This window comes from Azospirillum himalayense (assembly GCF_042657465.1).
In the GTDB taxonomy this organism is placed as follows: Bacteria; Pseudomonadota; Alphaproteobacteria; order Azospirillales; family Azospirillaceae; genus Azospirillum; species Azospirillum himalayense.
In genome coordinates this window covers 158,309-215,979 of record NZ_JBHSLC010000011.1, presented here as the reverse complement: position 1 = coordinate 215,979, position 57,671 = coordinate 158,309, and the positions used below count along the sequence as shown (strand labels likewise).

At 68.8% G+C, this 57,671-nt stretch carries 46 protein-coding genes (2 of these 46 running past the window's edge); 23 read left to right on the top strand and 23 right to left on the bottom strand.

From position 1 onward, the window contains the following. A protein-coding gene (locus ACFPMG_RS09835) for a sensor histidine kinase (protein WP_376994960.1) crosses the window boundary here: on the bottom strand, positions 1-823 show its 5' portion. Its footprint begins 479 nt before the window's first position; the window shows 823 of its 1,302 coding nt (coding positions 1-823); its start codon is at positions 821-823; its stop codon lies off the left edge, out of view. A gap of 348 nt (positions 824-1,171) precedes the next feature. On the opposite strand from ACFPMG_RS09835, the gene ACFPMG_RS09830 reads away from it, so the two are divergent. From ACFPMG_RS09830 to ACFPMG_RS09810, 5 genes are all read left to right on the top strand, one after another. Further along, positions 1,172-2,602: an ATP-binding response regulator gene (locus ACFPMG_RS09830; protein WP_376994959.1), complete on the top strand. Its 1,431-nt coding sequence runs from the start codon at positions 1,172-1,174 to the stop codon at positions 2,600-2,602. A 242-nt stretch (positions 2,603-2,844) separates the two neighbouring features. Beyond that, entirely contained in the window at positions 2,845-5,097 is a 2,253-nt protein-coding gene (locus ACFPMG_RS09825; protein ID WP_376994958.1) for a CHASE domain-containing sensor histidine kinase, read from the top strand. 316 nt (positions 5,098-5,413) lie between these two features. Next, entirely contained in the window at positions 5,414-6,130 is a 717-nt protein-coding gene (locus ACFPMG_RS09820) for a hypothetical protein (RefSeq protein WP_376994957.1), read from the top strand. An 831-nt stretch (positions 6,131-6,961) separates the two neighbouring features. Then, complete coding sequence (locus ACFPMG_RS09815) at positions 6,962-8,359, top strand: bifunctional enoyl-CoA hydratase/phosphate acetyltransferase (RefSeq protein WP_081863017.1); 1,398 nt, start codon at positions 6,962-6,964, stop codon at positions 8,357-8,359. 14 nt (positions 8,360-8,373) lie between these two features. Then, entirely contained in the window at positions 8,374-9,582 is a 1,209-nt protein-coding gene (locus tag ACFPMG_RS09810) for an acetate/propionate family kinase (RefSeq protein ID WP_376994956.1), read from the top strand. A gap of 87 nt (positions 9,583-9,669) precedes the next feature. On the opposite strand, the gene ACFPMG_RS09805 is transcribed toward ACFPMG_RS09810, so the two are convergent. Continuing rightward, the gene (locus ACFPMG_RS09805) at positions 9,670-10,026 is read right to left on the bottom strand and encodes a hypothetical protein (RefSeq protein ID WP_376994955.1); all 357 of its coding nucleotides are present in this window, start codon (positions 10,024-10,026) and stop codon (positions 9,670-9,672) included. 437 nt (positions 10,027-10,463) lie between these two features. Here ACFPMG_RS09805 and ACFPMG_RS09800 point away from each other — a divergent pair, with 437 nt between their 5' ends. Beyond that, complete coding sequence (locus ACFPMG_RS09800) at positions 10,464-10,904, top strand: CBS domain-containing protein (RefSeq protein ID WP_376994954.1); 441 nt, start codon at positions 10,464-10,466, stop codon at positions 10,902-10,904. 58 nt (positions 10,905-10,962) lie between these two features. Here ACFPMG_RS09800 and ACFPMG_RS09795 read toward each other — a convergent pair whose 3' ends face one another. Beyond that, complete coding sequence (locus tag ACFPMG_RS09795) at positions 10,963-12,237, bottom strand: hypothetical protein (RefSeq protein WP_376994953.1); 1,275 nt, start codon at positions 12,235-12,237, stop codon at positions 10,963-10,965. A gap of 166 nt (positions 12,238-12,403) precedes the next feature. Here ACFPMG_RS09795 and ACFPMG_RS09790 point away from each other — a divergent pair, with 166 nt between their 5' ends. After that, entirely contained in the window at positions 12,404-13,573 is a 1,170-nt protein-coding gene (locus ACFPMG_RS09790; RefSeq protein WP_376994952.1) for a DUF3095 family protein, read from the top strand. Here ACFPMG_RS09790 and ACFPMG_RS09785 read toward each other — a convergent pair. Further along, positions 13,567-14,016, bottom strand: a complete 450-nt coding sequence (locus tag ACFPMG_RS09785) for a YccF domain-containing protein (RefSeq protein WP_353857817.1) — start codon at positions 14,014-14,016, stop codon at positions 13,567-13,569. The two genes, ACFPMG_RS09790 and ACFPMG_RS09785, sit on opposite strands and share 7 nt — an antisense overlap. A 232-nt stretch (positions 14,017-14,248) precedes the next feature. Here ACFPMG_RS09785 and ACFPMG_RS09780 point away from each other — a divergent pair, with 232 nt between their 5' ends. Next, a complete protein-coding gene (locus tag ACFPMG_RS09780; protein ID WP_183177929.1) occupies positions 14,249-14,809 on the top strand; it encodes a hypothetical protein in 561 nt (186 codons plus the stop codon). Between the two features lie 244 nt (positions 14,810-15,053). Beyond that, positions 15,054-15,824, top strand: coding sequence for an alpha/beta fold hydrolase (locus ACFPMG_RS09775; protein WP_376994951.1), 771 nt, complete (start codon positions 15,054-15,056; stop codon positions 15,822-15,824). Positions 15,825-15,852: 28 nt separating this feature from the next. Here ACFPMG_RS09775 and ACFPMG_RS09770 read toward each other — a convergent pair whose 3' ends face one another. Together ACFPMG_RS09770 and ACFPMG_RS09765 are read right to left on the bottom strand one after the other, a co-directional pair. Further along, complete coding sequence (locus tag ACFPMG_RS09770) at positions 15,853-16,542, bottom strand: LuxR C-terminal-related transcriptional regulator (protein WP_376994950.1); 690 nt, start codon at positions 16,540-16,542, stop codon at positions 15,853-15,855. A 240-nt stretch (positions 16,543-16,782) separates the two neighbouring features. Continuing rightward, positions 16,783-17,472 carry a LuxR C-terminal-related transcriptional regulator gene (locus ACFPMG_RS09765; protein ID WP_376994949.1) on the bottom strand — a complete coding sequence of 230 codons (690 nt, stop codon included), beginning with the start codon at positions 17,470-17,472 and terminating at the stop codon, positions 16,783-16,785. A 562-nt stretch (positions 17,473-18,034) separates the two neighbouring features. Here ACFPMG_RS09765 and ACFPMG_RS09760 point away from each other — a divergent pair. Continuing rightward, positions 18,035-20,374 carry an ATP-dependent helicase gene (locus ACFPMG_RS09760; RefSeq protein WP_376994948.1) on the top strand — a complete coding sequence of 780 codons (2,340 nt, stop codon included), beginning with the start codon at positions 18,035-18,037 and terminating at the stop codon, positions 20,372-20,374. Positions 20,375-20,510: 136 nt separating this feature from the next. Beyond that, entirely contained in the window at positions 20,511-21,707 is a 1,197-nt protein-coding gene (locus ACFPMG_RS09755; protein WP_376994947.1) for a hypothetical protein, read from the top strand. 16 nt (positions 21,708-21,723) lie between these two features. Here the strand turns inward: ACFPMG_RS09755 and ACFPMG_RS09750 are convergent, their stop codons facing one another. Next, on the bottom strand, positions 21,724-22,863 hold the full coding sequence (locus ACFPMG_RS09750) for a PDZ domain-containing protein (protein ID WP_376994946.1): 1,140 nt from the start codon (positions 22,861-22,863) through the stop codon (positions 21,724-21,726). Positions 22,864-23,101: 238 nt separating this feature from the next. Here ACFPMG_RS09750 and ACFPMG_RS09745 point away from each other — a divergent pair, with 238 nt between their 5' ends. The 10 genes from ACFPMG_RS09745 (at position 23,102) to ACFPMG_RS09700 (ending at position 35,627) form a co-directional block, all read left to right on the top strand. Further along, positions 23,102-24,016, top strand: a complete 915-nt coding sequence (locus ACFPMG_RS09745) for a 50S ribosomal protein L11 methyltransferase (RefSeq protein WP_376994945.1) — start codon at positions 23,102-23,104, stop codon at positions 24,014-24,016. A 67-nt stretch (positions 24,017-24,083) separates the two neighbouring features. After that, positions 24,084-24,545 carry a tellurite resistance TerB family protein gene (locus ACFPMG_RS09740; protein WP_149648405.1) on the top strand — a complete coding sequence of 154 codons (462 nt, stop codon included), beginning with the start codon at positions 24,084-24,086 and terminating at the stop codon, positions 24,543-24,545. A gap of 702 nt (positions 24,546-25,247) precedes the next feature. Further along, a complete protein-coding gene (locus ACFPMG_RS09735) occupies positions 25,248-27,278 on the top strand; it encodes a M24 family metallopeptidase (protein ID WP_376994944.1) in 2,031 nt (676 codons plus the stop codon). Between the two features lie 368 nt (positions 27,279-27,646). After that, positions 27,647-28,012 (top strand): chemotaxis response regulator CheY, encoded by a 366-nt coding sequence (locus tag ACFPMG_RS09730; RefSeq protein WP_014241240.1) that lies wholly within the window; start codon positions 27,647-27,649, stop codon positions 28,010-28,012. A 3-nt stretch (positions 28,013-28,015) separates the two neighbouring features. Further along, a complete protein-coding gene (locus tag ACFPMG_RS09725; protein WP_376994943.1) occupies positions 28,016-29,137 on the top strand; it encodes a protein phosphatase CheZ in 1,122 nt (373 codons plus the stop codon). Positions 29,138-29,337: 200 nt separating this feature from the next. Further along, a complete protein-coding gene (locus ACFPMG_RS09720; protein ID WP_014241238.1) occupies positions 29,338-30,075 on the top strand; it encodes a protein phosphatase CheZ in 738 nt (245 codons plus the stop codon). 128 nt (positions 30,076-30,203) lie between these two features. Beyond that, complete coding sequence (locus ACFPMG_RS09715; protein ID WP_014241237.1) at positions 30,204-31,022, top strand: outer membrane protein assembly factor BamD; 819 nt, start codon at positions 30,204-30,206, stop codon at positions 31,020-31,022. A gap of 8 nt (positions 31,023-31,030) precedes the next feature. Then, complete coding sequence (recN, locus tag ACFPMG_RS09710; protein ID WP_376994941.1) at positions 31,031-32,701, top strand: DNA repair protein RecN; 1,671 nt, start codon at positions 31,031-31,033, stop codon at positions 32,699-32,701. 283 nt (positions 32,702-32,984) lie between these two features. Next, positions 32,985-34,829 (top strand): carbohydrate-binding domain-containing protein, encoded by a 1,845-nt coding sequence (locus ACFPMG_RS09705; RefSeq protein WP_376994940.1) that lies wholly within the window; start codon positions 32,985-32,987, stop codon positions 34,827-34,829. A 111-nt stretch (positions 34,830-34,940) separates the two neighbouring features. Further along, positions 34,941-35,627 (top strand): hypothetical protein, encoded by a 687-nt coding sequence (locus ACFPMG_RS09700; RefSeq protein ID WP_376994939.1) that lies wholly within the window; start codon positions 34,941-34,943, stop codon positions 35,625-35,627. Between the two features lie 76 nt (positions 35,628-35,703). On the opposite strand, the gene ACFPMG_RS09695 is transcribed toward ACFPMG_RS09700, so the two are convergent. Next, positions 35,704-37,062, bottom strand: a complete 1,359-nt coding sequence (locus ACFPMG_RS09695) for a protoglobin domain-containing protein (RefSeq protein WP_376994938.1) — start codon at positions 37,060-37,062, stop codon at positions 35,704-35,706. Positions 37,063-37,442: 380 nt separating this feature from the next. After that, positions 37,443-37,970 (bottom strand): hypothetical protein, encoded by a 528-nt coding sequence (locus tag ACFPMG_RS09690; protein WP_376994937.1) that lies wholly within the window; start codon positions 37,968-37,970, stop codon positions 37,443-37,445. 220 nt (positions 37,971-38,190) lie between these two features. On the opposite strand from ACFPMG_RS09690, the gene ligA reads away from it, so the two are divergent. Together ligA and ACFPMG_RS09680 are read left to right on the top strand one after the other, a co-directional pair. After that, positions 38,191-40,578, top strand: coding sequence for an NAD-dependent DNA ligase LigA (ligA, locus tag ACFPMG_RS09685; protein ID WP_376994936.1), 2,388 nt, complete (start codon positions 38,191-38,193; stop codon positions 40,576-40,578). 110 nt (positions 40,579-40,688) lie between these two features. Then, on the top strand, positions 40,689-41,087 hold the full coding sequence (locus ACFPMG_RS09680) for a bacteriohemerythrin (RefSeq protein ID WP_376994934.1): 399 nt from the start codon (positions 40,689-40,691) through the stop codon (positions 41,085-41,087). A gap of 395 nt (positions 41,088-41,482) precedes the next feature. Here the strand turns inward: ACFPMG_RS09680 and lpxC are convergent, their stop codons facing one another. From lpxC to ACFPMG_RS09610, 14 genes are all read right to left on the bottom strand, one after another. Further along, positions 41,483-42,430: a UDP-3-O-acyl-N-acetylglucosamine deacetylase gene (gene lpxC / locus ACFPMG_RS09675; RefSeq protein ID WP_376994933.1), complete on the bottom strand. Its 948-nt coding sequence runs from the start codon at positions 42,428-42,430 to the stop codon at positions 41,483-41,485. Positions 42,431-42,790: 360 nt separating this feature from the next. Next, the gene (gene ftsZ, locus ACFPMG_RS09670) at positions 42,791-44,533 is read right to left on the bottom strand and encodes a cell division protein FtsZ (RefSeq protein WP_376994932.1); all 1,743 of its coding nucleotides are present in this window, start codon (positions 44,531-44,533) and stop codon (positions 42,791-42,793) included. A gap of 126 nt (positions 44,534-44,659) precedes the next feature. Then, a complete protein-coding gene (gene ftsA / locus ACFPMG_RS09665; RefSeq protein WP_376994931.1) occupies positions 44,660-45,922 on the bottom strand; it encodes a cell division protein FtsA in 1,263 nt (420 codons plus the stop codon). A gap of 68 nt (positions 45,923-45,990) precedes the next feature. Continuing rightward, on the bottom strand, positions 45,991-46,953 hold the full coding sequence (locus ACFPMG_RS09660) for a cell division protein FtsQ/DivIB (RefSeq protein WP_376994929.1): 963 nt from the start codon (positions 46,951-46,953) through the stop codon (positions 45,991-45,993). After that, on the bottom strand, positions 46,938-47,888 hold the full coding sequence (locus ACFPMG_RS09655; protein ID WP_376994928.1) for a D-alanine--D-alanine ligase: 951 nt from the start codon (positions 47,886-47,888) through the stop codon (positions 46,938-46,940). Before ACFPMG_RS09655 ends, ACFPMG_RS09660 begins: the two co-directional genes overlap by 16 nt. Beyond that, positions 47,885-48,811 carry a UDP-N-acetylmuramate dehydrogenase gene (gene murB / locus ACFPMG_RS09650; protein ID WP_376994927.1) on the bottom strand — a complete coding sequence of 309 codons (927 nt, stop codon included), beginning with the start codon at positions 48,809-48,811 and terminating at the stop codon, positions 47,885-47,887. Before murB ends, ACFPMG_RS09655 begins: the two co-directional genes overlap by 4 nt. 13 nt (positions 48,812-48,824) lie before the next feature. After that, a complete protein-coding gene (murC, locus tag ACFPMG_RS09645) occupies positions 48,825-50,240 on the bottom strand; it encodes a UDP-N-acetylmuramate--L-alanine ligase (protein ID WP_014241223.1) in 1,416 nt (471 codons plus the stop codon). 7 nt (positions 50,241-50,247) lie between these two features. Next, positions 50,248-50,514, bottom strand: coding sequence for a hypothetical protein (locus ACFPMG_RS09640; protein ID WP_376994925.1), 267 nt, complete (start codon positions 50,512-50,514; stop codon positions 50,248-50,250). Further along, the gene (gene murG / locus ACFPMG_RS09635) at positions 50,511-51,647 is read right to left on the bottom strand and encodes an undecaprenyldiphospho-muramoylpentapeptide beta-N-acetylglucosaminyltransferase (RefSeq protein ID WP_376994924.1); all 1,137 of its coding nucleotides are present in this window, start codon (positions 51,645-51,647) and stop codon (positions 50,511-50,513) included. The genes ACFPMG_RS09640 and murG overlap by 4 nt, the downstream gene beginning before the upstream one ends. Before the next feature lie 5 nt (positions 51,648-51,652). Then, positions 51,653-52,774, bottom strand: coding sequence for a putative lipid II flippase FtsW (gene ftsW / locus ACFPMG_RS09630; protein WP_173400344.1), 1,122 nt, complete (start codon positions 52,772-52,774; stop codon positions 51,653-51,655). Beyond that, entirely contained in the window at positions 52,774-54,177 is a 1,404-nt protein-coding gene (gene murD / locus ACFPMG_RS09625) for a UDP-N-acetylmuramoyl-L-alanine--D-glutamate ligase (protein WP_376994923.1), read from the bottom strand. Before murD ends, ftsW begins: the two co-directional genes overlap by 1 nt. Before the next feature lie 13 nt (positions 54,178-54,190). Further along, a complete protein-coding gene (gene mraY / locus ACFPMG_RS09620; protein ID WP_035675379.1) occupies positions 54,191-55,276 on the bottom strand; it encodes a phospho-N-acetylmuramoyl-pentapeptide-transferase in 1,086 nt (361 codons plus the stop codon). 10 nt (positions 55,277-55,286) lie between these two features. Continuing rightward, positions 55,287-56,771: a UDP-N-acetylmuramoylalanyl-D-glutamyl-2,6-diaminopimelate--D-alanyl-D-alanine ligase gene (locus tag ACFPMG_RS09615; RefSeq protein WP_376994922.1), complete on the bottom strand. Its 1,485-nt coding sequence runs from the start codon at positions 56,769-56,771 to the stop codon at positions 55,287-55,289. Further along, positions 56,768-57,671: the 3' portion of a UDP-N-acetylmuramoyl-L-alanyl-D-glutamate--2,6-diaminopimelate ligase gene (locus ACFPMG_RS09610; protein WP_376995000.1), read on the bottom strand. The gene runs 548 nt beyond the window's last position; 904 of the gene's 1,452 nt are visible here — the last part of the coding sequence; its start codon lies off the right edge, out of view; it ends in the stop codon at positions 56,768-56,770. Before ACFPMG_RS09610 ends, ACFPMG_RS09615 begins: the two co-directional genes overlap by 4 nt.

Here is a 57,671-nt window from a genome sequence, read left to right as displayed (position 1 = left end):
CCTGACGGGCGGCGTCGGCCACGTTGATGGCCTCCTCCAGCATATCGGTCCGGGCGGTCTCGCTCTGCGAGAGGTCCAGAATGCCGTCGATCAGCGACAGAAGATGCGTGCCGCTGGCGTGGATGTCCGCGGCATAGCTGCGGTAGCGGGGGGAACCGAGCGGGCCGAAGGTCTCCGCCAGCAGCACCTCGGAAAAGCCCAGCACCGCGTTCAGCGGGGTGCGCAGCTCATGACTCATGTGCGCCAGGAATTCCGCCTTGGCCCGGTGGGCGCGGTGCGATTCCGGCACGACGGGAACCTCGGCGCCAAGCTCCGCGAGGGACACGCAGACGGTCGGCGCCGCGCGGCCGGCGCCAGTGGAGCCGGCGCCAACAGAGGTGGGGGCGAGCGGGGTGGCGGCGATCCGCCAGCGCGCGCCGCCGGGGGCGATCACCAGGCGACGCACGGTCTGCTTTTCCATCAGGCAATCGGTGAGACAGGCGAAGAGGCCAGCCCCTTCGCCGTCCTGGAGATCGTCGGCGCGCAGCCGGCGCCCGGCCAGAGGGTGCCCGAACAGCCGCTCTGCGGAGCGGTTGGCCGTCAGCCACTCGAAATCATCGACGGCGCCGGTGTCGTCATGGACCGCGGCCAGAACGCCGATGCCGTCGGCGAGCGCCGCCATCGCCGCGCCCAGCAGGGCATCACCAACCTGCGCATCACCAACCTGTGCACGGTCGGTCGAACCGCTCCCGCCCGGCTTGCCACCGTCCAACAGCGCGGCAGAGTCCGCGCCAGCCGGCGTCGCCGCCTCCGGTTGTCGGTCGCGGAAAGGGGTTTCGATCACGGCATCCATTGGTCGCATAGTCGAAAAATTTTGAGAAACATGCAACCGACAAATTGCGACACCTTCTGTCGTTACTACGCTGTTCCTGGCAATGTCCACGGGCTTTTCTTGACTTTTATATAAAAATACGCTGAATTGTTCGCATGGCCAGCGGCCTCGGGGCGATGGCGGGTGCCGTGCCGGACGCCAAGCCGAATAGTCCTGTCGGTGGTCGGACGAACGGTGGGCTTGATCCTTGGCGCCGCATCCGTAGCCTGTTCGCAAGGGACCGCTTCCGGTCACCAGGAATCCGCGTGCACGCAGTGGGGGGCGCCGCCCGTGACGAGCGATGGAGCTTATCCGCATAGCGTGGGACGGCATGGTGCGGTCCTGGTCTTCGACGCTGACGACCGGCTGACCGCCTGGAACGAGGCGGCGGAGGCGCTGACCGGCGCCAGTCGCCTTCTGGTCCAGGGCGCCTTGCCGGAAGCCCTGGCGCCACTGTTCCGTGGCTTGCCCCCCGGCCACACCGTCACCGACTGGCCGCTCAGCGGGGGCGGGTTCGTCCGCCGCACCGCCGGAGTCGACGCGGCAGCAGGCGGGCCCGCGGCGGGCGCCGACCTATCGAGCCGCCTGTTCGCCGCGGCCAGCCACGACCTGCGACAGCCGCTGGCCGCACTGTCGTTGCTGCTGGGGGCTTTGGAGGGGCGGCTCGACGGAGCCGCGGGGGGGAACGGCAAGGGCGCTCCGGGCCGGGCCGGAGCCCTCAACGACCCGGCGGCACGCGACCTGCTGAACGCCATGGGCAACGCGGTGCAGTCGCTGCGCGGAATGGTCGACGGGCATTTCGACCTCGTTCGGCTGGAGGCTGGTCTTGTGCAGCCGGACATCGGCGCGCCCGTGGTCAACGGCATCCTGACGCGGATGGCGCTGGACGCCGCCCCCCGCTTCGACGGGCGGGGGCTGCGCTTCTCGGTTCTGCCCTGCTCGGTGCGCGTCGCCACCGACGCTTCGCTTCTGGAGCGCATTCTTCAGGGATTCGTCGCCAGCACCCTGCGTCACACGGAGAGGGGGAGGGTGGTGCTCGGCTGCCGCCGCCGGGGGCCGGATCTGCGGATCGAGCTGTGGTCCACCGGCCGCGGCCTGCTGCCGGACCAGCTGCTCGCCCTGCGGGAGGAGATCCGGCGCCCGGACGGGACGGGCGATCCGTCGACGATCGACCTCGGGTTGCGTCTTGCCTGCGGCCTGGCGCGGCGGCTGGGGCACCGGCTGGAGGTGGACTCGACCCCCGGCCGCGGCACGATGCTGACGGTGCTGGTCCCGCGGGCGGCGGACGGTGCGGACGATCCGCCGACCGCCGCGGAACCCGCCGGCTCCGCGGAGGGCATTGTCACGGCGCCCGGCGAGGACGTCAGCCGCGCCCGCGTGCTGGTCATCGAGGACGATCCGATGGTGCTGGAGGCGCTGGGCGCACTGCTCGGCCAGTGGGGGTGCGCGGTGGTCGCCGCGGACTCGGTGGACGCCGCGCTGGAGCGGCTGGGACCCGGCCCGCAGCCCCCCGACCTTGTCATCTCCGATCTCCGGTTGAAGGGGGCGATGAACGGGATCGTCGCCATCCGTCAGATCGGCAAGGCGCTCGACGCCACACTGCCCGGTCTGATCCTGACCGGCGACACCGACCCGATGCGCCTGCGCGAGGCGCGGCTGTCCGGCTACCCGTTGCTGCACAAGCCGGTGGCGCCGATGGCCCTGCGGGGGGCGGTCGCGCGGCTTCTCGGCCGCGAGCGGCTGAAGTCTTGATACGGTTTCGGGTCGCTATCAAGGGCCGAACGTCGTCCTGCGTCTTGTATTGCAGAATTGACATCGAAGTGGGCGCGCAATCCCGCTGCAAGTGACAATCAATAGTCGGCTCACCTCATGTCCTCGTCGAAGCCAACTATCCATTTGGGAGGATAAGGGCTTTTCCATTATCGACTCGCAGGGCTGATTGCTATAGTCGGATGATCCGACGATTTCGGTGATGGCCGTTGGGAACGGGTGGTATGCCGCTGCTGGACAGAAGGAGGCGGGTCTCGTTTGCGGTTCCGGTGCTGGTCGCCGCGGGCCTGACGCTGACTCTGGGCGCCTTTTTCCAGATGCGGGCCGCCAACCGGGAGGACGAACGCACGCAGCACGAGCGGCAGTTCGCCCAGTTCCATGACGCCCTGACGGAGCGGATCGGAAGCCACACGCTGCTGCTGCGCACGCTGCGCTCGGCCTTTTCGGACCCCCGCCCGGCCACCCGCGACGCCTTCGCGGCGGCGGTCCGGCCGATCATGCCGCTCTATCCCGGCTTGTGGTCGGTTGCCTGGGTGAGCCGCGTTCCGGCGGCGGCGGTTCCCGCGCTGGAGGCGGAAATGCGCGCCGTCGGCCGCCGGGACTTTGCCGTCCGGGACGTGGACGGGACGGGCGACGGGACGGGTGACGACATCCGCGGTCCGGCCTTGGCGGCATCCCATGGGGATCTGTTCGTCAACACGCTGATGGAGCCGGAGCGGGACGATGCCTTCGGGCAGGGGATCAACATCCTGTCCTTGCCCAACCGGGCGGAGGTGCTGGCACGGGCCTGCGCCTCCGGCGACCTGACGGCGACGGAGGCCCTGCCGCCGCGCCAGCAGGGGGAGACCGGTCACAGCATCGGCCTGTATCTTCCCGTTTACCGCTACCCCGTGAACGAGCTGGATGGAGCCGACCGCTGTGCGGAGATCGCCGGTTACGTCGCCTCGGTCTTCGGCATCGCCCGCCTTCTGGAGGAGGCGGGCAACCGCGTGGGCGGCCTGCACGGTGCCGTGCATCTCCTCGACGGGCCGGCGGAGGATGGCGGGCGGATCCTGGCGTCCCGCGACCTCGACACCCCGTCCGCGAGCCGGGAGGGCGTTCCCTTCCGCGACATCCGCAAGGACGGCGAAACGGTGGTCGAACGCGATCTGGTGATCGGCGGACGGCGCTGGACGCTGGTGCTGGCGATTCCGCCCGAACCGGGGTTGGCGCCGGCGGATTATCCGGCCTGGATCGTTCTGGTGATGGGGCTTCTGCTGACCGGCGCGCTGGCCGGCTACACCCGGCGCGAGGCGCAGGCCAAGCGCCTCCTGGTGACCGAGGCCCGCGCCCGCGCCGCCATGGCCCGTGCGCTGCGCGAAAGCGAGGAGCGCTTCCGCATGGCGCTGCGTCACTCGCGCGTCGCCGTCTTCAGCCTGGACCGCAACCTGCGCTACATGTGGATGTACAACCCGCAGACCGGGCGTGCGGCGGAAACCTTCATCGGGCGGACCAACGCCGGAATCCATGCGCCGGACGACGCGGCCCGGCTGGATGCGGTGAAGCGGGCCGTGCTGGACACAGGCACCGGCTCCCGGCAGGAGGTCCGCATCGGGATGGCGCCCGGCCCGGAGCAGGTGTTCGATCTGATCGTCGAACCGCTGCGGGACGAGGCCGGGGCGGTGTCGGGCGTGATCTGCGCCGCCATCGACATCTCCGACGGTGTGCGCATCCGCGAGGCTCTGGCCGAGGCCCATGCCGAGGCTGAGCGGGCCAACCGGGCCAAATCGCGCTTCCTGGCCGCCGCCAGCCACGACCTGCGCCAGCCTTTCCAGGCGATGAGCCTGTTCCACCACATCCTCTCCGCCCGCCTGTCCGACGCCAAGCAGCTGGAGGTGGCGGAAAAGCTGGGGGAGGCGATCGCCGCCGGCAACACGCTGCTGAGTACGCTGCTCGATACCTCCGCGCTGGAAGCCGGCAACGTCAAGCCGCGCCCCACCGTCTTCGCGTTCCAGGACATCGCCGACCGGCTGAACCGCGAGTTCGCGGAGCAGGCGGCCAACAAGGGCATGGTCCTGCGGATGGTGCCGACCTCCGCCTATGTGCTCAGCGATCCGGTGCTGCTGGAGCGCATGGTGCGCAACCTGCTGGTCAACGCGTTGCGTTACGCCGGCACGGGGACGATCCTGCTGGGCTGCCGGCGCCGCGATGGGCACGCTCTGGTCGAGGTGTGGGACAGCGGGCCGGGCATTCCCGCCGACCAGCTCAAGCTGATCTTCGACGACTTCTACCGCTGTGGCACCGATCAGCGGGACAGCGGGCGCGGACTGGGGCTGGGGCTCTCGATCGTCCGGCGCACCGCGCACATCCTGGGCCATCAGGTCGATGTCCGATCGCGCGTCGGCAAGGGCACGGTCTTCTCCATCGCCGTCCTGATGGTCGGCGACCGCCACCACCCGTTGCCCGAGGAGCCCTCCACGTCGGTGGCGAGCGCCTGAGCGGAACGGCCGCCGCCCGGTACGCCCCCTTTCGTCGCCCACAGCCTCGCGGCCGTCCCGATCGCCTTCGCCAGCTTTGAGTCGTGAGTGCCGACCCCAGGCGGGCTCGGCCGCCATTTCGGTGGCGAGGCGTCACGCTTCCCGGGCCTCCATCGTCTGGATTTCGTAGCGAACAGATGGCCTCAGCAGGAAGAAGCGAGAATTCCCTTCTTCAGTGCGTTGATCTTCCTGATGAAGTCTTCGGCATTCGGGGAAAGTGAATTTCTGTGGGCTGCCGCTCGCTGGGCGCGTTGAAGGTATTATTGAGGAGTGGAGAATGATCAGCCTGAAGCAAGCGCTTTATCTTAGTCTGGTGGCGGAGCTTCGTGATGTGCCTGAGCAAATGTGGCCAGGAAACAACTTTCCGCTCTATTGGCAGGGATCATTCGATCTGGCGAATCTGAATTTGCAGCATATAGTCATTCAAAATGGCGCTTGCGCTTGCTGGAGATGGGCCACGTCCGGGTTGGCCGCTGATGTGATTAACGACCCCGCCTCCGCATTCACATTCATTGCGATTGGTGCTGATCCAGACCCGAACTCCCTTTGGCGCACCAATCAAGCGTACTCGGATATGATCGATGAGAGGAGAACCGAGTATCAGATGTTCGTTGCTGCAAGCTATAATGCCGTCCAAGGCGTGACTTGGAATCAATGGTATGAACACACGCTGGACAGCGTAATGCAGGCATCAATCCTGATCGGAGGGATGCAGCTTGGCCAGGGGCCTGATGCAAACGGCGTGCGGTACTATGTTGCGATGCATCATTCCCCTCAAGCTCCCGATGGAGCAAGAAACCCCCCAAATTATAATCACTGGTGGGTCCGCATTAACCTGGGTGTGGGAAAGGATTGGTACCTGGAGACTTGGCCCGGTTCCACATTCATCAATTTCAAATACAACAGCCCTTACGCTGTCGCAAATGTTCGGGAAATTGAGGTGACGGGATTGGCGGCAGCCCATATGGCTGTCTTGAACGGGTTGTTGCCATAAATCCCTGCGTATAATTCATGTCATGAGGGGGGCGAGGATTTCGGGTGCCTTGGGTAAACCCCTGGAATGGGTTTCGGTGGCGGCACTCGTATGATGCATGGCCTTCAAAGGGAGGCTGGCTTCGGATCAGGAGGGCAGGGCGAGCGATGTCCGGATCGCCGCTTTTGTCCGTTTCTCACCCTGAGTCCCCGGCCTGGGCCTTTACGGTCCCCGCCATGCGTGCGGCGGGCGTGTGCGCTGCGGAATCGGCAGGGGCGCCGTGGCGTTGTTCAACTTCTCACACGAACTCCAACGAACCATCAATCTTGCGCCCCCGCGCGCAAGGTCTTGCCATGCTGCGCCTGCTCAGTGATACAATGCTGCGCGAGCGGTTTTGGTTGCTGGAAAGTAAACGGACTCCGTCTTCCGACCGCTTGACATAGGTCATGGGGTGAGACCTTGGGTCGTCGTAAGACCGTGACGGAACGACACTTCCGCCGGTCGAGGAAGACGGGCGGCGCGGGGTGCGGTGGGGCGGCGGGACCGGCGCGGTGACGGGGGTGCGACATTGTTGCACCGCAACGGAACCGCGAAATGCGCCACCCTGTCACATCTCTTTCACGGTGCCACGCTATTCAGGGCACCTCGAACCGGCCCCTGGCGGGCGGCCCTTCCCGGGTCGGCCGTTCCAGGGGTCCAACAAAAAGGCCGCGGACGACAGGGCGATCCGCAGGCCGGGAGGATTCGGCCCGGGGATCATGCGATTCCGAGCCGCTATCCGATTGAGGAGCTTCTCCAATGGACCGTGTTATTGCGCCCGCTACCCCCGACTTCGGCAAGAACGGCTCAGCCATGATCGAGAACGTCACCTTCGAGGAAATCCAGATCGGCCAGCAGGCGAGCCTGTCGCGGCGTCTGACCATGTCCGACATCGAGCTGTTCGCCACGGTGTCCGGCGACATCAACCCCGCGCACCTCGACGAGGAGTATGCGGCGGACAGCCAGTTCCACAAGGTGATCGGCCACGGCATGTGGTCGGGCTCGCTGATCTCCGCCGTTCTCGGCACGCTGCTGCCGGGGCCGGGGACGATCTATATGGGCCAGGACCTGCGCTTCAAGCGCCCGGTGGGCCTGGGCGACGTCATCACCGTGACGGTCACCGCCAAGGAGAAGCACGCCGAGAAGAACATCGTCGTCTTCGACTGCGTCGCCCGCAACCAGGACGGCAAGGAGGTCGTCTCCGGCCTCGCCGAGGTGATCGCGCCGACCCGCAAGGTCCGCCGCGCCGCGCACGAGCTGCCGCAGGTCCAGGTCATCCGCCACGACGGCCATGACGAGCTTCTCGGTAAGACGGAAACGCTGCCCCCGGTGCCGACCGCCGTCGTCCATCCCTGCGACGAAAGCTCGCTGAAGGGCGCGGTCGAGGCCGCCGAGGCCAACCTGATCGACCCGGTGCTGATCGGCCCGGCCTCCAAGATCAAGTCGGTCGCCGAGGCCCATGGGCTGGACATCAGCCGCTACCGCATCGTCGACGTGGCGCATTCCCACGCCTCGGCCGAGACCGGCGTCCGGCTGGCCCGCTCCGGCGAGTGCGAGGCGGTGATGAAGGGCAGCCTGCACACCGACGAGCTGATGGCCGAGGTCGTCCGCAAGGAGACCGGCCTGCGCACCGGCCGGCGGCTCAGCCACGTCTTCGTGATGAACGTGCCGACCTACCCGCGCACGCTTCTCATCACCGACGCGGCGATCAACATCTATCCGACCTTGGAAGACAAGGTGGACATCGTCCAGAACGCCATCGACCTCGCCAAGGTGCTGGGCGTCGAGACGCCGCGCGTCGCCATCCTGTCGGCGGTCGAGACGGTGAACCCGAAGATCGCCTCGACGCTGGAAGCGGCGGCGCTGTGCAAGATGGCCGACCGCGGCCAGATCAAGGGCGGCATCCTCGACGGACCGCTGGCCTTCGACAACGCCATCAGCCTGGAAGCCGCCCGCACCAAGGGCATCGTGTCCGAGGTCGCCGGCCAGGCCGACATCCTGCTGGTTCCGGACCTGGAGGCCGGCAACATGCTGGCCAAGCAGCTCTCCTTCCTGGCGAACTCCGATGCCGCCGGCATCGTGCTCGGCGCCCGCGTGCCGATCATCCTGACCAGCCGCGCCGACAACGTGCGCACCCGTCTGGCGTCCTGCGCCGTGGCCGTCCTGGCCGCCGCCGCCCGCCGCCGCGGCGCCGCCGCCGCGGCCGAGTGAGAGGGGCGACCGTCATGACCACTCAGAACGCGGGTGGCGGCAACGCCATCCTGGTCATCAACGCCGGCTCCTCCAGCCTGAAATTCTCGGTCTTCCGGGAAAGCGGGGCGGGGGGGCTGCGGGTGACGATCAACGGTCAGATCTCCGGCATCGGCACCGAACCGAAGTTCGAGGCCAAGGACGCCGCCAAGCGCCCGCTGGCCGAGCGGGTCTGGGCGGCGGGCGAGCCGTCCGACCGCACCGCCCTGCTGGCCTTCCTGCTGGAATGGATCGAAGGGCGGCTGGACGGGGCGAAGCTGCTGGCCGCCGGCCACCGCGTCGTGCATGGCGGCACCCGCCACGCCGCCCCGGTGCTGCTGACCCCGGCGGTGATGGAGGAGCTGGAAAGCTTCGTCCCCCTGGCCCCGCTGCACCAGCCGCACAACCTCGCCGCCATCCGCGCGCTGGCCGAGGCCCATCCGGAGCTGCCGCAGGTCGCCTGTTTCGACACCGCCTTCCACCGCGGCCAGCCCTGGCAGGCGCAGATGTTCGCCATCCCGCGCGAACTGACCGACGAGGGCGTGCGCCGCTACGGCTTCCACGGCCTGTCCTACGAGTACATCGCCCGCCGCCTGCCGGAGCTGGCGCCCGAACTGGCCGACGGCCGCGTGGTGGTCGCCCATCTCGGCAGCGGCGCCAGCATGTGCGCCATCCACGCCGGGCGCAGCGTGGACAGCACCATGGGCTTCACGGCGCTGGACGGGTTGCCCATGGGCACCCGCTGCGGCAACATCGATCCCGGCGTGCTGATCTATCTGATGCGCCAGAAGGGCATGGGCGCCGACGCCATCGAGAAGCTGCTCTACAACAAGTCGGGCCTGCTCGGCGTGTCCGGCCTGTCCAACGACATGCGCGCCCTGCTGGACAACGAGGACCCGCATGCCGAGGAGGCGGTGGAGCTGTTCTGCTTCCGCATCGCCAAGGAGACGGGCGCGCTCGCCGCGTCGATGGGCGGGATCGATGCGCTGGTCTTCACCGCCGGCATCGGCGAGCGCTCGGCCCCGGTGCGGGCGCGGGTGGGCGACAAGCTGGCCTGGCTCGGCGTGGTCCTCGACCCGGCGGCGAACGAGGCCAACGGCCCGCTGATCTCCGCCCCGACCAGCCGCATCCCCGTCTACGTCATCCCGACCGACGAGGAGCAGATGATCGCCCTGCACAGCCGCAAGGCGCTGGAGACCGTCTGACCTGCGGTCCGTCTGGTGACGTCGCCAATGAAGAAGGCCCGCTGTCGTGACGGCGGGCCTTCGTTTTTCCGGAGGGGCGCCTGCTTTTTACAGGCCTTTCCAGAGTTTGAGATACTCGATCAACTTGCGCGTGTGAGCCGGCGGCGGCTGGTGGAAGCGGGCGACCAGACCGGCCTGCTCGTCCATCTTCACGACGACGCCCCGGCAGGCGAAATCCGAATGTTCCTCGCCAAGCCGGAAGAGGATGCGGAAGTCGAACTGCTGTTTGGCGATCAAGTCCCCGTCATAGGGGCGGATGCGGAAAGACCCGAGGACGAACTCCTCCGGCACATATTCGTGGCTGTCGATCCGGATGGTCGGGGGATCGGCGGGGCGTTCCTTGGCGTTGGACGCGGAAGCCGCGGTGGATTTGCCTCGTCCGCTCAATTTCGACAACCACGACATGGCGGCCCAGGCCCCTTCCAGACAACATCGTGACAGAACTGCAATTGTCCGGAGTTTCGGACCTATTTCCTTTAATAATGGTTAAGCTTGATCCGCCAGCGAAAATGGTCTGATTTTCCATGCCAGAACCACCACCGTCGGGCAATGGTGAGTGGTTTTGTCGCATGTTGCGCGGTCATGGCAACCATGACGTTGTTTTGCGGTGGCTTCGCTCGTCAAGTGGTGAGAAAGTGATTACCTTTTTCAACACTTGATAAATAGGTCTGTGGACAGATTTCGCCCGTTTCGGCATTTCGCAGGTGCGGCATTCTTTTCGCATCCGCAAATGAACAGCGAAAGGAGGCGCGAGCCGACGACTGGGCGCGGGCGCGGCGGTCAGACCAATGAAAACAGCCGCCGTGGTCTTCCAAAACATCCGCACTTGGAGGAGGAAAGCCATGATGCATCGCAACATCGGAGATCTTTTGAACCGCCGCCGCGTGGTCAGCCTTCCGGCGGGGGCGTCGGTGCGGGATGCCGCGCGGCAGATGAAGGCCGCCCATGTGGCGTCCGTCGTGGTCACCGCCTCCATCGACGAACAGATCGAAGGCATCTTCACCGAGCGCGACCTGACCGACCGCGTGGTGGCCGACGGGCTGGACCCGGATCAGACCCGGCTGTCGGAGGTGATGACCCCGTGCCCGGTCACCGCGGCCCACGACATCACGGTGGGCGAGGCCTTGCGCCGGATGGCCGACCACGGCCTGCGCCACCTGCCGGTCGTCCGCGACGGACACGTCATCGGCGTCGTATCCATGCGCGACTTCATGGGCGAGGAGCTGATGCTGATCGAGCACGAGCGGGAGATGATGGACAGTCTGACCGAAGTCATGATGTGAACGCGCGCAACGCCTCCCGCGTCCTTCCGGGCGGCGCGGGAGGCGTTGCGCGGTCCTGTTACCCCAGCTTCTTGAGAGCGGTCTCAACCTTGTCGATCTTGGTCTCGGCCTTGGTCAGGGCGGCGTGCGATTCCTTCAACCCGTCCAGAGACACCTTCGCCTCGGCGAGCAGCGGGCCGAAGTCGGGGTCCTTGTCGGAAACCATGGCCGGGAAGGACTTGCGGGTGCCGGTGATCTCGTTGGCGGCGGCCAGGATCTCCTTCTTCGCCTGGGCGGCCTGCTGGCGCACCTGGGTGATGTAGAAGGTCGCCGTCTTGATCGAGGCCGCCCGCTTGTCGTCCTCCGCCTCTTCGGCGACCATCTGCTCCTGCTGCGCGCGGTCGGCCTGCCCGCCGACGTCGCGGGCGATGTTGTCGTAGAAGGAGTCGGCGTCCTGCGCCCGCTTGGCCAGCTTGCGGCAGCTCGCCAGATAGGTGGCGCGCAGGTCCAGGGCGCCCTTCAGCGCCTGGGCGGCCTCCTTGACGATCCCGGCCGCCTCGCTGGCGGCCTCGGCGGTGTCGTCCTTCAGCTGGTCCAGCTTCATGACGATGGCGTCGGCCCGGTCGAAGGCCCCCTGGGCCGGGTCGCGTCCCCCATATTGCTTGGGGTCGAGCTTCATCTTGGCGACGGCGGCCTTGGCCTGCGAGAACAGCTTGGCGGCCTGGGCGGCGGTCGCGGCGACCTTCTTGGCCTGGGCGTCCACCGTCTTGGCGGCGGCCTGGACCGCGGCGGCCTGAGCCTTCGCCTCCTTGGCGTTGCCCGCCCCCTGCGCCTCCAGAACGTTGCGCAGCGCGAGGTCGGCGTTGGCGGCGGCTTGGTCGAGCAGCTTGATGTCGGCGTTGGTGGTCTTCAGCAGCCCGTCGATCTGCACCGCGACCTTGTCGGCGATGGCGCGGGCGGCCTTGCCCTGCTCCTCGGCCTCCCTGGCCTTCTCCGCCTCGGCGTCCTCGCGCATCTCGGCGATGCGCTCGTTGACGGCGACGCCGGCGCGGCGCCCGATGTCGTCCAGCGACTGCCCGAGCTTCTTCAGCTCCGCCGCGATGGTCGCGACACCCTCGGCCTTGGCCGACTTCTCCAGCGTCGTCTGATAGGCGGTGGCGCTCTTCACATAGTCGAGCAGCGCCTTCTCCAGCGCCTTGGCATCGCTCTTGCCAAGGGCGGTGTCGAGTGCCTTGGTCACGTCCTCCAGCCCGGACTTGTGGAAGACGCCCATGAACTTGGCGCTCGGCTTCTTCTTGCCGGTGGCGGTTTCAAAAGCCGTCTTGGCGGATTTCCAGTCGCTCGCGAATCCCATGGCGTTCCTCCCCGGATTGGACCGCGGCACGATGGAACGGACGGGTCGGACCGACAATCCGGGATGGGTCCATTGCGGATGGGTTCAGGGAACGCTTCACGGGGGTGATTCACAGGGCGCGGGCCGGGGCGTAGACTGGAGCGGCCCGTTCCCGGAACCTCATGGCGTGAGCAAGGCGATGCCCCTGCCGTCCATCCACGATTTCACCGCCGAAGCCGCCGATCCCACCCATTACGCGGCGCTGGACGGTGACTGGTCGCTGGCCGTCGCCGACGTGGTGGCGAGCACCCGTCTGGCCGCGGAGGGGCGGCATCGCGATGTGAATTTCGTCGCCGCCGCGGTGGTTGCCGTCCTGTCCGAGGCGGTGCGGGAGCCGGAGCAGCCCGCCGCCTGCCAGTTCGGCGGGGACGGCGCCATCGCCGCCGTCCCGCCGGGCCGCCGGGTGGCGGCGGAGCGGGCGCTGGCGGCGCTCGCCCATTGGGCCGGGACGGAGATGGACGTGCCGCTGCGGGTCGGCCTCGTGCCCGTGCGGGCGCTTCTCGACGAGGGGCTGGAGGTGCTGGTCGCCCTGCAGGATTTCGGCAACGGCGACGCCTTTGGCCTGTTCCTGGGGCGCGGGGTCACTGCTGCGGACGCCTGGGTGAAGGCCGATCCGCGCTGGCGGCTGGAGCCGCGGCCCGGCCCGCTGACCGGGCTGGAGGGCGTGTCCTGCCGCTGGAACCCGGTCAACAGCGGACGCGGCGTGATCCTGTGCGTGATCGTCGACCCGTTGCCCGGTGGCGGTCCGGGGTTGTCGGTGCTGGCCCGGGTCCAGGCCGACATCGAGCGGATCGTGCCGACCGCCACGGCGGCGCCGCTCGGCATGGGCGAACGGCTGGCGGTGCGCTGGCCGCCTTCCTGGCGGTCGCTGTGGCTGGAGGCGCGCACGCGCCCGCGCGGGCGGCGGCTGGCCTGCGCCCTGTCGCTTCTCGGGAAATCCGCGCTGCTCGCCGCGATTCTGGGCGGCGGGTGGCGGGTGGCCGGCTTCGATCCGGACCGCTACCGCCGTGGCATGGCCGAACGGTCGGACTTCCGCAAATCGGCCGGCGGGCCGCGCCTCGTCCTCGACGTGACGGAGACGGAGGCTGCCGCCATCGAGGCCATGCTGGCCGCCCACGCGGCGGCCGGGCGCATCCGCTACGGCACGGCGCGGGCGGCGGCCTCCACGGTGACCTGTCTGGTCGGCGACCTCGCCGCCGACCGGCACGTCCATTTCGTGGATGGGGCGGACCTCGGCTTCTGGCGGGCCTCGGTCATGCTGAAGGGCATGGCGGAGCGGGAACGCTCCGCTCAGTAGGCCCCGCGGCCGAGCAAACGGCGGCGGGATTCCGCCTCGTCCACCGTCACGATCTCGGTGCCGACCGGCCACAGGGCCAGCAGGGCGAGCTTCAGATGCGCCCAGGCGAAGGGCAGGCCGATGATGGTGATGGCAAGGCCGACCGCAGCCACCAGATGGCCGAGCGCCAGCCACCAGCCGGCCAGCACGAACCACAGGATGTTGCCCAGCGTGCCGAGCAGGCCGGTGCCGATGTCCTCGCGGCCACGGAACTCATCCCGGCGGACAGCGGTTTGTCCAAAGGGCAACAGGGTGTACCAGGCGATCGTGAAGGCCGACCGCGCCCACGGAATGCCGACGATGGTGATGACCATCAGAATGGCCGCGAGGAGCCATCCCGCGGCCATCCAGATGCCGCCGGTCACCACCCACAGGATGTTGAGAAGAAGGCTGAGGAAGGGCATCGGGTGTTTCTCCTTTTGCCCGCACATGTGGGGATGGAGGGTGGCTTCGCCCAGAGGAGGGATCGGCGAAAGTGGCGCATCGAAAGATTCACCCCTTCCCGACTTCCGGCGGCTTGAATGCCCTCCGGAAAGGCCACAGATCGAAAGAGGGACCTTTGAGCAAAAAGCGGTTCCGCAGGGAACCGGGGTCCGCGCCGCACGCCATCCAGGGTATCACCGGATCGGAGGCCGCATGAACGAGGTCCAGAACCACGAAGAACCCACCGACGCCGCCGTCATGGGCGACGACGCCGAGAGCATGGCACCGGTGGTCACCGCCATCCTTGGCACCGCCATCGCCGCAGCGGCCAAGCGCGCCGGCACCGCCGACGTCGCCCATGGGGTGATCGCGGGGTTGCGCCTGCTGCGCTCCGCCGCGGAGTCGGAGGCCGGCTACACCATGGGGGCGGCGATCGACACCGCCATCCGCACCCGCCTGCTGGTGGAGAACCTGTCGGCCCTGCGCACCACCGGGTCCGCCCCGGTGCCGGTGCCGCTGCCCGAACCGGGGCCGGGGGTGGCCATCGCGTCGGCCATCTTCGTCAGCGCCGCGGAGTCCTGCCTGACCGTCAACGCCCATGCCGAGGACAACGGGCCGCTGGAGATGGCCGTCTTCGCCTTCTCCACACAGTTGATCCAGCAGCTCGGCGGCTCGCCGGACTGGCGGGATCTGATGCGCGAGCTGCACCGCCCGTCCGAGCCGCGCGACGACCGTCCGGTCGAGGCGCTTCCCGACGGCAACACCATTCACTGATGGTGCCGGCTCACTGACCTTTTCGGCCCTTGATGGTCCCAATTCTTGTGCGGATTTCGCCGGTAATGGCGGGACTGCACAACAATTGGGGTAAAAACCTGCGATTTTCGGGATTTGCTGCCACCGTTCGCGCCATTTCGGGCCTTTTTATGGTACGGGACAAGGCTGCAAACCCTCCATTAGGCTCCCTGTCAATCGGCGGAGACGATCTCCGCACCATGTTCGGGAATCGGGGAGCGGAGCCTTGACCATACACAGCAGCGCCGGGCGGCCCGCCGGAGCCGCGTTCGGCATCGTGCCGTCATCGCCCGGCGAGGCGCCGACGTCACGCTGCGGCGCATCGCGGGAGGTGGGGCCGGGCTGCTTCGTCGCCGGCGATCCCGCCGGGCGGCGGATCATCCTGGTCCATGCGGCATCGAGTGAATCCCGGGCCTGGACCCGCCTGCTGCGCGCCGTCCCGGCCGGGCAGGAATGGGTGGCCGTGCCACGGCCCGATCCGGCGCCGATCAGCGGCGCCTCCCGCCTGCGCGGCACCGATCCCGGCGTGCCGGCGGCGGCGCTGCGTCCGCTTCTGGCGCTCCGACGCTCGCGCAAGCCGCTGCTGATCGGCTGCGGCAGCGGCGTGCCGGTGGCGCTGCGGGCCGTGCTTGATTTTCCGGAGCTGGTCGGCGGCCTTCTGCTGATCGACCCGATGACCGAGGAGGCGGCCCGGCCGGGCGTGTTCCGCCGCATCGCCGCGCGCATCCTGCCGCCGGTCGTCCGCGACAGCGCAGCGGAGCTTCAGGCCATGGCGCCCGTGCTCGACGCGGTCCGTGTGCCGGTCACGCTGGTGCAAGGGAAGGATGTGCCGGACGGCTTTGCGGGCGCGTCCTTTCTGGAGCAGCGCCTGACCGGCTGCCGCACCTTGACGGTGGTGACCGTTCCCGGCCAGCAGGTTCTGCCCGCCAAGCACGAATCGGCCATCCGCGGCGCACTCGCCGCGTTGGTCGCTTCGGTGGAGAGGGGAGGGGCCTGAGAGGGCGAGGCCTCGAAGGGGCGACCGGTCAGAGACCGTTCGCGGTGATCGCCGCTTGGGTCCGGTTGCGCACGCCGAGTTGGCGCAGGATCGCCGTTACATGCACCTTCACCGTGCCTTCGGTCAGGCCCAGCTCGTGCGCGATCTGCTTGTTTGACTTGCCGTCGCGCAGGCGGTTCAGCACGTCGCGCTGGCGCGGGGTCAACTGGTCGCCCGCCCCATCGGCCAGGGAGCCCAGCGGATCGGCGTCCCCCCCGCCATTGCCGGCGTGCGGCGCGCTGTCGGCCATCCGGTCGCCGCGGATCGCCTGTTCCGGCAGATAGGCGCCGCCGGCCAGCACGAGCTGCAGGGCACCCATCAGCACCTTCGCGCTGCTCGACTTCGGGATGAAGCCGGCGGCGCCGTTCTCCAGCGCGGCCAGCAGGTCCGACCGCTTCTCCGATCCCGACACCACGACCAGCAGCGCCTTGGGAAGCCGCTGGTGGATCTCGCCGAGCAGCGAGAAGCCGTTCCATCCCGGCATGCCGAGATCCAGGAGGATCAGGTCGAAGGCGATGGCGCCGTCGCACAGGCGGCGGACGTCGTCGAACGTCCCGGCCTCGTGAAACACCATGCTGTCGTCCGATTGGGCGAGCAGACGCCGCAGCCCGTCCCGGAACAGCAGGTGGTCGTCGGCAAGCAGAACGTTCAGGGTCGGCTTTTCCGCGCTGGATTCCATGATGCTCATCGTGTCGGGGCTGCGATCCAAACAAATTCGGAGCGTATTGCCGAAATAGCCATCATCATTTCGAGGCGGAAGAGGGCCTTTGGTCCTATGGCGCACCACTTATGGCGTGCCGCCACACCCAAAACGGGTGCTCCGGACGCCACAACGCCGGCCGCGGGATGGCGCGGCCGGCGTTGTGGGTGCCGGGAAGGCAGAACCGCAAGAAGCAGGACGATGGATCAGACCACGGGATCAGACCACGCCGGCGCTGACCCCGGCGGCTTCCGCCGGCTGATCGCCGATGCCGTTGTTCAGCGCCCAGATGGCCGCCTGGGTGCGGTTGGAGGCGTTGATCTTGCGCAGCAGGCTCTTCAGATGGACCTTCACCGTGGCCTCCGTGATGTGGAGGTGGTTGGCGATCATCTTGTTGGAGTTGCCGTTCAGCAGGCAGCGCAGGATCTGGATCTCGCGCTGGGACAGGCCCTTGCGGCGGGCCGGGACCTCGGTCGCCAGCTCTTCGCTGCGGCCGTTGATCAGCAGCTCGGCCAGATGGGTGGGGAACACCTTCTCGCCCATCATCACCAGCTTCAGCGACTGCATCAGCGCTTCGCAGGCGATATCCTTCATCAGGTAGCCGTGGGCGCCGGCGCCGAGCGCGCCCGACAGGCGGCGGGTGCACAGGTCGGTGGTCAGGATGACGACGCGGATGCCGGGATGGCCGTCACGCAGGGCGCGGAGCTGTTCGGCCTCGTCCTCGCCGCCGTTGATGAGGTCGATGAGGACCAGGTCGGGCTGGGTGCCCGCCGCCTCGACCGCGGGGACGCCCTCGCGCAGGGTGCCGGCCTCGCCCATCACCTTGAAGGGCGTGTTCTCGAACAGACGCTTCATGCCTTCGCGGAAGAGCTTGTTCGCGTCGATCAGGAAAACGTTCACGGGGTCCATTGTTCCTACCCGCCCTCTGTTTGTTTCAATTCGGTCGTTCGTCTGGCGCCTCCGTGGACATCCGGTCCGGGGGGAGGGCCGCTCTCCGCGGCTGTCCGTTTGGTTCCGGGGTGCCACGATCTGATTGGACATTACCCCGGATTTGCGGAACAGAAAATTTCCCCAAAGGAAAAATTATGTCTCGCAATGGGCATATGCCCTAAGCCGAAATAAGACAAACCGTCCAACGAACCATTCACGAATGTCTCACCGGGAATAATCAATCGGTCCTGAATTCGGTTCTGCCTGTGATTTGTCTGTGACTGCGGACAATTCTTGGGCTCTTATGGCCGATGTGTCTTCGGGCCATTGTGATAAGACAAGCGCTATGGTGTCGGACATAGTGCCGGCTGCGCCGATCTCGGCCCATGGGCCTAGTCCCATGCCGATCGGCGGAGCGCCCCGGCCGTTCCGTCAAGGGAAGGGGTTCGATGCGCCGGGGGGCGTGCTATATACGGTGTCCTCTTTCGATGAAGGGCGTCTCCCGACCGCGGGGGAGCCCACCCAGGAAATCCGGTGCCGCATGTCCGATCCCTACGCCTACGACGATCCGCTGGGCCATGATCCCCTCAGCCACGCGGGCGCCCCGGCCTCCGCGCCGGCGCAGCGTTTCGCCTATCTGGACGGGCTGAACCCCGTGCAGCGCGAGGCGGTCGAGGCCATGGACGGCCCGGTTCTGGTGCTGGCCGGCGCCGGCACCGGCAAGACCCGCGTGCTGACCACCCGGCTGGCCCATCTGCTGATGACGCGCCGGGCCGCCGCCTTCCAGATCCTGGCGGTGACCTTCACCAACAAGGCCGCCCGCGAGATGCGCGAGCGCGTCGCCCATCTGGTGGGGATCGAGCCGGAGGGCTGGTGGCTGGGCACCTTCCACGCGCTGGCCGCGCGCATCCTGCGCCGCCACGCCGAGCTGGTGGGGCTGAAGTCCAACTTCACCATCCTCGACACCGACGACCAGATCCGCCTGATCAAGCAGCTTCTGGAGGCGGCGAACGTCGATTCCAAGAAGTGGCCGGCGCGGCAGGTGCTGGGCGTGATCGAGCGCTGGAAGGACCGCGGCCTGACCCCGGACCGGCTGAACGAGGGTGACGGCGGCGACGTGGCCGGCGGGCGCGTGGTGGCACTCTACCGCGCCTATCAGGAGCGGCTGCGCACGCTGAACGCCTGCGACTTCGGCGACCTGCTGCTGCACAACATCACGCTCTTCCAGAAGCACCCAGACGTGCTGGCGGAATACCACCGCAAGTTCAAGTACATCCTGGTCGACGAGTATCAGGACACCAACGTTGCCCAGTATCTGTGGCTGCGCATCCTTTCGCAGGCCCACAAGAACATCTGCTGCGTCGGCGACGAGGACCAGTCGATCTACGCCTGGCGCGGCGCCGAGATCGGCAACATCCTGCGCTTCGAGGCCGACTTCCCCGGCGCCAAAGTGGTCAAGCTGGAGCAGAACTACCGCTCCACCGGGCACATCCTGTCCGCGGCCTCCGGCCTGATCGCCAACAACAAGGGGCGGCTCGGCAAGACGCTGTGGACCCAGGCCGACGGTGGCGAGCCGGTGCGCGTGCGCGGCGTCTGGGACGGCGAGGAGGAGGCCCGCTGGGTCGGCGACGAGATCGAGGCGCTGCAGCGCCAGGGCGTCTCGCTCGCCCAGATCGCCGTCCTGGTCCGCGCCGGCTTCCAGACCCGCGAGTTCGAAGAGCGCTTCATCACGCTGGGCCTGCCCTACCGGGTGATCGGCGGCCCGCGCTTCTACGAGCGGCAGGAGATCCGCGACGCGATGGCCTATCTGCGCGTCGTCAACTCGCCCGACGACGATCTGGCCTTCGAGCGCATCGTCAACGTGCCCAAGCGCGGTGTCGGCCCGGCGGCCCTGCAATGCCTCTATCAGGCGGCGCGCTCGCGCGGGATGCCGCTGACCGAGGCGGGCTGGGCGCTGACCGAGACGGACGAGCTGAAGCCCAAGGTGCGCGGCGTGATGCGCACCCTGCTTCAGGATTTCTTCCGCTGGCGCACCCTGTCGGCGACCATGCCGCACACCGAGTTGGCCCGCATGGTGCTGGACGAGTCCGGCTACACCCGCATGTGGCAGGAGGACAAGACGCCCGAGGCGCCGGGCCGGCTGGAGAACCTGAAGGAACTCATCACCGCCATGGCGGAGTTCGAGAACCTGTCGGGCTTCCTGGAGCATGTCGCGCTGGTCATGGAGAACGCCGAGGCCGCCGGCGTCGATCAGGTCACGGTGATGACCCTGCACGGCGCCAAGGGGCTGGAGTTCGACATGGTCTTCCTGCCCGGCTGGGAGGAGGGCGTGTTCCCCAACCAGCGCGCGCTGGATGAGACCGGCATCGCCGGGCTGGAGGAGGAGCGCCGCCTCGCCTATGTCGGGCTGACCCGGGCGCGCAAGCGGGCCTACATCAGCCACGCCGCCAACCGGCGGCTCTACGGCAACTGGGTCAGCGCCATCCCCTCCCGCTTCGTCGAGGAGATCCCCGGCGGCGACGTCGAGGCGGAGGCGGCGAGCGGCCTCTACCCCGGCGGAAACGCTGGCAATAGCTTCGGCGGGGGCGGGAGCTTCCGCGATTCGTCGAGCTACGCCGCCTTCCGCGCCGGCCAGCAGGCGGCGGGCCGGCAGCAGTCCCCGTCGCCGCGCACCATCACGCTGGACAGCGGCTCCTATCAGGTCGCTCCCCGCGCCCGTCCGAACGCACCCTTCCCGAAGGGAGCGCGGGTGTTCCATCAGAAGTTCGGCTACGGCACCGTCACGACGGTCGACCAGGACAAGCTGGAGATCGACTTCGATCAGGCCGGCAGCAAGAAGGTGATGGACAGCTTCGTGGTGCCGGCGGAGAAGGCGGGCTGAGGATGGTGGATTGCTGAAGGCACGGTGACCGATTGCCGCAGCGCTCCGCCGCGGTGACGATCGTCACAGGTCGGGCGTCCGGGTTCGGCTACTGGTTGTGCACAGACATCGTGCCCACAGCCACGGAACCCGCCCAGTGTTCGGCAAGAGCAGCACCGCGTTCGAGGTCCAGATCCGCCGCGAGGGGCGCTGGACGATCGAAGGGACCTACGACGACGAGCGCCGGGCCTTGGCCTCCGCCCGCAGTTGGCTGGCGGTCAGCGGGGTGGAGGAGGTCAAGGCCATCAAGTTCCGCTCGCTGGCCGGGCTGTCGCTGGAGACGGTGATCTTCCAGAAGGCCGTTCCTGTGGTGAAGGACAAGCCCATGGCGCTGGGCGGCACGGCGGAGGGCGCACCCTGCTGCACGGCCCCCGGCGATCTCTACGGGTTCGAGTCGCGGGTGGTCACCGGCCGGCTGTTGCGCCCCTTCCTCGACAAGTTCCGCATCACCCCGACCGAGCTTCTCCATTCCTGGACCTACCTGCGCAAGCTCGACGAGCAGGGCCTGCTGCTGGGCGCGGCGCTCCAGGCGGTGGCCCGCCACCACGCGGACCGCCACGGCGTCGCCGTGCCGGCGCGGGCGCGCGAGCTGCGGGGCTTCGCCGACATCGTGATGACCCGCGCCCGCGATTTCCAGGCCGAGCGCAAGGCCCTGCCGGCCTTCGATCCCGCCGACCTGTCCCGCTCCAGCCGCGCCCTTGCCGCCGCGGTGGGGGAGGAGGGGCACGACTTCGCCTTCCTCAGCCAGCTCACGTTTCATCTGGCCGACCGCAATTCGCTGGCGGGTAAGCTGGAGATGCTGCTCGACCTGATCGGGCCGGAGGTGGAGCCGCGGCACCTCGCCCTGCTCGACGGGGTGATGGCCGACGCGCTGGGCTCCGCCGAGCTGGTGAAGGAGCTTCTGGGCGCGCAGCCGAACCTCGCCCTGGGGCTGTGCGCGCTGGCCGACCTGATCCTGGGCCGCGACCCGCAGCCGAAGAGCGAGCCGGTCAGCCCGCTGCTGGCCCATGTCGGGGCGCTGATCGTCCAGGGGCGCGCGCCGTGCTGCCGCGCCGTCCTCCTGGAGCGCATCCAGCACTCGCTGAACGGCACCCAGCCGCTCGACCGCCGCGACCCGAGGAAGGAGGCGCTGCTGGCAGACCACCTCGCCACCCACCTGCGCGATCCGCAGGGGCGCCTGCTCGGCGGCGCCGAGGTCGAGAAGGCGCTGGCCCGCCGCCTCATCCGCCACCGTCAGGCGATCCTGCGCGAGCAGGGGATGCACGACATCGCGGACCGGCTGTCGGGGCGGTGACCCCGCCGGCTTCGCCTCACGACGCCGGCGGCGACCAGGGGAGTTCGGTCTGCGGCTTGTCCCGCCGCAGCGCTTCGTATATCTCCACGCCCTTCCCACGGTCGGTCTCGCACAGCATCATCAGCACGTCGGAATCGGCGCTGACCGACGTGCAGACCTTCGAATCCCGGGTGCAGGTCGGCTGCGGGTGCGGCGCCAGCCAGTATCCGGGTTGAGCCTTCCGCGCCGCCTCCCAAAAGGCCGTCGTCAGTTTGGCGCTTTCCGCCTCGCTGCCGTCGTTGCGCACCGTGAACAGCGGCGAATGCACGCTGCTCGAGAACAGGCCCGAACCGGTCACCTGGGCCACGCAGAAGCGCTCGCGCACCGGCGCGGCCGGCAGGACCGGCGCATCGGCGTACACGGCTCCCGGCGGCAGGGCCGGGGTCGTGCTGATGATCGGGCCGACGATCAGCTCGCGCGGCTCGCGGGCGCGCCACAGCTTGACCAGCACGCTCTGCCCGCTGGGCACCACGCCCAGAACACGGCGCATCTGCATCACATCATCCACCGCGACGCCGCGCACCTCCAGGATCACGTCGCCGCCGCGGATGCCCGACAGCTCGGCCGCCTTGCCCGGGAGCAGCGTCGTCACCACCAGGCCGCGCGGCGACTCCAGCCCCAAGGCCTGCGCCAGTTGGGCGGTCAACGGGCCCACAGCCGCTCCCATCGCTCCCTGCGGTTCGCTCGCCGGTGCCGCGGCGGGAGCGGCCGTGCCGGCCACCGCTCCGCCGATGCCATTGGGGCCGGTGGTGACGGTCGTCGCCGGTGCGGAGCCCGCACCCGCCCCCGTGCCTCCACCCTCCGCGCAGCGCTGCTCCGCCATGACTTGACGCACCGCCTTGATGTTGACCACCACAGCCTCGCGGTACGCCGGGTCCACCGTGGGCAGTTGGTCGATGTACCCTTTCTGGAGCGACGCCAGGGCTTGGCAGCCCGTGCCCCGGTAGGAGGGGACCATATCGGCCACCAGGGACGCTTCCGACGGCATGCTCGCCGCGTTCATGGCTCCGATCGCCAGCCCGGCCGGATCGAGCGCGCAGCCCGACAGCATCGCCGCTCCTGAAGACGCCACCAGCGCCGCCATCCATGCCCTGGCCGCCTTGCGAACACGCTGCATCAAGCCCGTCTCCCCCGTCTTGCTCTTGCGGAACCCCTGATCCGCTGATCTCCGGGTGCAGTGTGCCCACTCAAAAGTGGTAAGAAAAGCGGCGGCGAGCCTGTGCCGTGCTTTCCTCGGCCAAAACGTCGCAGGCTGCGGCCGATCCAGCCCGGCCGCAGGAAATCTTTGTGTCTCGGCGTCTCTGTGGTTAAGTCTCCCACCAGACAACGACCACCCCATCATCGGCGACCTTCCCATGTCCTCCTCCAAGCTCTGGCGCATCGCGCTCGTCATTCCCGAAGCCCACGCCCCCGCGTTTGCCGAGGCGATTGGCGATCACGCCGACGCGGTGTCCACCTTCGAGCTGGAGGAGCACGGCGACTGGCTGGTCGAGGCGACGGTCTACGGGCAGCCGGACGAGCCGCGGCTGAACGCCCGCGTTGCCGTTCTGGCCGAGGCCATGGGCATCCCCGAGCCCAAGCTGATCATCGAGGAGCTGCCGCTCATCGACTGGGTGTCGCACAGCTACCAGGGCTTCCCGCCGATCCAGGCCGGGCGCTTCTTCGTCCACGGCTCCCACCATGAGGGGCTCGTCCCGGCGGGCAGCATCCCGCTGCTGGTCGACGCCGCCACCGCCTTCGGCACCGGCGAGCATGGGTCGACCAAGGGCTGCCTGATGGCGCTGGACCGGCTGGCCCGGCGGATGAGCCTGCCGCGCGCCGGGCGGGGCGGGGCGCTCGACATGGGCTGCGGTTCGGGCATCCTGGCGCTGGCGGTGACCAAGCGCTGGCGGGTGCCCGTCACCGCCGTGGACATCGACCCGGAGGCGGTGCGCGTCACCCGCGTCAACGCCGCGCTCAACGGGGTGAAGGCCCGCATCCGCTCGCAGGGCGGCGACGGCTACCACACCGCCATCGTGGGCAAGCACAAGCCCTACCGCCTGATCACCGCCAACATCCTGGCCCGTCCGCTGGCCCGCATGGCGCCGCAGCTGAAGCGCCATCTGCAGCGCGGCGGGGTCGCCGTGCTGGCCGGCCTGCTGAACCGGCAGGAGCGCCACGTCATCCAGGCGCACCGCACCCAGGGCCTGCATCTGGTTGCGCGCATCCCGGTCGGCGAATGGACCACCCTTGTGGTGAAGCGCCCGAAGCGGAAGGCCGTAAAGGGCTGAGGCCCCTGGATTTCGGTCCTCCCGCCGCCAATGTTTTCCGGACATATGGACGACCCGTGGAGGACCGATGCTGAACCGGATCAGGGCGCTGTTCCAGGAGAACGACCCCGGCGACGACCGCCACAGGCTGGAGGCCGCCGCCGCCGCCCTTCTGGTCGAGGCCGCACGCACCGACAACACCATTTCCCCGGCGGAGCGCGAGCGCATCCTCGACGTCACCCGCCGCCACTTCCATCTGAGCGAGGAAGAGGCGCAGGACCTGCTGTCCGCCGCCGTGTTCGATACGGAAGGCGCCTCCCCCTACTACCGCTACGTCACGGTGATCAACGACCATTGCCCGCCGGACAAGCGGCTGTGGATCATCGAGATGCTGTGGGAGGTCGCCTACGCCGACGGCGAGCTGAACGACCTGGAGGCCAATCTGCTGCGCCGCATCGGCGGCCTGCTCCATGTGCCCGACGTTGATCGCGGCCTTGCGCGCAAGCGCGTCCTGGAGCGGCTGGGTCTGCCAGACGATTCAGGGCTTTGAACCCGAACCCTTCAGCGGTTCGGTGGTCGTGCCGGCCGGGTCATGTCAGCCCAGTGCCGGCATGAGTCTTGCCGCCTGTTCGATCCCGTGGGAACGGGGGATGAGTTTATCGATGCTTGTTCTTGTAAAGCAGGATTGCCAGAGCCGTTAGAAAGCATAAGCCTCCCGTCAGAAAGGGAATTGCTAATATGTTGTGAACGGGATCATCGCTGTGAAGCGTTATGAATAGAACTGGCGCAACAGAAAATATTGAGGAAAGTGTTGCGATCAAAGTGCTTTTGAATGCTTTGTCAGGCATTGTGCGCTCCATTCGAGGGTGCCTCGTGCATTTCCTATAATCACAAGGTCAAGCCAAGTTCGGTCCTGCGTCAATACTGCGTCAGTTCCGCATCCAGGCTCGCAGGGTATTCACCGGCCTACGCGCCGCCATTCGCGGTCGCTTCCCGACGAACGGATCATCTGGAGCGCAGCATACACATCCGGAAGTGGTGGGAGAAGTCTCGGAGATCGGATGGCGCGATTTCTGTCTGTCGAGGGTATCGCGCGCGGCATCGTCGCCCTGGTGCCGATCTTCACGAACATCCGAGGAATGCACGTCAAGGGGTGACCATTCGTGCGCCTATGCCCTTTCCCGCGCTTGCGCGGTGCGGTGCCCCTGCCTAGCCTGTCGCGGTCGGCTTCACCGGATGAGGATCAGCCCCCGTGTCCAGCGCTTACCGCGGCGACGAAACCCTGGCGCAACTCCTGGCCCAAGCGGGCCTGCCCCAAACCCCCGCGGACATCCGCAGCCTCGTCGCCGGGGTGCTCGCCGCGCCGGAGGGGGAGGACCCTGACGACTGGATGGTCCTGGTCGGGGCGCGGCTCCCGGAGGATCTCGCCGGTCAGCTCCGCGCCCTGAAGGCCGAACTCGCGGACAGCCGACCCGCCGCGGCGCCGGATTACGCCGCCCGCATCGCCGCCCTGCGTGGCGTCCTGGCGCGCGCCGATCTCGACGGCTTCATCGTGCCGCGCGGCGACGAGCATCAGGGTGAGTATGTGCCGCCGCGTGCCCAGCGCCTCGCCTGGCTGACCGGCTTCACCGGATCGGCCGGTCACGCCGTCGTGGGACGGCAGCGCGCCGCCATCTTCGTGGATGGGCGCTACACCCTCCAGGTCCAGACGGAGGTGTCGGGCGATCTCTACGAATACCGGCATCTGGTCGACGATCCGCTGACCGAGTGGGTGGGGGAGGCGCTGCCGCAAGGCGGGCGGCTCGGCTACGACCCGTGGCTGCACACCGCCGGCTGGGTGGAGCGCACCCGCCAGCAGCTGGAGCGCATCGGCCTGTCGCTCGTGCCCTGCCCGGACAACCCGGTGGACCGCGTGTGGACGGACCAGCCGCCGGCCCCGCTGGCCCCGGTGGTCGCCCAGGACCTTGTCTTTGCCGGGGACAGCGCCGCCGACAAGCGCGCCCGCATCGCCGGCGATCTGGCGCGCAACGGAATCGGCGCCGTGGTGCTGACCCAGCCCGACTCCATCGCGTGGCTGCTCAACCTGCGCGGCGCGGACGTGCCCTGCACGCCGTTGCCGCTGTCCTTCGCGATCCTGAAGGACGACGGGCAGGTGGACCTGTTCATCGACCGCCGCAAGCTGGCGCCGGGCGTGGAATCCCACCTCGGCAACCAGGTCGCCGTGCGCCCCCCGGACGAGCTGGGCGCCGCGCTCGACGGGCTGGGCCGCGAGGGGCGCAAGGTGATGGCCGACCCGGCCGGCACCTCGGCCTGGATCTTCGACCGGCTGCACATGGCCGGCGCCAAGCTGGAGCGCGACCCCGATCCCTGCGCCCTGCCCAAGGCCTGCAAGAACGAGGCGGAGCTGGCCGGCACCCGCGCCGCCCACGCCCGCGACGGCGCGGCGCTTGTCCGTTTCCTGCACTGGCTGTCGCGGGAGGCGCCGTCGGGCACCGTGACGGAGATCGCGGCGGCGGACCGGCTGCTGGCCTTCCGCCGCGCCAACGACCGCTTCCGCGGCCTCAGCTTCGACACGATCTCCGGGGCGGGGCCGAACGGCGCCATCGTCCATTACCGGGTGTCGGAGGCGACCGACCGCCGGCTGGAGCCGGGGAGCCTGTTCCTGCTGGACAGTGGGGCCCAGTATCAGGACGGCACCACCGACGTGACGCGCACCATCGCCATCGGCGCGCCGACCCCGGAAATGCGCGAGCGTTTCACGCTGGTCCTCAAGGGGCACATCGCCGTCAGCACGGCGCGCTTCCCGCGCGGTACCACCGGGTCGCAGCTCGACACGCTGGCCCGCCTGCCGCTGTGGTCGCTGGGACTCGACTACGACCACGGCACCGGCCACGGGGTGGGCAGCTACCTGTCGGTGCACGAGGGGCCGCAGCGGATCTCCAAGGTGCCGAACAGCGTGGCGCTTCAGCCCGGGATGATCGTGTCCAACGAGCCCGGCTACTACAAGACCGGCGCCTACGGCATCCGCATCGAGAACCTGATCGTCGTCCAGCCGCTCGACCTGCCGATGGCGGAGCGGCCCATGCTGGGGTTCGAGGTGCTGACCCTGGCCCCCATCGACCGCAATCTGGTCGAGCCGGCGCTGCTGACCCAGGCGGAGATCGCCTGGCTGAACGCCTACCACACCCAGGTGCGCGAGGCGCTGGAGCCGCGGCTCGCGGGTGAGGGGGATGCCGCCGTGACGCAATGGCTGAGGCAGGCGACGTCCCCGATCATCGCTTGAGGGGAATGGCCCGGGATGGACCATGGACGGTGGGTGGAAGGCGCATCGCGCGAGAATCAGCCCGTGCGTTCGCCTGTGAAATCTGGCAAGGTCCCCACCCGGCGCAGGGGTATGTCCGCTCGGACCGCCGCCGAACGCGCGTCCGTGCCTTGGAAGCGATGCCACATCGCGTCGGGGCGCGGCTGAAATTCGGCGGTCTTGGTAACCCGATATTTACGGGCGTGCGTCACTGTGGCCGTGAGGGATGACTTTTCGGCAGACTTAAGGCATCACAGTCGGACCAGACCGACCCCGGCGCACGCCATGCCGCGCCGGGCGGCTGAACGCCGGGCCGGGGCCTAGCAACGGAAGAATGCGGAGACGCGTAGATGAAGATCCTTGTCGTCGATGACTACGCCACCATGCGGCGCATCGTGCGGAACCTCCTGACCCAGATCGGCTACACGGACATCGACGAGGCCGGCGACGGCGTCTCGGCTCTGCAGAAGCTGCGCGAGAGCAAGTTCGGCCTCATCATTTCCGACTGGAACATGGAGCCGATGACCGGTCTGCAGCTCCTCAAGGAGATCCGCGCCGACGCCAAGCTCGCCTCGACCCCGTTCATCATGGTCACCGCCGAAAGCAAGACCGAGAACGTGATCGCCGCCAAGCAGGCCGGTGTGAACAACTACATCGTCAAGCCTTTCAACGCCGACACCCTGAAGCAGAAGATCCAGGCCGTCATCGGCGGGTAAGGAGTGGTTGGGTTGGATCAGCTTCCGCAGCTTTCCGAGGAAGAGTTCGACCAGATCGAGGAAGCGATCGCCCGCACGACCAAGGGGCGAGCCTTCCTGCGCCGCTTCCACCGCCGGGCCCATGGGGCCGCGGCGGAGGAGGTGCGCAAGATGCTGCTGGAGTTCCGCAGCTCCTGGCATCAGCAGAGCGAGGTGGTGGAAGCCTCCAAGCACGTCGAGGTGCTGCGGCTCGAACTGATGGAGATGGCTGCCTCCATCGAGCAGGCGCGGCGCGAGGTCGCAGCCCTGCGTCCGCCTGATGCCGGCGGCGACAAGATCACCTCGGCCACCAACGAGCTGGACGCCATCGTCATCTCGACCGAACGCGCGTCCTTCGAGATCCTGAACGCCGCCGAGCGGCTGATGGACCTGTCGGGCAAGCTGAAGGCGGACGGCGCCGATCCCGGCCTGTGCTCCGAGATCGAGGGGGAGGTGACGAACATCTTCACCGCCTGCTCGTTCCAGGACCTGACCGGCCAGCGCACCAGCAAGGTGGTCAACGCGCTCCGCTACATCGAGCAGCGGGTCAACGCGATGATCAACATCTGGGGCGTCGAGAAGCTCGCCGGCCTCCAGATCGCGCAGGAGAACACGGACACCCGGCCGGACTCCCATCTGCTGAACGGTCCCCAGCTCGACGGCCTCGGCGTCAGCCAGGCCGACGTGGACAGCATGTTCGACAGCCCGGCGATGGCGGCACCGCCTCCGCCGCCGGCTCCCGAACCACCGCCCGCTCCGCCTCTGGCTGCTGCCCCGGCGGCCGCGGCCCAGACGGGAGCCAAGGCGAGTCAGGCCGACATCGACAGCCTGTTCGACAGCCCGGCCCCGGCTCCGGCCGCTCCGGCAAAGGCGAGCCAGGCGGACATCGACAGCCTGTTCGACAGTCCCGCCCCGGCCGCGGCTCCGCCGGCCCCCGCTCCGGCTCCGGCGCCCGCCGCCAAGAAGCCGGTGCCGAAGCCGGCCTCGGCGGCCAAGCCCGCCCCGAAGCCGGCCCCGGCTGCCAAGCCGGCGGCCGCCCCGCCGCCCGCGGCGGACGAGCCTCCGGCGCCGCTGGATCAGGCGGCCATCGACGCCCTGTTCGGCTGACCTCACGGTCGACAAGACGGTCCGGCGTCGGATTTGTGAAGAGTTGCCGCCGCTCCAATCGGCGGGCGAATTGGGACGTGAAGTTTGTTATGACGATCGTCGCCCGCCGGGCCGATGCCGGCCTTGGCGGGCAATCCTGACCAGACGGGCCGGCGTGCGCGGATGCCCCGGACGTCCCTTCGGAAAGAGGCGCAGCCCGCATGAGGAATCTTTCGAAACCCTTCATGGCGGAGCTTCAGAAGGCCCGCCGGACCGGCAATCCCTATCAGGCGGTGGTGGATGACGCCTCCGCCCTGGCGCCGGCGCTGGCGTCGCTGCCGTCCGGCCCGGTCACGGTGGACAACAGCGACGTCATCCGCGCCATCAGCGACCTCGGCGCGAAGCTCGACCGCTTCCTGACCATGGACGCCCAGCAGATCGACCAGATCCAGGTCGAGATCGCCGACATCTCGGGCCGCATCAAGGCCACCAAGGTGGAGATGGCGGCGATCCGCCACCCGCTGGCCGGCGATGACAAGTTCGTGCAGGCGTCGCAGGAACTGAACGCCGTCGTCTCGGCGACGGAGGCTGCCACCAACACCATCATGGCCTGCGCCGAGGAGCTGGAGGAGGTCGTTCACGAACTGAAATCGTCGCTGCCGGAGGGTTACCACGCCGACCGCGTCAACGACATGAACGACGTGATCGTCCGCATCTACGAGGCCTGCAACTTCCAGGACCTGACCGGCCAGCGCATCACCAAGGTCGTCCGCGCCCTGTCCTTCATCGAAGAGCGCGTCGACGCGATGATGAGCCATTGGAACAAGCGCGAGTTCGAGGCGATGCCGCTGCCGCCCACCGTCACCAAGATGGACGAGACGCTGGAGCTGCACGGCCCCGCCGACCATCAGGAGATGGGCAACATCAGCCAAGCCGACATCGACGCCCTGTTCGGCTGATCGCCGTCCATTCCGGGCGTCCGTCCGCGTCATGGCGGCGAGGTTCGAAATTTGTTCGCCGAAGCGGCTTGCCGCCCCCGCGCCCCGGCGTGCTATATAGGGCCAACTTCGAAAGCATCGCGACGACCATGCCCTGCCGTTTTTCCCGTCTGCCGCTTGCGGCCCTCCTCCTGGCTTCCGCCCTGACCGCCTGTTCCTCGACCAAACCCGAGGACCAGTATGTCGAGCGCCCGGCCGAGCAGATCTACCAAGAGGCCGACGCCGCCATGCGGGAGGAGCGGTTCAAGGTGGCCGCCAAGCTCTACGACGAGGTGGAGCGCCAGCACCCCTATTCCGAATGGGCGGGCAAGGCGCAGATCATGGCGGCCTACGCCCATTACCAGGATCTGAAGTACGACGACGCGATCCTGGCGCTCGACCGCTACATCCAGCTTCATCCGGGCAGCCCCGACGTCTCCTACGCCTACTACATGCGGGCGCTGTCCTATTACGAGCAGATCACCGACGTCCGCCGCGACCAGCGCATGACCCGTCTGGCGCTGGATGCGCTGTCGGAGGTCGTGCGCCGCTTCCCGGACAGCCAGTACGCCCGCGACGCCAAGATCAAGATCGACCTGACCAACGACCATCTCGCCGGCAAGGAGATGGAGGTCGGGCGCTTCTATCTGAAGCAGGGTCAGTACACCGCCGCCATCGGCCGGTTCCGCACGGTGATTGAAAACTACCAGACCACCTCCCACGTCCCTGAGGCGCTGCACCGGTTGGTGGAGTGCTATCTGGCGCTGGGAATCACGGACGAGGCGAAGACCGCCGCCGCCGTGCTCGGCCACAACTTCCCCGGCAGCGAATGGTACACGGACAGCTACGCACTGCTGGTGGACGCCAACGTGCGTCCGGAGCGAAACGAGAAGTCCTGGATCAGCAGAGCCTGGAGCTCCCTGTTCTAGGACGATCCATGCTGGCGTCGCTGACGATCCGGGACGTCGTCCTGATCGAACGGCTGGGGCTGGGCTTCCGCAAGGGCCTGTGCGTCCTCACCGGCGAGACCGGCGCGGGCAAGTCGATCCTGCTCGACGCGCTGGGGCTGGCGCTCGGTGCGCGGGCCGATTCGGGCCTCGTCCGCCACGGCGCCGATCAGGCGTCGGTGACGGCGGAGTTCGACCTGTCCGGCGACCACCCGGCGCTCGCCATCCTCAGGGAGCAGGGGCTCGACCCCGAGGAGCGGCTGGTCGTCCGCCGCACCGTCAGCGCCGACGGGCGCAGCCGCGCCTGGGTCAACGACCAGGCGGTCGGCGTCGGCCTGCTGAAGCGGCTGGGCGAGGAACTGGTCGAGGTCCATGGCCAGTTCGACACCCACGGCCTGCTGAATCCGCAAACCCACCGCGGCGTGCTGGACGCCTACGCCGGGCTGTCCGGCCATGCCGCCCAGGTCGCCGCCGCGCACCGGGCGTGGAGGCAGGTCGAGGACGCGCGCGCCAACGCCGCCGCCGAGATCGCCCGCGCCCGCTCGGAGGAGGAGTATCTCCGCCACGCCGTGGCCGAGCTGGACGCGCTGGCCCCCAAGCCGGGCGAGGAGGAGGAGCTGGCCGAGACCCGCGCCGTGCTGATGCACCGGGAGAAGCTGGTCGACGCCCTGAACACCGCCTATGGGGAGCTGTCGGGCGACCGCGGGGTGGAGCGCGCCCTGTCCTCGGCCATCCGCACGCTGAGCCGCATCGCCGACAAGGCCGCCGGCAAGCTCGACCCGGTGATCGCCGCCCTCGACCGCGCCGCGACCGAGGCGGGGGAGGCCATCGCCGGCCTCCAAGCCGTCTCCTCCGACGTGGACATGGACCCGCAGGCCCTGGAAAAGCTGGAGGAACGGCTGTTCGCTCTGCGCGCCGCCGCCCGCAAGCACGGGGTGGACGTCGATGCGCTGGCTCCGCTGCGCAAGGACATGGCCGACCGGCTGCTGCTGATCGAGGACCAGGGCGATCTGCTGGCCCGCCTCGCCCGTGAGGCCGAGGTCGCCCGCGACGCCTACCGCAAGGCCGCCGAGTCGCTGAGCCGGGAGCGCCAGCAGGCCGCCGGGCGGCTGGACGCCGCCGTCGCCACGGAACTCGCCCCGCTGAAGCTGGAAAAGGCGAAGTTCCGCACGCTGGTCGAACCTCTGGCCGACGAATCGGATTGGACCGTCGCCGGCATGGACCGCGTGGCCTTCCAGGTCGCCACCAACCCAGGCTCGCCCCCCGGCGCGCTGAACAAGATCGCGTCCGGCGGTGAGCTGGCGCGCTTCATGCTGGCGCTGAAGGTGGTGCTGGCCCAGACCTCGACCGTCGGCACGCTGGTGTTCGACGAGGTGGACACCGGCATCGGCGGCGCCGTCGCCGCCGCGGTGGGCGAGCGGCTGAAGACGCTCGGGCAGGGGCTCCAGGTGCTCGTGGTCACCCACAGCCCGCAGGTCGCCGCCCGCGGCTCCATCCACCTCAAGGTGCAGAAGTCGGTGAAGGGCGAGCAGGTGACGACCGGCGTGGTCGAGCTGGACGGCGACGACCGCCGCGAGGAGATCGCCCGCATGCTGTCCGGCGCCACCGTCACCGCCGAGGCCCGCGCCGCCGCCGACAGCCTGATCGCCGGGCGGGGGTAATTCGGTACCGTGATCCCGGTGAGCGGATGAATGGACTTTCCCCATTCATCCGCTCACCGGAGCGCCCGACTGGGCGCCGCGCCCAAGATGGAATTTGGCTTGGCGCGAAAAGCCTGCGTGGCGTTTGAACGCAATATGTCAAGCCAAGTCTTTGGCTTGACGGTATCAGGTCACAGCAATCGCCCGCAGCGGTCATACGGCGGCCACAGCAAAACACGCATAGTCCAGCCTTGCGCGTCCGGCAACGGGCGCTGTTCTCCCAAGAACGAACAAGGTTGGCAAGATGTCGAACAGCTCCGCTTCCGCCGGCAACGTCGTCGTGATCGACAGCGGCCTGTCCTCCGCCTGGAACACGGGCCGGCTGGTCTACCAGCATGACTTCTACGGAAACGACAACGACGTCATGGTCGCCAACGCGAACACGCACGGCGCCCTGGTCACCGCGGAAATCCTGGAGAACGCGCCCGACGTCGGCATCATCGCGCTGAAGGTCATGCCCGACGACGGCAGCGGCGCCAGCGAGACCAACATCGAGAAGGCTTTGCAATGGGTCGTCGCCAACGCCGACGCCTACAACATCACGGCGGTGAACCTGTCGCTGGGCGGCGGCGCGCAGACGACGGCGGCCACCACCTCGATCTCCGACGAGTTGGCGACGCTGGCCGCCAAGCGCGTGCTGACCGTGGCCGCCGCCGGCAACAGCGGCGATGGCGGGGCGACGCAGAGCGTCTCCAGCTACTCGGCCGACGTGAACCAGATCTGCGTCTCGGCCTCCACCGGCGACGGCGCCTTCCCGTCCTGGGCGCAGCGCAGCCCGTCCCTGACCGACGTCTGCGCCGACGGCACCGACGTGCGGATCACCAACCTCTCGGGCGTCACCTACACGGCCAACGGCTCCTCCTTCGCCGCTCCGGCGGTCACCGCGGCGGTGGCGAAGGCGCAGCAGGCGTGGGTGGAACAGACCGGCACCCGGCTGACCCAGGGGGAGTTCCTCGATCTCGCCCGCGGCACCGGCAAGGCCATGGGCACCGCCGGCTATTTTGAGCTGGACACCGATGCCCTGCTCGCCAAGATCGCCCAGTCCGCCCCGGTCCCCACGGCGCAGAGCGCCACGACGATCACCATCAATGCCTCCGGCGCGCCGGCCGGCGGGGTGAACGCCCATTTCAAGCTGCTGGTGGACGGCAAGACGGTGGGGCAGGCCACGGTGGATTCGGCGGCCAAGGACTACAGCTTCACCGCCAACCTGACCGCCGACCAGGCGCACAAGGTGCAGGTCCAGTACGACAACGACGGCTTTGTGAACGGTCAGGACCGCAACCTGTTCGTCAACAAGGTCACCATCAACGGCACCGCCCACAGCCCGACCGCCGCCAACGTCACCTATGACAAGGGCGCTCTCGACGGCAAGGACGTGGTGAAGGGCCAGTCGTCCATGTGGTGGGGCGGCACGCTGGTGGTCGATGCCCCGGCCAAGGATTTCCCGGTCCAGGCGGCGCCCGCCAACACGACCATCACGGTCAACGCCTCCGGTGCGGCGGCCGGTGGGGTGAACGCCCATTTCAACCTGCTGGTCGACGGCCAGAAGGTCGGCGAGGGCGTGGCCGGCACAGCGGCCAAGGACTTCACCTTCGCCACCAACCTGACCGCCGATCAGGCGCACAAGGTGCAGGTTCAGTATGACAACGACGCCGTGGTGAACGGGCAGGACCGCTCGCTGTTCGTCAACAAGGTCACCATCAGCGGCCACGCCGTCGCCCCCACGGCGTCGAACGTCACCTACGACAAGGGCGCGCTCGACGGGAAGGATGTGGTGAAGGGGCAGGCCGGCCTGTGGTGGAACGGCACGCTGGTCGTCGACGCCGACAAGTCCTGGTTCCCCTCCGCCACCGGGACGGGCGCTGTGGCGTCGGCCCAGTCGGCGAACCAATCCGCGAATCAGTCCGCGGATGGCCAGGACACCGTGTGGCAGCATCTCGTCGCGCAGGGGCTGGAGGCGGCGGCCCCCTCGCACGGGGATCATGCGGCGTTGCTGCACGAGGCCGTGCCGTCGATGGATGCCTACGCCAACGCCGCGGCTTTGGGGGAGCATCACCCCGACCCGCTGCATCCGCTCGACATGGTTTAAGGGCGGTCGCCTCTTCACGAAGGTCTGCTCCGCTTCGTCTTTTCCGGTGGTGTCCGGCCGGTGCGCGCCTTCGCGGGCGCCGGCGGCACCGCTGCCGATCGAGGAGGAGCGATGCCCAGGGAAAAATTCATCGGGAACGACAGCCATCACGACATGGCGTGCCATGTCTTCGCCCTGTCCGGCGATCCCGAGACGGCCGTCGAAATCAACACACGGTACGCCAGGCTGGGCGATCTTCTCTACGGGGTGGAGGACGTCCCGGTCGACGACAACGTCGCCGGTGGGCTGTCGGCGGTCACCAACAACGACATCTGGAAATGTCCGGGACCCGATCAGCCTGCGGCGCAGGTCGCGCCGATCAGCCTGAATCTGTTGTGCCGGGAATTCGGGTTCACACCGCAGGAAGGCAGCGGCATCCGTCTGTGGGGTCGCTTTCTTCCGGGGCAGGTGCTGCCGCAGCACATGTATGTGACCACGCCCAACGGCATGATCTGGGACACCATGCCGGGGAAGCCCGTCTATCGCCGCATCGACAAGGACGGGCGGAATCCCGGGGCCGAGGGGGATGCTCCCAACGGGCAGGACGTCATGCTGGCCCCCGACGAGGTCTTCAGCATCGAGGTGGCGGCCCTGGCTCCCAAGACCCGCGACGTCATCGAGACACCCAACGGCCAGTGGGAGAAGGACGTCGAGGACGCCGACGTTGGACTGGCCGGACAGAACGGATCGGCGGCCGTCGGTGATTTCTTCGGCGATTTCATCGGCGACGAGGACGAGGCCGCCTTGAGCGATGCCTGATGCTCGGCTTTCGGGAGTGGAACGGCCCGCCCGCCGTCCCAAGCCGCCGCCCCCGATCCTCGCGCCGATGGTCCGGTCACGCCGCCACGCGCAGGGACAGCATGTGCGACAGGAACTTGTCCAGCGCGGCGCGCAGATCCTCCGCCGTCCCGGTCAGCCGCGCCGTGGTGTGGAAGGCGTCCTCGACCGACGCCATGACCGACCGTGCGCCGTCGGCGAGGTGTCCGGCCTCGTCGGACATGCGTTCCGCGGACTGGCTGGCCTCGTGGATGTTCTGGGCGATTTCCCGGGTCGCGTCGTTCTGCTGGCCCATGATGGACAGCACGTCCTGCGAATGGGCGCGCAACGCTCCGACCACCGCGCCGATCCCGGCGATTTCGTCGCGGGTCCGCCCGGTCGCGCCGTCGATCTCCTGAAGCAGGCGGGTGATGTCCTCCGTCGCCCCGGCGGTCTGCTTGGCGAGCACCTTCACCTCCGCCGCCACCACGGAGAAGCCGCGCCCGGCCTCGCCGGCGCGGGCCGCCTCGATGGTGGCGTTCAGCGCCAGCAGGTTGGTCTGGTTGGCGATGGCGTTGATCAGCTTCAGCGTCCCGCCGATCCGCCCGGCGATCCCGGCCAGCGCGGTGACGGCCTCGGTCGAGCGCTGGGTGGCAGCCTGCGCCTCGTCGACGATGGAGAAGGCGCTTTCCATGCGCGACACCACGCTGTGGTTGGTGGCGGTCAATTCCTCAGCGGCGGCGGCGATGGCCCGGGCGTTGCTGGCGGTGCCGGACACCGCGCTGGTCAGATGCTCCGTGCGCACGCCGGTGTCTTGGGCGATGCCGCGCACCGCGCCGGTCGCCGCGTTGACCGCCGCCGCCGACTGTCCGACGGTCTCGATGGCGCCCTGCACCGTGTCCCGGAAATTCTCCGCCAGCTCGACCAGCATCCGGTTGGTCATGGTCATCACGGCGGTGCTGTAGGCGTCGAAGGACAGGTCGAGATCGAGGAAGATCGCGGTTTCCACCGCCCCCATGATCTTTATGGCGCGCGGCGCGTCGCGGCGGTGCCGCTCGCCGATCAGCCCGCCCAGCCGTCCCATGACCAGCCGGTAGGCTCCGAAATACCAGCGCGGGTGCAGGCCGATGCGGTAATGCGCCTGACCCACCGCCTTCACGCGCGTCAGGTAGACGTCGTCGAAGCTCCCGGAAAACAGGTGTCGCCAGTGGTTGACCTGGGCTTCCTTCAACCGCTCGACGGATTTTCCCTCCAGGATCTTCCGGAGTTCGGGAATGGCGAGAAGGTGGTCGTAGAAGTCTTTGAGAATGACGGGCAGGTGAGGCTCGGCGATGCTCCAGGCTTCCTTCAGAAGCAGGGCCGTCTCGCCGCCAATCCGCAGAAAGGAGAGGCGTTCCTGAATGCCGCCTTGATTGCCGCATTGATTGCCATTGTCCATGGTACTCGTCTCTTTGTTCTTGGTTGGCAAGCGTTGAACTGCGGCTGGACCGGGGCTCCTCCCGGCTGCTCGCCGCCCGGCTATCACCATGCGGGCATCATGGGCATGACAATTCTAACGATTGGTTTCACGTTCTATTGCAGCTCCGTAAAATATTAAACTTATCCAACTGTGAGGAATAAAAAGAGGAAACCAGAGAAACAACATAGTTTCAGACGCCAACCCTTGACGGCGGTCATAGGAAGCAAGGCAACGGCTCAAGTCTCTGGAATTCATTGCAAAGATGCGACGCGGCAGAGCCGCTCTGCCGTCTGGAGATTCTCTGTCGGAACGTTTTAATACTCTGGTATGCGACAACCGGGCGCAGGCCTATGCCAGCCTCAGGCGGCGCGCTTCCAGGGTTGCCAGCCGCCCAGGCGAAGCCCGACCGCGATGCCCGTGAAGGGAATGCGCAACTCCAGGTCGCGGGGCTGGAAGAAAGTCAGGCGTTCCGGCGTGCCGGTGGGGCCGTATTCCAGGCGGGCGCCCTTGGGCTCCTCCGCGAACTCGTCGCTCATCACCTGCCAGATCTCCAGGTCGTCGCCGTGGTTGGAGATCTTGTACTGGCCGCAGCGCCAGACCGGGGCCTCGCCGACGCCGCCCTCGACCACCTTCTTGTCGCCGTCCATCTTCACGTCGCCCACCCCGGCGGCGCGGCCCGACATGGACGGTCCCTGGCTTTCCGCGCGGAAGCCCAGCCGCAGCCAGGGGGAGCGGGTGCGCGGGATCATGCGGCGCAGCAGGCGCGCGTCCTCCGTCGCGAATTGGTCGGGATCGTCGTACAGGATGCGGTCAAGCGCCGCGGCGATGACGAATCGATCGTCGATGGTCAGGCTGCCGGCGGTCGCACGGCTGGTCGGCTCGGTCATGCAGCACATCCGTTCACGGGCGCCGGCTCATCATACACGCAACCCTCGCGCCCCCGCACCTCTCAAGGTCTGCGGTTTCAAGGTTGGTGTGGACGGGGCCGAATGCCAGACCGGCTCAAGGCCGGACTCCACGGCACGCCGCCGCAGCGCTATGCTGCGCCCCCGGCGGCGCCCGCCGACCCAGCGCCGTCCACACGAGAAGGCACCGAAGAGACCCGCCATGAACGACCTGTTCGATACCCCCGCCGCGCTCCGCAGCATCCTCGTGGAGGAGTTGACGGTGGAGCAGGCGCAGGCGGAACTGGCCGCGCTGGCCCAGGAGATCGCCCACCACGACCGGCTCTATCACCAGCAGGACAAGCCGGAGATTTCCGACGCCGCCTACGACGCGCTGGTCCGCCGCAACAACGGGATCGAGGCGCGCTATCCGGAGCTGCGCCGGGCCGATTCGCCGTCGCTGCGCGTCGGCGCGACCCCGGCGGCGGGTTTCCGCAAGGTGCGGCACGCGCTGCCCATGCTGTCGCTCGGCAACGCCTTCGAGCCGGAGGAGGCGCACGAGTTCGTCGCCCGCGTCCGCCGTTTCCTCGGCCTGTCCGACGGCGCCCCGCTGGAGTTCGTGGCCGAGCCGAAGATCGACGGGCTGTCCTGCTCGCTGCGCTACGAGAACGGCCGGCTGGTCCTGGCCGCCACCCGCGGCGATGGAACGGAGGGGGAGGATGTGACCGCCAACGTCCGCACCATCAAGGACGTGCCGCAGACCCTGGAGGCGCCCTATCCCGCGGTGCTGGAGGTGCGCGGCGAGGTCTACATGAACCGCGACGACTTCCTGGCGATGAACCGCGCCTACGCGGAGCGGGGGGAAGACCTGTTCGCCAACCCGCGCAACGCCGCCGCCGGCTCTCTGCGCCAGAAGGATTCGAAGATCACCGCGTCGCGCCCGCTCTGCTTCTTCGGCTACGCCCTGGGCGAGCTGTCGGAGCCGATCGCCGACACCCAATGGGGCATCCGCGAGCGGCTGCGCGGCTGGGGCTTCTCGCTGAACCGCCCGGCCAACCTGTGCGACGGCGCCGAGGCGCTGCTGACCCATTACCGCAAGATCGGCGAGGAGCGCTCGGCGCTGCCCTTCGACATCGACGGGGTGGTCTACAAGGTCAACAGCCTGGAGCTTCAGCAGCGGCTGGGCTTCGTCAGCCGGGCGCCGCGCTGGGCCATCGCCCACAAGTTCCCGGCGGAGCAGGCGCAAACCCGGCTGAAGGGCATCACCATCCAGGTCGGCCGCACCGGCGCCCTGACCCCGGTGGCCGAGTTGGAGGACATCACCGTCGGCGGCGTGGTGGTCAGCCGCGCCACCCTGCACAATGAGGACGAGATCGCCCGCAAGGATGTCCGCATCGGCGATCTGGTGACCGTCCAGCGGGCCGGCGACGTGATCCCGCAGATCGTCGGGGTGGTGGAGGGGCAGCGTCCCGACGACGCCGTGCCCTATGTCTTCCCCGACCATTGTCCGGTCTGCGGCAGCCTCGCCGTGCGCGAGCCGGACGAGGCGGTGCGCCGCTGCACCGGCGGGCTGATCTGCGCCGCCCAGGCCAAGGAACGGCTGCGCCATTTCGTGTCGCGCAACGCCTTCGACATCGAAGGGCTGGGCGAGAAGACCATCGAGGAGTTCTGGGAGGACGGGCTGATCCGCTCCCCCGTGGACATCTTCACGCTGGAGCGCCGGGTGGAAGCAGGCGAGATCGCCATCCTCGGCCGTCCGGGCTGGAAGGAGAAGTCGGTCGAGAACCTGTTCGCCGCGATCAACCAGCGGCGCGAGCGCATCGACCTGCACCGCTTCATCTTCGCGCTGGGCATCCGCCACATCGGCGAGGTGACCGCCAAGTCGCTGGCCCGCCATTACGGCTCGATCGACGGCTGGCTGGAGGGGATGGAGCGCGCCGTCGCCAACATGCCGGGCGAGGCGTGGCGCGACCTGCACGCGCTGAGCGGGCTCGGCCCGGTGAAGGCCGACGCTCTGCTCGCTTGGTTCACCGATCCGGAGAACCTGCCGAAGCTGGATTTCTACGCCGGCCAGGAGGCGCTGCGGCTGGACAGCGTGATCAAGCTGCTGGGCATCAAGAAGGTGGACAGCCGCGCCGCCCAGGCGCTGGCCGAACGCTACGGCGCCCTGGCGGACTGGAAGGCGGCGATGCTCGCCGCGGTCGGCGCGCAGCCCGGCCCCGGCTGGGGCGAGCTGGTTGCCATCCCCGACGTCGGCGAGGTCGCCGCCGAGGAACTGGCCGGCTTCTTCCAGGAGGAGCGCAACCGCGCCATCATCCACGACCTGCGCGCCGCCGGCGTGCGGGTGGCCGACGCCGAACGTCCGAAGGCGGCCAGCGGCTCCCCCGTGGCCGGGAAGACGGTGGTCTTCACCGGCACGCTGGAAACCATGACCCGGACCGAGGCCAAGACCCGCGCCGAGTCGCTGGGGGCCAAGGTCGCCGGCTCGGTCTCGGCCAAGACCGACTACGTCATCTGCGGGGCCGATGCGGGCAGCAAGGCCGCCAAGGCGCGCGACCTGGGCGTGACCATCCTCAGCGAGCAGGAGTGGGCCGAGCTGATCGCCGGCTGACCGGGGCTGAAAGGGGAGGGGCGGCGCGGCTGAGTGCCGCGTTGACGCCCCTCCCCGGCGGTTCCATAAAGGGTCAAAGCGCCATAAGAAGAATGAGACGGGGGATCGCTATGGACTCCATTCAATGGTCGCGCTGGATGAGCGTCGGCATCGAAGAACTCGATGAGGATCATCGCGTTCTCGTGGACATCGTCAACAAGCTGGGTGCGGACGAGAGCCGCTCCTCTCCTGACGTCATCGAAGCAATCCTCGGCGAGCTGATCCATTACACCAAGGATCACTTCGCACGCGAAGAAGCGCACATGGCCCAGGCCAATTACCCGACCTTCGCCGCGCACAAGGCCCTGCACGATACCCTGACGCGCAACGTCGAATCCTACCGCGAACGCTTCCACGCCCAGCGCGACACCATCACGGGCGACGAGGTGTTCGAGTTCTGCGCCGACTGGTTGGGCCAACACATCCTGAAGGAAGACACCCGCTTCGGCGCCTACGCTGCGGAGCAGTGAATTGTCTCATTTCCCCTCTCCCGTCCCGGGAGAGGGAAGGGGTCCACGCCGGAGGCGCGGGAAGGGTGAGGGGGTTGGCAAGGATCAGTCCTTGATCCCCGCATGACCCTCACCCGCCCGCTGCGCGGGCACCCTCCCCCGAGGCGGGAGAGGGGGGTTCGATGGCGTCAACTCAGACGAAGCATCAAAAACGCCACATAAAATATTGATATAATTCAATGTTTCCGCGATTTTGGGGATAACGGCGCAGAAATCATGTCTTTCCACCCCCGGAAGGGGAGGGGAGTGCGCGTGCGACTCGCCTCGCGCGAATCCGAGAGGGGAGGGGGGTGCGCAAAACGAAAATGCCCTCCCCGGAAGGGGAGGGCAGGGGCAAAACCCACTGTCGCGGCGCGTCAGGCGACGACGGCGAGCCGCTCGGTCGCGTGCCAAGCGGCACCAGACAGTGCCGTGCTCGGCGGGGTTTCGTAGCACCAAGCGCTGGTGTCGGCGAACAGCGCGCGCAGGAGCTGGTTGTTCAGGGCGTGGCCGGACCGGACGCCGTGGAAGTGACCGACGAACATCGCGCCGGCCAGATAGAGGTCGCCGACCGCGTCCAGGATCTTGTGACGGACGAACTCGTCGTCGAAGCGCAGGCCGCCCTCGTTCATCACCTCGTCGCCGGAGATGACCACCGCGTTGTCCAGCGAGCCGCCGCGGGCGAGGCCCATCTTGCGCAGCCCCTCGACCTCGTGCAGGAAGCCGAAGGTGCGGGCGGCGCTGATCTCGTCGCGGAAGGTCTCGGCGTCCAGTTCGACCTCGTGGCTCTGCTGGGCGATGGCCTTGCTGGCGAAGTCGATCTCGAAGCTGAAGCCCGTGGTGTGGTCCGGCGTGAAGGTGGCGCTCTTGTTGCCCTCGGTCACGGTGACCGGCTTCAGGATGCGGATGGCCCGGCGCGGCGCGTTCTGCGACACGGTGCCGACGCGCTCGATCGCCTCCACGAAGGGGGCGGCGCTGCCGTCCATGATCGGCACCTCGATGTTGTCGAGCGCGACCACGGCGTTGTCCACGCCGCAGCCGGCCAGCGCCGACATCAGATGCTCGATGGTGCCGATGGTGGTGCCGTGGGCGTTGCCGATGACCGTGCACAGCTTGGTGTCGACCACATGGTCCCAGCGCGCCGGGATCACCGCGGCGGGGCCGCTGAGATCGGTGCGCCGGAAGACGATGCCCGTGTTCGGCTCGGCGGGGGAAATCGTCAGGGTGACCGTCGCGCCCGTATGCAGCCCGACGCCCGAGCAACGCACCGGCTTCGCCAGGGTACGCTGCAGCATGCCTTCGGTCTTGATGCGATTCTGAGCCACGGTGTCTGTCCCGTTTTAATCTTCGTCTTTGTGCGGCCGGTCCGCGACTTGCCGCCGGTCTCCGTCGGGAGTGGGGCGGGTCAGCGCTTATGACCGCATATGCTAGGTATCATTGGCCCCTGTGGACGACAAATCACTCTTTGTTACCGTTTGTTGCAGGGCGGTAGAGCACCGTCGCCGGACGCGAAACGGGCACCCCCCGGACACGAAAAGACCGCCCCCGGAGCGTTCTTGCGAAGCTCTGGAGGCGGTTGAAGTCTAAAAGGTTGTGGATGCCCGCCGATGCCGCTTCGAAAGAGGCGGCGGCGACCGGCGGGTTGCTGTTGCCCTCAGATCAATTGGGCCAGCCTCTGTGACGCGTCAGTTGGCCTGACGGCGCAGGAAGGCGGGGATGTCCAGCGCTTCCTCGTCGATCTTCTGGGTGGTGCCGTCGCCCATCGCCTGCGGGCGCGGGGCCTGGGCCATCGGCGGCTGCGGGGCGGCCATCGGCGGCTGCGGCATCACCGGCTGCTGGTGCTGCGGCTGATGATGCTGGTGGGGCTGAGGGGCCGGCTGCGGCGCCGGTTCGGCCTTGCGGCCGGCCAGACCGGTGACCAGACCGAACAGGAAGTTCGGCTTCCGGGCTGGAGCCTCCGCCTGGGGGGCGAGCTGGTTCGACATCGGGGCGTTCATCGGCTGGCGCGGGCCGGGATCGGCGGCCTTCGGGGCGATGAAGTGGCCGTCGCGGCGCTCGCTGTGCAGCGGGCCGGTGGCGACGTTGCGGGCCGGAGCGGATTCCATCGGCTGCATGGCGTCGTGGCTCATCGGCATGTGCGGGTGGGGCGCATGCTGCGGGGCATGTTGGGCCATCGGCTCGATGGAGTGCTGGGCCGGCTGCTGGACCGGAACGTGCTGCTGGACCTCGGACGGATGGACCGGCGGCTGAACCTGGGGCTGCGCGACCCCGCCCATCGGGCGCGGGGCCAGACCGGCGCCGGGGATCGCCGGGGCGACCGCGCCGGACGAGGCGAGCGGCGCCGGGGCGGCCTGGGTCAGGCCGGCCGCTCCGGTCGGCTTCTTGGCGCCGCCATTGCCGCCGTTGCGGTCGGAGACCAGCGACAGGTTGACCGGGTGCAGGGTGCGCGGGTTGGACATGGCCGCGGCGTCGATGCCGGTGGCGACCACGGACACGCGCATCACGCCGTCCAGCGAGCTGTCGAAGGTCGAACCGAAGATGATGTTGGCGTCCGGATCGACCTCGTCGCGGACGCGGTTCGCCGCCTCGTCGACCTCGAACAGGGTCATGTCGTAGCCGCCGGTGATGTTGATGAGGACGCCGCGGGCACCCTTCATCGACACGTCGTCGAGCAGCGGGTTGGAGATGGCGGCCTCGGCGGCCTCGATGGCGCGGCGCTCGCCGCCGGCCTCGCCGGTGCCCATCATCGCCTTGCCCATCTCGGTCATGACCGAGCGGATGTCGGCGAAGTCCAGGTTGATGAGGCCGGGCATCACCATCAGGTCGGTCACGCCGCGCACGCCGGAATGCAGAACGTCGTCGGCCATCTTGAAGGCGTCCGCGAAGGTCGTCTTCTCGTTGGCGATGCGGAACAGGTTCTGGTTCGGGATGATGATCAGCGTGTCGACATACTGCTGCAGCTCGGCGATGCCCGATTCGGCCAGCCGCATGCGGTGCGCACCCTCGAAATGGAAGGGCTTGGTCACCACGCCGACGGTCAGCAGGCCGCGCTCGCGGGCCGCGCGGGCGATGACCGGGGCCGCACCCGTGCCGGTGCCGCCGCCCATGCCGGCGGTGATGAACACCATGTTGGCGCCTTCGAGGTGACCGATGATCTCCTCGAGCTGCTCCTCGGCGGAGGCCCGGCCGACGTCCGGCTTGGAGCCGGCGCCCAGGCCGCGGGTCATGGTGGTGCCGAGCTGGACGCGCTTCTCGCAGAGCGAGCCCTTCAGGGCCTGCGCGTCGGTGTTGCCGACCACGAAGTCCACGCCTTCGAGGTTGGACTTGATCATGTTGTTGACGGCGTTGCCGCCGGCGCCGCCGACACCGAAGACGGTGATGCGGGGCTTCAGCTCGGGTTCGATGCTGGGGATGGTCACGTTGATCATGTTATGGCCTCCACAACCTTTTGATTGGTTCGATGCTTTGCGTCGCGGGTTCTTGCCCGGTTGGGTCCGGGGTGGATTTGTATGGCAGGAATGGCAGGGCGTGCCGGGAGCCTTTTTGGGTCCGGTTCAAAGGTTCTCCCGCAGCCACAGGCCGACGCGCCCGAAGAACCCCGTGCCGGCGCCAGCCTCATGGCCCGCCACGGGAAGTTCCGCCGGATTGCGCACGGCGTGGAGAAGAAGGCCCGCGGCGGTCGCGTAGGACGGACCGCCTTGCGCCTCGTTCAGACCGGTGATCCGCGTCGGTCGCCCGATGCGGACCTGTTTGTCGAGGATCAGCTGCGCCAGCTCGCGCATGCCCGGCAGCTGGCTGGCGCCGCCCGTCAGGACGACGCGCCGGCCGACCAGCTTCGCGTAGCCGGAATGCTCCAGCCGCGAGCGGACATGCTCGAAGATCTCCTCCAGCCGCGGCTGGATGATGCGCACCAGATAGGATTTCGGCAGGTTGTTGGCGCCGAGGCGCTCCTCCTCGCCGACCTGGGGGACGTCGATCATCTCGCGCTCGTCGGCGGGGCTGGTGATGGCGCTGCCGTGCAGCGTCTTCATGCGCTCCGCATGGACGACCGGCGTGGTCAGCCCGCGCGCGATGTCGTTGGTGACGTGGTTGCCGCCCAGCCGGATGCAGTCCGACCAGACCAGCGTGCCTTCGGAGAAGACGGAGATCGTCGTGGTGCCGCCGCCCATGTCGATGCAGGCGGAGCCCATCTCCATCTCGTCGTCGACCAGACAGGCGAGGCCGGACGCGTAGGGGCTGGCGACCAGACCCTCGATGTCGAGATGGCAGCGGGCCACGCAGGTCTGCAGGTTGCGCACGGCCCCGGCGGGCGAGGTGATGACGTGGGCCTGGACGCCCAGCCGCTCGCCGTACATGCCTTTGGGGTCGCGGATGCCGCGGCTGCCGTCGAGCGCGAAGCCCACGGGGATCGCGTGGACCAGCGCCTGGTCGGGGCCGACCTGCAGGCTGCGGGCATGGGCCAGCGCGCGGCGGACGTCGCTCTCCGTCACCTCCTGGCCGGAGACGGCGACCTCGGCGTTGAAGCCGTGGGAGATCGGGGAGGACACGTTGACGATCACGTCGCGGATCGTCTCGTTGGCCATCTGCTCGGCGGCGTGGACGGCGGCGCCGATGGACGTCTCCGCCGCCTCCATGTCGATGATGGCGCCGGCGCGCACGCCCGTGGCGATCTGGTGGCCGATCCCCAGGATGCGCACGGCCCCCGCATCCTCGACGCGGGCGATGAGGCAGCACACCTTGGTCGAGCCGACGTCCAGCGCGGCGATGATCCCGCCGCGGGTGGCTCGTTTTGGCTTTTTCGCCCCGTTGAAGCCCATGTTCAGCACAACCCTATGGCCTCGATGCGTCCGGTCGTTCGTGATTCAGGAAGAGGGGTGGCGGAGGATCACGTCTTCTTGCCCGGCTTCTTCTTGTTGTCCTCCTCCGTCCAGGGCAGGACGGCGGTGGCGGAGGTCTGCAGCACGGCACGGTCGTTCTGGCGCAGGTCGATGGCCACGATGTCGCGGTCCAGGACCTGACCCGCCGCGTCCAGCTCCGCCAACTGGCGCAGCGCGGCCTGCATGCGGGCTTCCGGAAGCTTCACCACGACACCGTTCTTCAGCTTGAGATCCCAGCGGCGGTCGCCGACCCAGGAGGCGGCGCTCACCTTTTCGCGCAGCGCCGGCACGTTGTCGAGGGCCGCGAGCAGTTTCGGCACCTGCATCGGCGCGTTGGCGCCGACGACCTGCGGCAGCGTCTCGATCCGGCGGTTGCCGCGCCGCGCCAGCTCGGTGGCGTCGGCCAGCGGGCGGCCTTCGCGGTCGATGACGGTGAACTTGCGGTCGTGCTGCCAGATCGCCATCGGCTCCCGTTCCGTCAGGCGGACGAACAGGATGTCGGGCAGGTGCCGCTCAATGGAGGCCGAGGCGACCCAGGGCAGGCTCTCCAGCTTCTCCTTGGCATCGGACAGCGTGACGGCGAGGATCGGGTCGCCGCGCTGCACGCCGAGCACGCGCAGGATGGAGGCCGGGTCGGTCTCGGTCCGGCCCTCGACCAGCACGTCGGCGATGGCGAAGCCGGCGGACGCGCTGGTCTGGATCAGGCTTTCGTGAAGCGCCGCGGTGGTCTCGGCGAAGGTGCCGCGCTGCCACGCCGACGCGGCCATGCCGGCGACGACCAGGACCGGCGTCAGCAGGATGGCCGCCTTGACCGCGGGGCGGGTCCAGCGCGGCCAGGCGCGGCGCCGGTTGCCTTTCTGGGCCGACTTCGCCATGGCGCGCGGCGGCCCAGGCATGTCGTCGCGGCCTCGGTTCGCAGAGCCCCCGAAACCGGTGCGGAACTGCGGATCGATGCTCAGTCGAGTTGACATGCGGCGTTCTCCACCATCCAAGCGACGAGAGCCCCGTAGGTGAGCCCCACGGATGCGGCCTGTTCGGGAACCAGCGACAGCGGCGTCATGCCCGGCTGGTTGTTGATTTCCAGGAAAAAGAGTCCGTCGGTCCCACTTTTACGATCATCCCAGCGGAAGTCGCTGCGCGAAACGCCGCGGCATCCCAGGGTCCGGTGGGCCAGGACCGCCAACCTCTTGGCTTCTTCCGCGACGTTCTCGGGAATCTGCGCGGGCACAGTATGAACGGCATGACCGGCGCTGTATTTAGCCGTGTAGTCATACACCTGTGCTTCGAAGCGGATCTCCGTCACGGTCAGGGGGCGGCACTCGCCGTCCAGCCCGCCCATGACGCCCACGGTCAGCTCGCGGCCCGGGATGAACTCCTCGACCAGGGCGCGCTCGCCGAAGGTCCAGGCGTCGCCAACCGGGCTGTTCTGCCCCTCGCGCACCAGCGTGACCCCGACGGTCGAGCCCTCGTCCACCGGCTTGACGATGTAGGGGGCGGGCATCGGGTGGGCGCCGCCGGTCAGCTCGCCCTTGGTAAGGACGAGGCCCTTGGGCGAGCGCACGCCGACCGGGGCGAGCAGCGCCTTGGTCATCGCCTTGTCCATGGCGACCGCGGCGGCGCGCACGCCGGAATGGGTGTAGGGAATGCCGAGGAATTCCAGCACGCCCTGGATGGTCCCGTCCTCGCCGCCGCGCCCGTGCAGGGCGTTGAAGACCGCGTCGGGGCGCGGGTCGGTCAGGGCGCGCAGCAGCCCCTCCAGGTCGCGCTGCACGTCCACCGCGGTGACGCGGTAGCCTTCCTCCTCCAGCGCCTTGGCGACGCCGGCGCCGCTGACCAGCGACACCTCGCGCTCCGCCGACCAGCCGCCCATCAGGACGGCGACATGCTTCTTGTGGGGGGTGGTCATGCGGACGCTCCTTCGCGGGCCACGCCGACCCGCTTGATTTCCCACTCCAGCGTGACGCCGGAGGTCTCGAACACCCGGCGCCGGACCTCTTCGCCCAGCGCCTCCAGCTCCGCCGCGGTGGCGGTGCCCTGGTTGATGAGGAAGTTGCAGTGCTTCTCCGACACCTGCGCGCCGCCGATGGTCAGCCCGCGGCAGCCGGCCTGGTCGATCAGCTCCCACGCCTTGTGGCCGGGCGGGTTCTTGAAGGTCGAGCCGCCGGTGCGCGAGCGGACCGGCTGGGTGTCGGCGCGCTTGCCGGAAATCTCCGCCATGCGCTGGGCGATCTCCGCCGGGTCGCCGGCCGCGCCGCGCAGGGTGGCGCCGGTGAAGATCACGTCCTCCGGCACCCCGGCGTGGCGGTAGGTGAAGCCCATGCCGACGTTGTCGTAGGACACGCGCCCGCCCCGGCGGGTTACGCCCTGGGCGGAGACCAGCACGTCCTTGATCTCGTGGCCGTAGGCGCCGCCGTTCATGCGCAGCGCGCCGCCGATGGTGCCGGGGATGCCCGACAGGAACTCCAGCCCGGCGACGCCGGCGTCGCGCGCCACGGCGGCGACGTTCAGGTCGAGCGCCGCGGCGCCGGCCTCCAGCGTCAGCCCGTCCGCCGCGATGCCGGCGAAGCCGCGGCCCAGCCGGATCACCACGCCGGGGATGCCGCCGTCGCGGATCAGCAGGTTGGAGGCGACGCCCAGCACCGTCACCGGCACGTCGTCCGGCAGCCCGGCCAGGAAGCCCGCCAGATCCTCGGCGTCCTCCGGCCGGAACATGACCTCCGCCGGACCGCCGACGCGGAACCACGTCACGTTGGCCAGCGGCGCCGCGGCGGTCAGCCGTCCGCGGCAGGCGGGCATCCGGTCGATGAGGGAGGCGGTTGTGGCTGTCATCGGAGAAAACCCGTCACGCCTTGCCCGACAGCTTGTCCAGCTCGCCCGGCAGGGCGTTGGCCCACTGGGTGATGTTGCCGGCGCCCAGGCAGACCACGAGGTCGCCGGACCGCGCGATCTCGCGGACCAGCTGCGGCAGCTCGTCCGGGCCGTGCAGGGCGAGCACCTGACGGTGGCCGTGCATGCGCAGGCCCTCGACGAGGCTGTCGCGGTTGACGTTCTCGATCGGCTGCTCCCCGGCGGCGTAGACGTCGGCCACGATCACCGCGTCGGCGTCGTTGAAGCAGGTGCAGAACTCCTCGAACAGGTTGGCGAGGCGCGAATAGCGGTGCGGCTGGACGACGGCGATGGTGCGGCCGGTGCCGGCGGTGCGCGCGGCCTTCAGGACGGCGGCGATCTCCACCGGGTGGTGGCCGTAATCGTCGATGACGGTGATGCCGTTCGACTCGCCGGTCTTGGTGAAGCGGCGCTTGACGCCCTGGAACTTCGCCATGCTGTCGCGCATCACCACGTCGGGCAGGCCCATCTCGTTGCCCACGGCGAAGCAGGCCAGCGAGTTCTGGACGTTGTGCGGCCCGTACATCGGCAGGCGCACGCCGATGATGGTCCGGCTCTCCCCGGTGTGGCGGTCGTCGATCACCACGTCGTACTCCGCACCCTCGGTGCCCAGCCGCATGTTCACGGCGCGCACGTCGGCCTGCGGGCTGAAGCCGTAGGTGATGATGCGGCGGTCCGACACGCGCGGGATCATCGCCTGCACCTCGGGATGGTCGATGCAGAGCGCGGCGAAGCCGTAGAAGGGGATGTTCTGGACGAAGCTGTCGAAGGCGGCCCGCATGTTGTCGAAGGTGCCGTAATAGTCCAGATGCTCCGGGTCCATGTTGGTGACCACGGCGATGCAGGCCGGCAGCTTGATGAAGGTGCCGTCGCTCTCGTCCGCCTCGACGACCATCCAGTCGCCGGAGCCGAGCCGCGTGTTGGTGCCGTAGGCGTTGATGATGCCGCCGTTGATGACCGTGGGGTCGAGGTTGGCGTGTTCCAGCATGTTGCCGACCATCGAGGTCGTCGTGGTCTTGCCGTGGGTGCCGCCGATGGCGATGGCCCATTTCAGGCGCATCAGTTCGCCCAGCATCTCGGCGCGGCGGACGACCGGGACCAGGGCGGCGCGGGCGGCGACGACCTCCGGGTTGTCGCGCTTGACGGCGGAGGAGACGACGACGACCGCGGCCCCGGCGATGTTCTCCGCGCGGTGGCCGATGCTGATCTGGATGCCCAGCCCGCGCAGGCGCTTGACGTTGGCGCTCTCCGCCAGGTCGGAGCCCTGGACGGTGTAGCCGAGGTTGCGCAGCACTTCGGCGATGCCGCTCATGCCGATGCCGCCGATGCCGACGAAATGGATGGTGCCGATCGAGAGGGGGAGGGCGCGCATGTCTGGATTACTTTCCGCGGCGGAGCATCAGGCTGAGGGTGGCGTCCACGGCCATGTCGGACAGGCCGTAGGGAAGGGGCTGGGAACCGATCGTGACGTGCAGCCGGTCGCGCAGGAAGCCGGCGCCGGCGCGGGGCAGCAGCGGGCATTCGGGCCGGTTGCTCCAGGCGCCTTCGGTCCGCGTCATGTCCGCCGGCCAGTCGCCCAGGGGCCGGGACGAGGGGGGCCGGGACGAGCGGGGGCGTGCGATGGCGCTGCGCGTTGCCTTGTTCATTCCGCGGCTTCCTTGGTTCGGGCGTGGTTGGGGTTGGCGATCATGTCGAGCACGGCGTCCGCCAGCCGGCGCGCGGCGTCGGCCATGCCCCAGCCGTGGGCGGCCAGCGCCGCGGCGGTCAGGGCGTCCGGCGACTCCAGCAGTTCCGTCAGGCGGGCGGCAAGCGCGTCGGCGGTGAAGTCCGGCTGCGGCATCACCCAGGCGGCTCCGGCGGCGGCGAGCTGCCGCGCGTTGGCCGTCTGGTGGTCGTCCATGGCATGGGGATATGGCACAAGAATGGCCGGGCGCCCGATGCAGGTCAGTTCGGCGATGGTCGAGGCGCCGGCCCGCGTGATGGCGAGGTGGCAGGCGGCCAGCCGGTCCGGCACGTCGCGGAAGAAGCTCTCCAGTTCCAGCCCGCCGAGGCCCATGGCGGCGTAAGCGGCGCGGGCGGCCTCCAGGTCCTCGGGCCGGCACTGCTGCGCCAGATGGATGCGGGCGCGCAGCTCGGCGGGCAGGCGGCCCAACGCCTCGGGGATGACTTCGGAGAAGACGCGCGCGCCCTGGCTGCCGCCCATCACCAGGATGCGGACGGGGCCGCCGGGGGCGGGAACGGCGTAGGCGGCGTCGCGCTGGGCGGCGATCGCCGGGCGGACCGGGTTGCCGGTGCGGACAAGGCGCGCCCGATGCTCCGCCTTCACCGCGGCGACCTCGGGGAAGGCGACGGCGATGCGGCGGGCGGCGGCGGCGAGCATCCGGTTGGCGCGGCCGAGCACGGCGTTCTGCTCGTGCAGCATCACCGGCACGCGCGCTTGCGCGGCGGCGTAGACCGTGGGGACGGAAGGGTAGCCGCCGAAGCCGACGACCGCCGCCGGCTTCAGGTGGCGCATCAGCGCGTTGGCGCCGAGCAGGCCGAGGCCCATCTGCCACGCCGCGTTCATCTTGGCCAGCAGGTTGCCGCCGGGGGCGGCGGAGCGGATGCGGTGGACCGTCACCTCCGGCAGGCTGTCGCCGAAGGCCTGGCCGCGCTTGTCGGTGACCAGCGCCACCGCCTCGCCGCGGGCCAGCAGTTCGCGCGCCAGCGCTTCCGCCGGGAAGAAGTGCCCGCCGGTGCCTCCGGCAGCGAGGACAATAGGACGTTGGGTGTTGGCCATGCGCGTCACTCCGCCGGGCCGAAGCGTTTGCGGGTCAGCGCCAGCACCATCCCCATGCCGAAGCCCAGCGCCAGCAGCGAGGAGCCGCCGTAGGAGATGAAGGGCAGCGTCATGCCCTTGGTCGGCATCAGATGCAGGGCGGAGCCCATGTTGATCGCCGCCTGCAGGCCGAACTGGATCAGCAGGCCGCTCGCCGCCAGCAGCACGAAGTAGTTGGTGTCGTTAAACACCCGCGCGAAGCCGCGCAGCACGATGAAGGCGAACAGGATGATGATGATCAGGCAGAAGATCAGCCCCATCTCCTCGCCGGCGACGGCGAAGATGAAGTCGGCGTGGCTGTCCGGCAGCGAATACTTCACCGTTCCCTGGCCGGGGCCGGTGCCCATCAGCCCGCCGTTGGCGAAGGCCTCCAGCGAGCGGCTGACCTGATAGGTGTCGCCGCTGGACGGGTCGAGGAAGCGGTTGATGCGGCTGTGGACGTGCGGCAGCGTGAAGTAGGCGCCGACGAGGCCGGCGACGCCCAGCACGCCGAGGCCGCCGACCAGCATGATGTTCAGCCCGGCCAGGAAGAACTGCGAGAACCACACCGCCGAGACCACCACCGTCATGCCCAGGTCGGGCTGGAGCAGCAGGCCGCCGACGGTGAGGCCGTAGAGCAGGATCGACAGGATCGTGCCGGGGAAGCCGGGGTTGGTGCGCGACAGCGAGAACAGCCACGCCCCGACCACCGCGAAGGCCGGCTTCACGAATTCCGACGGCTGGATCGACAGGCCGGGGATGTGAATCCAGCGCCGCGCGCCCTTGATCTCGACGCCGACGACCAGCGTCGCGTAGACCAGCGCCACCGAAATCAGGAAGACCGCCAGCGCCGCCCGCCGCACGCCGCGCGGGCTGAGCAGCGAGACGCCGCACATGATGGCGACGCTGGGGATCAGCATCATCAGGTGGCGTTCGACGAAGTAGAAGGTGTCCTGGATGCCGATGCGCTCCGCCACCGGAGGGCTGGCTGCGGTGATCAGGACCGTGCCGAGCGCCATCAGCACCGCCAGCGCGGCGAGCTGCCAGCGGTCGACCGTCCACCACCAGCGGCCGAAGATGGATTGGTCGGTGCGGTCGAAGGTCATCATCAGGCGCGGTCCCCCGGAACAGCGTTGCCTTCGAGGCGGTTCACGGCGTCGGCGAAGGCCTCGCCGCGCTTCTCGAAATTCGCGAACTGGTCCCAGGAGGCGCAGGCCGGCGACAGCAGCACGCAGGCGCCGGGCAGCGCCTCGGTCAGCGCCAGCTCCGCCGCGGCGTTGACCGCCACGTCCAGCGTGCCGCAGCGGGTGTGCGGAACCGTGTTGGCCTCCAGCCACGCGGCGAAGCGGTCCGACGCCTCGCCGATCAGGAAGGCGTGGCGGACGCGCGGCGTGTAGGCCTCCAGCCCATCCAGCCCGGTCTCCTTCGCCTGCCCGCCGAGGATCCAGTAGATCGGGTCGAAGGTCGCCAGCGCCTTTTCCGTCGCGTCGGCGTTGGTCGCCTTGCTGTCGTTGACGAAGCGCACGCCGTCGATGGTCCGCACCAGCTGCTGGCGATGGGCGAGGCCGGGGAAGGTGGTCATGGCGGCGACGATGGCTGGGGTCGGCACGCCCGCCGCCTTACAGGCCGCGAAGGCCGCGGCGGCGTTCTGCCAGTTGTGGGTGCCGAGCAACGCCGGGAAGGCGGCCAGCTCGGCCACGCGCTCCGCGGCGCCGAAGGTGTCGTCGATCAGCCAGCCGTCCGCGGCGTAGACGCCGCCGGCCACCGGACCCAGGGCGGAGACCGGCCAGATCACCTGGTCGCCCTTGGCCTTCAACTCCTCCCAGATCGCCCGGCAGATTGGGTCGTCCACGCCGATCACCGCGGTGCGCGGCTTGGTCTGGCGGTGGAAAATCAGTTTCTTGGCGGCGACGTAGCCGTCCATGCCGCCGTGCCGGGCCAGATGGTCCGGCGTGATGTTGAGCAGCACCGCCACGTCGAAGGTGATCGAGTAGGTCAGCTCAAGCTGGTAGCTCGACATCTCCAGCACGTAGCTGCCGCCGGCCCCGACGGAGGGGAAGGTCAGGGCCGGGGTGCCCAGGTTGCCGCCCACCGCGATGCGCCGCCCGGCGGCCTCCATCACATGGCCGATCAGGGTCGTCGTTGTGGACTTCCCGTTGGTGCCGGTGATGCCGATGTAGGCCGAATCGCGCTCCGACCGGGCCAGCAGCTCGATGTCGCAGACCAGCTCGATGTTCGCGGCGCGGGCGCGCAGGGCCACCGGATGCGGCTTCGGGTGGGTGTGCGGGATGCCCGGCGACCAGACGATGGTGGTCAGCTCGGTCAGGTCCGCCGTGGTCAGGTCGACGACCTTGTAGCCCTTGGCCAGCGCCGCGGCGCGGCTGGACTCGTTGTCATCCCACACCCACACGTCGGCGCCGCTCTGGACAAGCGCTTCCGCCGTGGCGAGGCCCGACTTGCCCAGCCCCATGACCGCCACCGGCAGTCCTTCCATGTAGAACAGGTTGATCATCGGGCGGCGACCCTCAGCGGAGCTTCAGCGTGGACAGGCCGACCAGGGCCAGGATGGAGGCGATGATCCAGAAGCGGATGACCACGGTGGACTCCGCCCATCCCTTCTTCTCGAAGTGATGGTGCAGGGGCGCCATGCGGAACACCCGCTTGCCGGTCAGCTTGAACGAGGCGACCTGGACGATCACCGACACGGTCTCCAGAACGAACAGGCCGCCGATGATCGCCAGCACGATCTCGTGCTTGGTGACCACGCTGACGGCTCCCAGCGCGCCGCCGAGGGCCAGCGAGCCGGTGTCGCCCATGAAGACCATGGCGGGGGGCGCGTTGTACCAGAGGAAACCGATCCCCGCACCGACCAGAGCCCCGCAGAAAACGGCAAGCTCACCAGCACCGGGCACATGGTGGATCTGGAGATAGTTGGCGAAGATCGCGTTGCCGGTCAGGTAGGCGATCAGGCCGAAGCAGCCCGCCGCGATCATCGTCGGCACGATGGCCAGCCCATCCAGCCCGTCCGTCAGGTTCACCGCGTTCGAGGCGCCGACCATGACGAAGGCGCCCACCGGGATGAAGAACCAGGAGAGCTGGATCAGGAAATCCTTCACGAAGGGCACGGCCAGACCGCCGGACAGCGGCGGCGCCGACACATACATGATGGCGGCGGCGGCGGAGACGCCGATGATGATCTCCCAGGTCAGGCGGAAGCGGCCCGACAGGCCCTTGGTGTTGCGCTTGGTCAGCTTCAGGTAATCGTCGCCGAAGCCGATCAGCCCGTAGCCGATCGTCACCAGCAGCACGATCCAGGTGTAGGCGTTGGTCAGGTCGACCCACAGCAGCGTGCTGATCGACACGGCGATCAGGATCATCAGGCCGCCCATGGTGGGCGTGCCCTTCTTCTTCGCATGGCTTTCCGGCCCGTCGGAGCGGATCGGCTGTCCCTCGCCCTGCTTGCGCTTCAGCCACGCGATCAGGCGCGGAAAGAACACGAAGCTGATGACGAGCGCCGTCAGCACCGCGCCTCCCGTCCGGAAGGTCAGATACCGGAACAGGTTGAACGGCGTGAAGACGTCCGCCAGAGGGAAGAGCAGGTTGTAGAGCATCGTGAAGCGGTCAGCCTTTGTGCCCGTGCGCCGCGGTCTGATCCGTGTCAGCCGCGGGCGAGGAGCCGTTGTTGTTCTTTTCGGTTTGTTTGTCGAGAGCGGACAGGGCGTCCACCACCGTCGCCATGCGGCTGCCCAGCGAACCCTTGATCAGCACCACGTCGCCGCCGCGCACCGCGCCGGCCAGGATGGGGGCCAGCTCGGCGCTGGTCTCCGTCCAGGCGCCGCGCAGGGCGGCGGGCAGACGGTCGAACAGGGCGCGCATGTGCGGGCCGCAGGCGTAGACCGCGTCCACATGCGCGGCGCGCAGCGGTTCGGCCAGCGCGGCGTGCAGGGCGTCGGCACGGTCGCCCAGCTCCCGCATGTCGCCCAGCACGGCGAGGCGCCGGCCGCCCGCGCCGGGGTCGATCTTGCCGAGCACCGCGAAGGTCGCGGTCATGGCGGCGGGGCTGGCGTTGTAGCTCTCGTCGATCAGGGTGAAGGCGCCCCGCGCGGCCTGGACGCGCTTGCGCGTGCCGCGGCCCTTGACCGGCGCGATGGTGGACAGGGCGCGGGCCGCCGCGGCGACGTCGGCGCCCAGCGCCTTCACCGCCAGCAGCACCGCGAGGCTGTTCATCACCCAATGCCGGCCGGGCAGGGCCAGACAGTATTGGATGCGCTCGCCGCGGATGACCGCGGTCACGGCGCTGCAGGTGGCGTGCAGCGAGCAGTCCACCAGCCGCGCGTCGGCGTCGGCGTGGGAGCCGAAGCTCCAGATGCGGCTCAGCCCCTGGGTCCGCGCGGCGGCGAGCAGACGGGCGAAATGCGGGTTGTCGCGGTTGAGGACGGCGACCCCGTTGGGGTTCATGCCCTCGAAGATCTCGGCCTTGGCGTCGGCGATCGCCTCGACGGAGTCGAAGAACTCCAGATGCGCCGCCTCGACCGTGGTGATGACCGCGACGTCGGGCATGACCTGCCGCGACAGCGGGCCGAGTTCGCCGGCGTGGTTCATGCCAAGCTCGAACACGCCGAACTCGCTGTCCTCCGGCATGCGGGCCAGCGACAGGGGGACGCCCCAATGGTTGTTCAGGCTGCCTTCGGTGGCGAAGGTTCGCCCTTGCGCCGACAGGACGTGGCGCAGCGCCTCCTTGGTGCTGGTCTTGCCGACCGAGCCGGTGACGCCCACCACCCTGGCCTGGGTGCGCAGCCGCGCGACGTGGCCGAGATCGCCCAGCGCCGCCAGCGTGTCCTGCTCCACCGCCAGGAGGGAGGCGTCGCCCGGCACGCCCGGCGGCACGGTGCTGACCAGCGCCGCGGCGGCGCCGGCCTCCAGCGCCTTGGCGACGAAGTCGTGGCCGTCGAAGTTCGGCCCCTTGATGGCGACGAACAGGTCGCCCGGCGCCACCTTGCGGCTGTCGATACTGACCCCGGTCGCCGCCCAGGAGCGCGTCGCCTGACCGCTGGTGGCGGCGGCGGCGTCCTCGGCGGTCCACAGGACGGTCTTGGCCTCGCTCATGCTGCTCCAACCTCTGCCACGGCGGCTCGTGCCTCGGTCGCGTCGTCGAAGGGAAGGACCTCCGTCCCGACGATCTGACCATGCTCATGTCCCTTGCCGGCGATGACCAGGACGTCACCGGGCTGAAGGCTGCGGACGGCGGCGCGGATGGCCTCGCGCCGGTCGCCGATCTCCTCCAGGGCCGGGTGGCCCGCCAGGACCTCCTTGCGGATGGCCGCCGGCACCTCGGTGCGCGGGTTGTCGTCGGTGACGATGGCGCGGTCGGCCAGACGGCCGGCCAGCTCCCCCATCACCGGCCGCTTCCCGCGGTCGCGGTCGCCGCCGCACCCGAACACCGCGATCAGGCGGTTCCGGGCGTGCTGCTTCAGCGCCAGCAGCACCGTTTCCAGCGCGTCGGGCGTGTGGGCGAAATCGACATAGACCGCCGCCCCGCAGGGGTGGGTGGCGACGTGCTGCAGGCGCCCCGGCACGCCTTCCAGGCGGGTCAGGGTGGCCAGAGCCTCGTCACGGTCCGCGCCGGAGCCGATCACCAGGCCGAGCGCGCACAGCACGTTCCACGCCTGGAAGCGGCCCGCCAGCGGCAGGTCCACGGTGATGTCGCGGCCCAGGACCGTCAGGTCCAGGCGCTGGCCATGGGCCAGCGGCTCGACCCCGTTCACCCGGATCTCGCGACCGGCCAGACCGTATCCGAAGACGCGGTGACCGCGCTGTGAACAAATCCCGGCAAGCTCGGCAAAAGTGCCGCTGTCGGCGTTCAGGACGGCGGTTCCCCCATCGGGCAGCACCCGTCCGAACAGCATCGCCTTGGCCTGGAGATAGGCCTCCATGGTGCCGTGATAGTCCAGATGGTCGCGGGTCAGGTTGGTGAAGCCCGCGGCCTTGAGGACCACCCCGTCGAGA

Coding starts and splice junctions, on each gene's coding strand:
- ACFPMG_RS09825 (WP_376994958.1), top strand. CDS start 2,845: ATGCCGCTGCTGGACAGAAGGAGGCGGGTCTCGTTTGCGGTTCCGGTG.
- ACFPMG_RS09820 (WP_376994957.1), top strand. CDS start 5,414: ATGATCAGCCTGAAGCAAGCGCTTTATCTTAGTCTGGTGGCGGAGCTT.
- ACFPMG_RS09815 (WP_081863017.1), top strand. CDS start 6,962: ATGATCGAGAACGTCACCTTCGAGGAAATCCAGATCGGCCAGCAGGCG.
- ACFPMG_RS09810 (WP_376994956.1), top strand. CDS start 8,374: ATGACCACTCAGAACGCGGGTGGCGGCAACGCCATCCTGGTCATCAAC.
- ACFPMG_RS09805 (WP_376994955.1), bottom strand. CDS start 10,026: ATGTCGTGGTTGTCGAAATTGAGCGGACGAGGCAAATCCACCGCGGCT.
- ACFPMG_RS09800 (WP_376994954.1), top strand. CDS start 10,464: ATGATGCATCGCAACATCGGAGATCTTTTGAACCGCCGCCGCGTGGTC.
- ACFPMG_RS09795 (WP_376994953.1), bottom strand. CDS start 12,237: ATGGGATTCGCGAGCGACTGGAAATCCGCCAAGACGGCTTTTGAAACC.
- ACFPMG_RS09785 (WP_353857817.1), bottom strand. CDS start 14,016: ATGCCCTTCCTCAGCCTTCTTCTCAACATCCTGTGGGTGGTGACCGGC.
- ACFPMG_RS09780 (WP_183177929.1), top strand. CDS start 14,249: ATGAACGAGGTCCAGAACCACGAAGAACCCACCGACGCCGCCGTCATG.
- ACFPMG_RS09770 (WP_376994950.1), bottom strand. CDS start 16,542: ATGGAATCCAGCGCGGAAAAGCCGACCCTGAACGTTCTGCTTGCCGAC.
- ACFPMG_RS09765 (WP_376994949.1), bottom strand. CDS start 17,472: ATGGACCCCGTGAACGTTTTCCTGATCGACGCGAACAAGCTCTTCCGC.
- ACFPMG_RS09760 (WP_376994948.1), top strand. CDS start 18,035: ATGTCCGATCCCTACGCCTACGACGATCCGCTGGGCCATGATCCCCTC.
- ACFPMG_RS09750 (WP_376994946.1), bottom strand. CDS start 22,863: ATGCAGCGTGTTCGCAAGGCGGCCAGGGCATGGATGGCGGCGCTGGTG.
- ACFPMG_RS09745 (WP_376994945.1), top strand. CDS start 23,102: ATGTCCTCCTCCAAGCTCTGGCGCATCGCGCTCGTCATTCCCGAAGCC.
- ACFPMG_RS09740 (WP_149648405.1), top strand. CDS start 24,084: ATGCTGAACCGGATCAGGGCGCTGTTCCAGGAGAACGACCCCGGCGAC.
- ACFPMG_RS09730 (WP_014241240.1), top strand. CDS start 27,647: ATGAAGATCCTTGTCGTCGATGACTACGCCACCATGCGGCGCATCGTG.
- ACFPMG_RS09720 (WP_014241238.1), top strand. CDS start 29,338: ATGAGGAATCTTTCGAAACCCTTCATGGCGGAGCTTCAGAAGGCCCGC.
- ACFPMG_RS09715 (WP_014241237.1), top strand. CDS start 30,204: ATGCCCTGCCGTTTTTCCCGTCTGCCGCTTGCGGCCCTCCTCCTGGCT.
- recN (WP_376994941.1), top strand. CDS start 31,031: ATGCTGGCGTCGCTGACGATCCGGGACGTCGTCCTGATCGAACGGCTG.
- ACFPMG_RS09705 (WP_376994940.1), top strand. CDS start 32,985: ATGTCGAACAGCTCCGCTTCCGCCGGCAACGTCGTCGTGATCGACAGC.
- ACFPMG_RS09700 (WP_376994939.1), top strand. CDS start 34,941: ATGCCCAGGGAAAAATTCATCGGGAACGACAGCCATCACGACATGGCG.
- ACFPMG_RS09695 (WP_376994938.1), bottom strand. CDS start 37,062: ATGGACAATGGCAATCAATGCGGCAATCAAGGCGGCATTCAGGAACGC.
- ACFPMG_RS09690 (WP_376994937.1), bottom strand. CDS start 37,970: ATGACCGAGCCGACCAGCCGTGCGACCGCCGGCAGCCTGACCATCGAC.
- ligA (WP_376994936.1), top strand. CDS start 38,191: ATGAACGACCTGTTCGATACCCCCGCCGCGCTCCGCAGCATCCTCGTG.
- ACFPMG_RS09680 (WP_376994934.1), top strand. CDS start 40,689: ATGGACTCCATTCAATGGTCGCGCTGGATGAGCGTCGGCATCGAAGAA.
- ftsZ (WP_376994932.1), bottom strand. CDS start 44,533: ATGATCAACGTGACCATCCCCAGCATCGAACCCGAGCTGAAGCCCCGC.
- ftsA (WP_376994931.1), bottom strand. CDS start 45,922: ATGGGCTTCAACGGGGCGAAAAAGCCAAAACGAGCCACCCGCGGCGGG.
- ACFPMG_RS09660 (WP_376994929.1), bottom strand. CDS start 46,953: ATGTCAACTCGACTGAGCATCGATCCGCAGTTCCGCACCGGTTTCGGG.
- ACFPMG_RS09655 (WP_376994928.1), bottom strand. CDS start 47,888: ATGACCACCCCCCACAAGAAGCATGTCGCCGTCCTGATGGGCGGCTGG.
- murB (WP_376994927.1), bottom strand. CDS start 48,811: ATGACAGCCACAACCGCCTCCCTCATCGACCGGATGCCCGCCTGCCGC.
- murC (WP_014241223.1), bottom strand. CDS start 50,240: ATGCGCGCCCTCCCCCTCTCGATCGGCACCATCCATTTCGTCGGCATC.
- ACFPMG_RS09640 (WP_376994925.1), bottom strand. CDS start 50,514: ATGAACAAGGCAACGCGCAGCGCCATCGCACGCCCCCGCTCGTCCCGG.
- murG (WP_376994924.1), bottom strand. CDS start 51,647: ATGGCCAACACCCAACGTCCTATTGTCCTCGCTGCCGGAGGCACCGGC.
- ftsW (WP_173400344.1), bottom strand. CDS start 52,774: ATGATGACCTTCGACCGCACCGACCAATCCATCTTCGGCCGCTGGTGG.
- murD (WP_376994923.1), bottom strand. CDS start 54,177: ATGATCAACCTGTTCTACATGGAAGGACTGCCGGTGGCGGTCATGGGG.
- mraY (WP_035675379.1), bottom strand. CDS start 55,276: ATGCTCTACAACCTGCTCTTCCCTCTGGCGGACGTCTTCACGCCGTTC.
- ACFPMG_RS09615 (WP_376994922.1), bottom strand. CDS start 56,771: ATGAGCGAGGCCAAGACCGTCCTGTGGACCGCCGAGGACGCCGCCGCC.